This window comes from Olsenella intestinalis, assembly GCF_023276655.1.
In the GTDB taxonomy this organism is placed as follows: domain Bacteria; phylum Actinomycetota; class Coriobacteriia; order Coriobacteriales; family Atopobiaceae; genus Olsenella_J; species Olsenella_J intestinalis.
Genome location: NZ_JALGRK010000002.1, coordinates 749,729 through 807,399, shown reverse-complemented (window position 1 = coordinate 807,399; position 57,671 = coordinate 749,729). Strand labels below are relative to the sequence as shown.

Annotated in this window: 45 protein-coding genes (1 of these 45 cut by a window edge); 30 read left to right on the top strand and 15 right to left on the bottom strand. The window is 62.4% G+C overall.

The window, feature by feature from the left end; genetic code table 11:
* Positions 1–384 precede the first annotated feature (384 nt).
* Both M5D76_RS08185 and M5D76_RS09340 read left to right on the top strand, forming a co-directional pair.
* Complete coding sequence (locus M5D76_RS08185) at positions 385–969, top strand: type IV toxin-antitoxin system AbiEi family antitoxin domain-containing protein (protein WP_248922894.1); 585 nt, start codon at positions 385–387, stop codon at positions 967–969.
* A gap of 76 nt (positions 970–1,045) precedes the next feature.
* Positions 1,046–1,198 carry a nucleotidyl transferase AbiEii/AbiGii toxin family protein gene (locus M5D76_RS09340; RefSeq protein ID WP_428847243.1) on the top strand — a complete coding sequence of 51 codons (153 nt, stop codon included), beginning with the start codon at positions 1,046–1,048 and terminating at the stop codon, positions 1,196–1,198.
* A gap of 46 nt (positions 1,199–1,244) precedes the next feature.
* Here the strand turns inward: M5D76_RS09340 and M5D76_RS08180 are convergent, their stop codons facing one another.
* From M5D76_RS08180 to M5D76_RS08145, 8 genes are all read right to left on the bottom strand, one after another.
* On the bottom strand, positions 1,245–2,312 hold the full coding sequence (locus tag M5D76_RS08180) for a hypothetical protein (RefSeq protein WP_248922893.1): 1,068 nt from the start codon (positions 2,310–2,312) through the stop codon (positions 1,245–1,247).
* 5 nt (positions 2,313–2,317) lie between these two features.
* A complete protein-coding gene (locus M5D76_RS08175; protein ID WP_248922892.1) occupies positions 2,318–4,279 on the bottom strand; it encodes a hypothetical protein in 1,962 nt (653 codons plus the stop codon).
* Between the two features lie 331 nt (positions 4,280–4,610).
* Complete coding sequence (locus tag M5D76_RS08170; protein WP_248922891.1) at positions 4,611–4,820, bottom strand: hypothetical protein; 210 nt, start codon at positions 4,818–4,820, stop codon at positions 4,611–4,613.
* 183 nt (positions 4,821–5,003) lie between these two features.
* Complete coding sequence (locus tag M5D76_RS09335; RefSeq protein WP_428847242.1) at positions 5,004–5,138, bottom strand: alpha-L-rhamnosidase C-terminal domain-containing protein; 135 nt, start codon at positions 5,136–5,138, stop codon at positions 5,004–5,006.
* A 168-nt stretch (positions 5,139–5,306) separates the two neighbouring features.
* Positions 5,307–5,549, bottom strand: coding sequence for an alpha-L-rhamnosidase-related protein (locus M5D76_RS08160; protein ID WP_248922889.1), 243 nt, complete (start codon positions 5,547–5,549; stop codon positions 5,307–5,309).
* A 72-nt stretch (positions 5,550–5,621) separates the two neighbouring features.
* Positions 5,622–6,317: a DUF1269 domain-containing protein gene (locus tag M5D76_RS08155; RefSeq protein ID WP_248922888.1), complete on the bottom strand. Its 696-nt coding sequence runs from the start codon at positions 6,315–6,317 to the stop codon at positions 5,622–5,624.
* 121 nt (positions 6,318–6,438) lie between these two features.
* The gene (locus M5D76_RS08150) at positions 6,439–6,810 is read right to left on the bottom strand and encodes a VOC family protein (protein ID WP_248922887.1); all 372 of its coding nucleotides are present in this window, start codon (positions 6,808–6,810) and stop codon (positions 6,439–6,441) included.
* 340 nt (positions 6,811–7,150) lie between these two features.
* Entirely contained in the window at positions 7,151–8,200 is a 1,050-nt protein-coding gene (locus tag M5D76_RS08145; protein ID WP_248922886.1) for an HNH endonuclease, read from the bottom strand.
* 231 nt (positions 8,201–8,431) lie between these two features.
* Here M5D76_RS08145 and M5D76_RS08140 point away from each other — a divergent pair, with 231 nt between their 5' ends.
* The 18 genes from M5D76_RS08140 (at position 8,432) to M5D76_RS08055 (ending at position 41,503) form a co-directional block, all read left to right on the top strand.
* Positions 8,432–9,583 (top strand): IS110 family RNA-guided transposase, encoded by a 1,152-nt coding sequence (locus M5D76_RS08140; protein ID WP_248922114.1) that lies wholly within the window; start codon positions 8,432–8,434, stop codon positions 9,581–9,583.
* A gap of 862 nt (positions 9,584–10,445) precedes the next feature.
* Positions 10,446–13,034, top strand: a complete 2,589-nt coding sequence (locus M5D76_RS08135; protein WP_248922885.1) for a hypothetical protein — start codon at positions 10,446–10,448, stop codon at positions 13,032–13,034.
* 839 nt (positions 13,035–13,873) lie between these two features.
* Positions 13,874–16,930 (top strand): hypothetical protein, encoded by a 3,057-nt coding sequence (locus tag M5D76_RS08130; protein WP_248922884.1) that lies wholly within the window; start codon positions 13,874–13,876, stop codon positions 16,928–16,930.
* A 4-nt stretch (positions 16,931–16,934) separates the two neighbouring features.
* Positions 16,935–22,238: a DEAD/DEAH box helicase gene (locus M5D76_RS08125; RefSeq protein WP_248922883.1), complete on the top strand. Its 5,304-nt coding sequence runs from the start codon at positions 16,935–16,937 to the stop codon at positions 22,236–22,238.
* Between the two features lie 4 nt (positions 22,239–22,242).
* Positions 22,243–23,961 (top strand): ATP-binding domain-containing protein, encoded by a 1,719-nt coding sequence (locus tag M5D76_RS08120; protein WP_248922882.1) that lies wholly within the window; start codon positions 22,243–22,245, stop codon positions 23,959–23,961.
* Between the two features lie 73 nt (positions 23,962–24,034).
* On the top strand, positions 24,035–24,874 hold the full coding sequence (locus tag M5D76_RS08115) for a hypothetical protein (protein ID WP_248922881.1): 840 nt from the start codon (positions 24,035–24,037) through the stop codon (positions 24,872–24,874).
* 190 nt (positions 24,875–25,064) lie between these two features.
* Positions 25,065–25,646 carry a hypothetical protein gene (locus M5D76_RS08110; RefSeq protein WP_248922880.1) on the top strand — a complete coding sequence of 194 codons (582 nt, stop codon included), beginning with the start codon at positions 25,065–25,067 and terminating at the stop codon, positions 25,644–25,646.
* 79 nt (positions 25,647–25,725) lie between these two features.
* Positions 25,726–26,061 carry a hypothetical protein gene (locus tag M5D76_RS08105; protein WP_248922879.1) on the top strand — a complete coding sequence of 112 codons (336 nt, stop codon included), beginning with the start codon at positions 25,726–25,728 and terminating at the stop codon, positions 26,059–26,061.
* Between the two features lie 250 nt (positions 26,062–26,311).
* Positions 26,312–28,879 carry a leucine-rich repeat protein gene (locus M5D76_RS08100; protein WP_248922878.1) on the top strand — a complete coding sequence of 856 codons (2,568 nt, stop codon included), beginning with the start codon at positions 26,312–26,314 and terminating at the stop codon, positions 28,877–28,879.
* An 18-nt stretch (positions 28,880–28,897) separates the two neighbouring features.
* Complete coding sequence (locus M5D76_RS08095; protein ID WP_248922877.1) at positions 28,898–29,548, top strand: hypothetical protein; 651 nt, start codon at positions 28,898–28,900, stop codon at positions 29,546–29,548.
* 12 nt (positions 29,549–29,560) lie between these two features.
* The gene (locus M5D76_RS08090) at positions 29,561–30,646 is read left to right on the top strand and encodes a hypothetical protein (RefSeq protein WP_248922876.1); all 1,086 of its coding nucleotides are present in this window, start codon (positions 29,561–29,563) and stop codon (positions 30,644–30,646) included.
* 125 nt (positions 30,647–30,771) lie between these two features.
* A complete protein-coding gene (locus M5D76_RS08085) occupies positions 30,772–31,212 on the top strand; it encodes a hypothetical protein (RefSeq protein ID WP_248922875.1) in 441 nt (146 codons plus the stop codon).
* Positions 31,213–31,219: 7 nt separating this feature from the next.
* Positions 31,220–32,848, top strand: a complete 1,629-nt coding sequence (locus M5D76_RS08080) for a VWA-like domain-containing protein (RefSeq protein WP_248922874.1) — start codon at positions 31,220–31,222, stop codon at positions 32,846–32,848.
* A gap of 18 nt (positions 32,849–32,866) precedes the next feature.
* On the top strand, positions 32,867–34,375 hold the full coding sequence (locus M5D76_RS08075) for an ATP-binding protein (RefSeq protein WP_248922873.1): 1,509 nt from the start codon (positions 32,867–32,869) through the stop codon (positions 34,373–34,375).
* A gap of 41 nt (positions 34,376–34,416) precedes the next feature.
* Entirely contained in the window at positions 34,417–36,567 is a 2,151-nt protein-coding gene (locus tag M5D76_RS08070; protein WP_248922872.1) for a leucine-rich repeat domain-containing protein, read from the top strand.
* Between the two features lie 281 nt (positions 36,568–36,848).
* Entirely contained in the window at positions 36,849–38,210 is a 1,362-nt protein-coding gene (locus tag M5D76_RS08065) for a leucine-rich repeat domain-containing protein (protein WP_248922871.1), read from the top strand.
* An 810-nt stretch (positions 38,211–39,020) separates the two neighbouring features.
* Positions 39,021–39,905: a helix-turn-helix domain-containing protein gene (locus M5D76_RS09295; protein WP_346348410.1), complete on the top strand. Its 885-nt coding sequence runs from the start codon at positions 39,021–39,023 to the stop codon at positions 39,903–39,905.
* Between the two features lie 236 nt (positions 39,906–40,141).
* Entirely contained in the window at positions 40,142–41,503 is a 1,362-nt protein-coding gene (locus M5D76_RS08055; protein WP_346348409.1) for a M18 family aminopeptidase, read from the top strand.
* A gap of 192 nt (positions 41,504–41,695) precedes the next feature.
* Here the strand turns inward: M5D76_RS08055 and M5D76_RS08050 are convergent, their stop codons facing one another.
* The 3 genes from M5D76_RS08050 to M5D76_RS08040 form a co-directional block, all read right to left on the bottom strand.
* Positions 41,696–42,202 carry a hypothetical protein gene (locus tag M5D76_RS08050; protein WP_248922869.1) on the bottom strand — a complete coding sequence of 169 codons (507 nt, stop codon included), beginning with the start codon at positions 42,200–42,202 and terminating at the stop codon, positions 41,696–41,698.
* 8 nt (positions 42,203–42,210) lie between these two features.
* Positions 42,211–42,447 (bottom strand): hypothetical protein, encoded by a 237-nt coding sequence (locus M5D76_RS08045; RefSeq protein WP_248922868.1) that lies wholly within the window; start codon positions 42,445–42,447, stop codon positions 42,211–42,213.
* Positions 42,448–42,598: 151 nt separating this feature from the next.
* Positions 42,599–43,423 (bottom strand): class II glutamine amidotransferase, encoded by an 825-nt coding sequence (locus tag M5D76_RS08040; protein WP_248922867.1) that lies wholly within the window; start codon positions 43,421–43,423, stop codon positions 42,599–42,601.
* A gap of 241 nt (positions 43,424–43,664) precedes the next feature.
* Between M5D76_RS08040 and M5D76_RS08035 the strand changes: the two genes are divergently transcribed.
* The 6 genes from M5D76_RS08035 to M5D76_RS08010 all read left to right on the top strand — a co-directional run bounded on the left by M5D76_RS08035 (position 43,665) and on the right by M5D76_RS08010 (position 48,609).
* Entirely contained in the window at positions 43,665–44,633 is a 969-nt protein-coding gene (locus tag M5D76_RS08035) for a CPBP family intramembrane glutamic endopeptidase (RefSeq protein WP_248922866.1), read from the top strand.
* A 180-nt stretch (positions 44,634–44,813) separates the two neighbouring features.
* Positions 44,814–45,437 carry a DUF47 domain-containing protein gene (locus tag M5D76_RS08030; RefSeq protein WP_248922865.1) on the top strand — a complete coding sequence of 208 codons (624 nt, stop codon included), beginning with the start codon at positions 44,814–44,816 and terminating at the stop codon, positions 45,435–45,437.
* A complete protein-coding gene (locus tag M5D76_RS08025; protein WP_248922864.1) occupies positions 45,430–46,425 on the top strand; it encodes an inorganic phosphate transporter in 996 nt (331 codons plus the stop codon). The genes M5D76_RS08030 and M5D76_RS08025 overlap by 8 nt, the downstream gene beginning before the upstream one ends.
* A 125-nt stretch (positions 46,426–46,550) precedes the next feature.
* Positions 46,551–47,858 (top strand): phenylacetate--CoA ligase family protein, encoded by a 1,308-nt coding sequence (locus tag M5D76_RS08020; RefSeq protein ID WP_248922863.1) that lies wholly within the window; start codon positions 46,551–46,553, stop codon positions 47,856–47,858.
* Positions 47,858–48,283, top strand: a complete 426-nt coding sequence (locus M5D76_RS08015) for a hypothetical protein (protein ID WP_248922862.1) — start codon at positions 47,858–47,860, stop codon at positions 48,281–48,283. The genes M5D76_RS08020 and M5D76_RS08015 overlap by 1 nt, the downstream gene beginning before the upstream one ends.
* A 143-nt stretch (positions 48,284–48,426) precedes the next feature.
* Positions 48,427–48,609, top strand: a complete 183-nt coding sequence (locus tag M5D76_RS08010; protein ID WP_248922861.1) for a hypothetical protein — start codon at positions 48,427–48,429, stop codon at positions 48,607–48,609.
* Positions 48,610–48,621: 12 nt separating this feature from the next.
* On the opposite strand, the gene M5D76_RS08005 is transcribed toward M5D76_RS08010, so the two are convergent.
* A complete protein-coding gene (locus M5D76_RS08005; RefSeq protein ID WP_248922860.1) occupies positions 48,622–50,043 on the bottom strand; it encodes a L,D-transpeptidase family protein in 1,422 nt (473 codons plus the stop codon).
* A gap of 184 nt (positions 50,044–50,227) precedes the next feature.
* Between M5D76_RS08005 and feoB the strand changes: the two genes are divergently transcribed.
* The 4 genes from feoB (at position 50,228) to M5D76_RS07985 (ending at position 54,794) form a co-directional block, all read left to right on the top strand.
* Positions 50,228–52,606: a ferrous iron transport protein B gene (gene feoB / locus M5D76_RS08000; RefSeq protein ID WP_248922859.1), complete on the top strand. Its 2,379-nt coding sequence runs from the start codon at positions 50,228–50,230 to the stop codon at positions 52,604–52,606.
* Positions 52,607–52,687: 81 nt separating this feature from the next.
* Entirely contained in the window at positions 52,688–53,263 is a 576-nt protein-coding gene (idi, locus tag M5D76_RS07995) for an isopentenyl-diphosphate Delta-isomerase (protein WP_248922858.1), read from the top strand.
* Between the two features lie 151 nt (positions 53,264–53,414).
* Positions 53,415–53,846, top strand: coding sequence for a MarR family winged helix-turn-helix transcriptional regulator (locus M5D76_RS07990; RefSeq protein WP_248922857.1), 432 nt, complete (start codon positions 53,415–53,417; stop codon positions 53,844–53,846).
* A 93-nt stretch (positions 53,847–53,939) separates the two neighbouring features.
* Positions 53,940–54,794 (top strand): DegV family protein, encoded by an 855-nt coding sequence (locus M5D76_RS07985; protein ID WP_248922856.1) that lies wholly within the window; start codon positions 53,940–53,942, stop codon positions 54,792–54,794.
* Between the two features lie 23 nt (positions 54,795–54,817).
* Here the strand turns inward: M5D76_RS07985 and thpR are convergent, their stop codons facing one another.
* From thpR to M5D76_RS07970, 3 genes are all read right to left on the bottom strand, one after another.
* On the bottom strand, positions 54,818–55,486 hold the full coding sequence (thpR, locus tag M5D76_RS07980; RefSeq protein ID WP_248922855.1) for an RNA 2',3'-cyclic phosphodiesterase: 669 nt from the start codon (positions 55,484–55,486) through the stop codon (positions 54,818–54,820).
* A 9-nt stretch (positions 55,487–55,495) separates the two neighbouring features.
* Entirely contained in the window at positions 55,496–56,977 is a 1,482-nt protein-coding gene (locus M5D76_RS07975; RefSeq protein WP_248922854.1) for a DUF1846 domain-containing protein, read from the bottom strand.
* A gap of 681 nt (positions 56,978–57,658) precedes the next feature.
* Positions 57,659–57,671: the end of a GGDEF domain-containing protein gene (locus M5D76_RS07970; RefSeq protein WP_248922853.1), read on the bottom strand. It continues 1,151 nt past the right edge of the window; the window shows 13 of its 1,164 coding nt (coding positions 1,152–1,164); the start codon falls outside the window, past its right edge — the gene reads right to left on this strand; the stop codon is at positions 57,659–57,661.

Genomic DNA, 57,671 nt, shown 5'->3' with positions numbered 1-57,671 from the left:
AGGAGTTCTGGGAGAGCGTCGCGCGCGCCGATGAGGACTACGCTTCCGGGCGCACCTACTCCGTCCAGGCTATGACAGAATCCCTTAGGTCCAAGCATGGGCTGTGGGGCAATCGTTACTGACGGGTCTTCGTCGCACGTGGACGCCGCTGCGGCGTTTCGCATTCGATGTGGTTCAGACTCGCCCGCACCGCGTCTGTCGTATGGGCAGACTCTGCGTTGCCCTCACGGTTACGGTTCCTTCCATTCGTCGACGCCTCGCGGCGGCCGCCACGACGTCGTCTCCTATTCGACCGGGCAAGAGGACGTTCCGTCTTTCCCACTTGTCCGAAACTACTGAAAAAGTTATGATATGAAGTAGATTCGGACGGTTGGGGGCACACGCATGAACGAAATCGTCGACATCGCCCGTTCTGGTGGCGGTCTGGTCACCACCGCGCAGGTCACCGCTGCCGGGATTCCACGTGCCCGCATCTCCGATCTTGTTAAGCACGGTAAGCTCGAGCGGGTCCAGCGTGGTGTCTACTGCCTTGCGGACGCATGGGAGGATGAGTTCCTCGCTGCCCAGCTGCGGTTTCCCAAAGGCGTTTTCTCTGACAATACGGCTCTATTCCTTCTGGGATATAGCGACCGATTGCCTTTCCGACTCACGATGACGTTTTCGCGCGCATATCGGGCGACAGCGGCGCGCAAGGCCAACATTGAGGTGCGTACCTGCTCGAATGGCGTCCTTGACCTCGGTGTGACGACCGTTCAAACCTCATATGGCAACAAGGTCCGCGCCTATGATGTGGAGCGCTCGCTGTGCGACATGGTCCGGGGACGTGCCGTGATAGATCAGCAGGTATTCAACCCCGCTATGAGGCAGTACGTTCGTGGTAACGATAAGGACCTCCGGAAGCTGTTGGAATACGCGCGAGCTCTTGGCGTGGAGCGCAAGATGCTCGGTTATTTGCAGGTGCTCCTATGAGGACGAGGAACTCCATGCTGCTGAAGGTTGCCATCCGTAACCGTGCCATGGCGGAGGCGTTCCTGTTCGAGTGGTGATGCAGCGCTATCTGCTTGAACGTCTGCTCGAGAGAATCGCTTGCTCGCCCAGGCGTGATTGCGTGATTATCAAGGGAGGAATGTTGATTTCCTCTCTTATCGGCGTAGACAAGCGAAGCACGAAGGATCTTGATGCGACCGTCAGGGGATAGTGCTGAAAGCTACTCTTAGTAAAACTGACTAAACTTAGTATCCAATCTACAGCTCGAGCGTAGTGGATCCTTCAACAGGCAATTCATCCATGATAGACAGCAAGAACGCTTTGCCTTCCGCATCTTCACAGTCAGAAACGGCATTCAATGCCGACATCACATCACGCCTGGAGAGTTCACTCCCCCAATAAGCGACAAGTGAACGAATCGCGTCATAATCACTAACAGCACAAAGGTTTCTGATTGCCATGCTCTTTTGTTTTATGCTCCCATAGTCTAAAAATGGCAACATTCTGGAAAACGCATCCGTTTGTGCGCGCAAGAAAGCTTGAGTGTAGGCCGGTTTGATAAGCTCAGGCGCAAGTCTCCCTACTACAGATATCACTTCGCCGCTGGTTAGCGGCGAAAGGAAATCGGCTAGAAAGCCGAGGCTTACACCATTGTTTGAAAGCAGTCTGAGTAAATCGTATGCCAAGCAACGGAAGGCAGATGCACGCCTGTGACCATTAGCAAAATGTGAAACACCGATCATTCCTGACGAATATTCGTGCAGTTGTAGCAAAGCCTCACAGGCAAGCCCTTTCACGTCATCAAGTGGAAGCAGACCCTCCGAAGCCAATGACCGACATACATCGAGCGATTCGGGAAAATGCTTATGAAAGCACTTTACCGATGACAGGGCATACGAATAGACGCTAATTCGACATCCTTGGCCCGAAACCAGTTTTGCATAGTCTACGGAATCAGTAAACCTATTGAGATATACTCTTGCGCGTCTGTCCCCCTTGGAATCATTTGTGAGCGGATTGACCTCACACTGCAAATTCGCTCCTCGGTCGATTAGATAACGAGCTATGGCACTGTTGCCGTAGCCCATTGCGATTGCTAACGCGCCGCTCGTGAACTCGAATGTGCAAAACAGCTTGTGAAGTTCATCGACACAGCTCAGGCTTATGTCGCAGTCTGAGCTACATGCATCCTCGAGCAGGCTGACCGCAACATCTGGACGAATTTTCGAAACGGCCGGCCTCAACAACTCCACGGCTGTCGCGTCGCCCTCCTTCAGCTTTTTTGAAGCTAAGCGGGCGATTTGTGGCGCAGAGCGTAAGACCATCTCAACTATCCCTCAGGGAAAATCAGATTATCGTAATCGAGGTCAAGCCTGATAGTGAGTTTAGGAGACTTAGCATTCCTTGCACGCTTGGCTACGGGCACCATCTCATTTACCGATGCTTGGATATAAGGTGACAGCTGGCATATTTCATTGAGCTCTCGTGCGGGTTCCTGATCTCCATACTTTGGAGCGATGTACCCAATCCTGTGATGATTCTCGAAACTTACGTATGGAACCATTTGCAGGGGAATGCTGTACAGGCCGCTTGCTAACGATGCGAATTTCCGGCTGTAGTTAGGTAAATCAGGCGAGGGCTCCAATATGACCGGATCTCCAGGTTGCAGCCTCTCTATCGCCATTCGCGTTTCGGCTGACATGCTGTTGCCGCCCCCAACCTCTTTGAACAGGGGGAACATCCCTGCTTTTGCGTCGATCAGCTCGACGTCCTCCTCCCTCACCTCAGTTGGCGAGGGCTTGTTTCGCGCTCGCTTCTCCGCCGCAAGAGCTTCGGCGGCCTCGGTAGCGGCTCTCCTCTGTGCCTCGATTTCCGCATTGATGGTTTTTAGCCTGGGCTTGAAGGTCCCATCCTTGTCTATCGTCAAGCGACTCTTGACCATTTCGCTCGTCGGGTCAGCTGCGATCAAAAGACTAACAACGATATTAGGCTTCCTCACACCTCCCTTAGCTGACAGGAGAAAGAGGTGCACTGTACCATCCGCGAGAGGGGATGCATCACCTTTGACAAACGGCAGCAGGGCAACAGCGTACTTCTCCCCGACGCGACCGATGACGCTCTCTCCCATGCAGACCTCTTCGAGGGACTCGAGGTCCTTAAATGAAAGCTTTGCGTTTGGTTTGAGCCTTCTGTACAGGGGCGAATCCAAATCAGACCCGCGGCAATCAAGTTGGACATCCGCCCTCAGGACGCTGACGCCTTCGCCCACCTCAGTCTGGAGCGATGCCGCGAATTCCTCGATTGTCTGACTGGAAGCTTTCGTCTGTGGCCTCAGCCTCTGACTTCGGCTACCCCGCATATTCCCATTTTCCTTTTTGCGACAGTCCTTCACCGCTGACCTAAAAGCTTCCGCTGACGCAGTTCGGCTCCTATAGAGCGCCTCGTCAACCGCGACCCTGACCTCTATGGCGTAAGTTGAGATTACGCTGTAAGTGGCGTTCAACTCTGTAATCCTTGCCTGCAGCCCATGCTCGGGAACGCCGCAGGCTTCGGGAAACGAAACGAACCTTAGAAGGTCAATCGCCGAATAGCTTTTGCGATCAATCTTTCGGCGATGGGTTCCAATGCGCTTACTATAGTCCGAACCAGATTTGAACTCGAACTCTTCAGCGGGCACATCGATGGCATCATCGTCGCATGAGATCCCGAACTGAAGGTAGTAGTTTCTCTGGATTTTGTCACCCTTGCCTACTAGTCGCGTTGCCACGACATCCTCTCGTTCTTCCTTAACCGGTCGATACAAAAATGCCTTGCAGGAGAGCACGTCGCCAGTCCTAAGAACCTCAAGGTTTTTATCCATTATGCCACGTTCTCTTTCGCCCCATTCGCTGGGCGTATGAATATACTTTGACCTATTTGCATCAAACGAGAACACAAGATGGGTCAGTTCTGGATATCGCTGGAATGGATTGCTTGTTGGATCTGCCCCAATCTCTTCATACCACTCATCTATCACCTTCTGCGTAGGACGAGGGACTCTATCGGGCACTGAAACAGGGGCAAGAATCTCCTTTTCGAGCAGAAGTTCTGTTGGCGTAATCCCTCTACTCTTTGCATATCGTTGAATCTCGGCTCGCACGCTCTTAAATGACTCGCATTCTTTCGCGAGCTGTGTATATTTGGTCGGACGAATTTGACCATCGTAGGCATCTCGTAGCACCTGCAGCAGCTCTTCGATGTGCTCCTCTGATGGGACTTCGTTCGGTTGTCGCAGATTAGATCTTGTCGGCATTTCGTTCCTCCATCTCAAGTCTGGAAGCTTGTGTTTCTCTTCCCTGGCACTGTTTATTGCAAGAGAACTACAGGTGCTCGTGCTAACACCTTGCATTCGTTCGGCTGAGCTAATCGAATGCGTGGTGCTTGAGCAAATCGATTAAATCGAGCTCATCGGGTTCCTCTAGGAACTTCTCACTCCATTCGGTCGAAAAATCTATGAGGTTTCGAACTATATCCTCAGGAGTAGCGGCTCCGTCTATCAGTTTCTTATACAACACCCCGATGCCACCTAGGGCATTGGAGCATTCGTCTTGCGGTTGCTATTCACGTGTAAACGTAGAGACGATCTAGCCCTCTTCGCCGTAGCGCCTGTCGGAGAGGCCCTCGAGCGCAGACGCGATGGCCTCCTGCTGCTCGGGTGCGAGCGGGCCGCGTGCGAGCTTCTCCCAGGGTAGGTCGCGCAGGGGCGTGGCGTGGAGTTCCGTCGGTGTCATGGCCAGGTGGAGGTGGGGCACGATGCCCTCGATCGCGGCGACCGCGGTGCTGTCGGCGAGCACGTCGGAGAGCGGCGAGTCGAGCGAGAGCGTGCGGAGCAGGTCGACCGTGGCCTCGTAGTCGACGACGTAGGCGTCGCCTCCCAGCTCGACGTAGCCCTGAGCGTCGTTCCGAGCGTCGTCTCGGTCGTCACTCGCGTCGCCGGCCAGGGCGCGCCAGGCGCTCTCGGAGGGCGTTCGGCAGCGTTACGCGCGCGGTGCAGCCAAGGGGACCGTGAGCTCCAGACGCACGCTCCTCTCGCCCGAGACGGACCAGGCCACGCGCCAGGTGCCGCGGGACGAGTCGAAGGTCGCCTCGAGCTCGCCCAGGCGCCAGTCCACGTGCGGCGCGACGGTTGCGCGCGCGAAGCCGGGGGCCGCGGCGTCGGGGCGCAGGCCGGCGGCCCAGCCGAAGAGCTAGGCGCAGATCGAGCTGTAGGCGTAGTGGTTGAGGCTGTTCATGTTCGTACCGGTGATGCGGCCGTCCTCGTCGAGTGAGTCCCGGCGCCCTCAGATGGTCGTGGCGTCCTGGATGACGGGGTTGAGCCAGCCGGGCTGGCGCTCGCGCAGCAGCAGCTGGTAGGCGTCTCGCTCGTGGCCGGTCTGGCAGAGCGCCTCGCAGATGATGGGCGTGCCCACGAATCCGCAGGCGAGCTGGCCTCCCGTGGCCTGAACTGAATCGTGGAGCGACTGGCCCGCGCGGCGCATGTCTAGTAAATACGATTTAGCTCGATTGAGCGTCCATCCCCGCAAAGAAAAACCCCTCGCGACCGCAGCCGCGAGGGGCCCACAGGCGAGTGGGGATTGTGATTCGGCTATTCGCGCCTACTCGGTGGCGCCGGTCGCCTTGTCCTTGACGGTCTTCGCCGCGCCCTCGAGCTCGGCGCCCATCTCGTCAAGCGCGTCGCCGGCCGCGGCCTTTGCCTTCTCGAAGCGCTCGTGCACCTCGGCCTTGTGCTCCTCGACCTTCTGCTGCGTCTCGGCCTTCTTGTCGGCGACCAGCTTCTGATGCGCCTCGTTGGCCAGCTCCGCGCCCAGCTCGCGGGCACTGTCGACCTCCTGGATGACGTCGGCCGCAAAGTGGCGGATGATCATCGTGTCGTAGCCCTCGAACGGCTTGTCGAACGCGGGCTCCTCCTCCTGCACGAGCGCGATGATCGCGGTCTCGCCAGGCTGGAGCTTCTTCGCGGTGACCTCGAGCATCGAGAGGCTGTCGCTGGTGTCGGACGCGTCGAGCGCGCTTCCGGCCAGCGCGCCCAGGCCCGCGCCGAGCAGCATGCCCAGCGGCCCGCCCAGGATGCCCACGATCGTGCCCACGAGCATGCCGTTCGCGGTGTCGTTGCCGCTCACGCCCGCCGCGTCGAACGCGTCGACCAGGCTGATGCCCGCATCCTCCTTCTTCACGAGCGCCGCCTCGGCAACGAGGTAGCCCTCGCCGGCCGGGCGCTGGCGGATCTCCGAGAAGGCCTTGTAGGCCTCGCTCTCCACGGTGAAGATGGCTGTAGCGATGTTCTCGGTCATGCTGTCTCCCTCCGAAGCGGCGTGTCGATGCGCAAAGTATATCCGTGCGCCACAGTGCCCCTGCCAGCGTATCCGCAAGGGGAGAGGAGCGTGCCGCCAGCGTCGATGCCGCCCCGGGGACCTACGCCCTCTCGGGCAGGATCTCGATGCGCTGCCCGTCCGGGTCCACGATGAAGTAGAGCCCCATCTTCGGGTTCTCCTTCTGGATGCAGCCCATGCGCTCGTGCAGCTCGTGGTAGCGCTCGAAGTCGTCCACGCGAAACGCGATGTGGCAGTCCATTCCGCCGTTCTCGTAGGGCTCGGTTCGCCCGCGGTTCCACGTGAGCTCCAGCTCGAAGGGACATCCCGGCGCCGCCATGAACGTGTTGGACCACGAGCCGTCCTCGGGCCCGCTCTCGCGAACCACCTCGAACCCCAGCGCCTCGCGGTAGAAGGCGATGGTCCTCTCCTTGTCCAGAACGTGCGTGCAGCGGTGAACGAATCGTGCGGTCATGGCAATCCTCTCTCCGTGTGCGGCGCGCCCCTGCGCGCCCGCACCCATCCTACCCGCCTGAGCCCCGCTCCCTCGCCCCAGCCGCCCCGACGAATCGCCAGGCGTCACATGCCTGTGCCAACACGCTAGGAAGAGCGACCATCATGGTGGCCACCCTTTCAATAATCTGCCTCATCCAGATATTTGCTGCATCAAATCACGGAGCAATGATGCAGAAAGGCGTTCGATGAGGCAGAGGGGACCTGCGAATGACTTCAACTCCAATCAGACTTCGCGTGATGGCTAGTCCGAATTGTTGTCGTGATGGACCTCCACGGGACGTCGCGCCAGTGCGCCCGTGCTACGCCACCCGGTTCTGGATCTTGAAGCTCTGGTAATGAATGTCGAGAAGAGCCTCGTCCGGCCACATGTCACGTTCCCTTGGGAGCCGCAGTCGGTCCTGTCGCTCCAGAAGCTCGTCGTAGCCGTCCTCCAAGGCAGACTCGGCCAGCACGATCTCGTGGCTGTCGGGCTTGATGCCCAGCAGGTCGGCGTCGTATAGCAGGTGCAGGTCGGCCCTCAGCAGGATGCCGTTCTGCACCACCTGCGACTTGCTGCCGCGGTAATCGTCGATGTGTGCGGCCTGCAGCGCGGTCGGAACCGCGATGTCGCTAATGGCGCAGCGTCCGCCATATGCCTTGCGGACCTCCTGGCTGAACTTCTGCTGGCGCTTGCGCTGGACCTTCTCGATGAACTTCCTCTCGCGCTCGTCGCCTCTCTCGGCGGCAAGACGGCGCAGCTCCTCGAGGGTCGTGCGTTCCTCGCCGGAGAGCTCGGTGTCGCTAATCAGGAAGTACTGCTGGCTCTCGTCGGTCTCGTGGTCCACGGGCCCGTGGAGGGTGAAGGTCCCCGTGAGGGCGTTGTACTGCTCGACGAAGGCGAGTCCCATCACGCGGTAGCCGCCGCGAGTCCCAACGAGGACGCCTACCGGTACGCCGTCCTCGAGGCAGTTCATGAGCGGGTCGTTCTGGTCCCACTTGCGCTTGCGACCTTCTTCGGTGACCTGCTCGTCGTAGCGCATGGTCCAGGTGCCGTCGGGCCGTACGATGACGCTGTCGCTGTAGCGGCCCCTCGCGCTCGAGTGGATGGTGAGCGCGTAGGTGCGCCCGTCCCGCCACCCGCGCGCGAGGTCCCTCGCGTCGGGCTTATGTATGCCACGTTGCGAGCAGAGCTTGACGCCGATGTCCTCGGGCGCGTGCGGGCCCATGGGGAGGTGCGTGATCCCGACGCCCTCCATCCTCATGTACCAGTCCCACGCGGCCAGGAACTCCTGGGGGACGAGCGTCGCGGCGTGCTCCAGGGTCAGCTCGTTGCGCGAGCTCTCTAGGCTATTGGAAGCATTCTGCAGCACGTCGTCCCCCTTCTCTATACGAAGGTATCTGTAGGCGACCCGCCGATCAAGATCCGATTCGTGCGTATATCGCTTTCGCGTCGCGCATGTCGACTGCGCAGACGGTATGTTCATCAGCTTCGAACCTGTGAGCCGTTCGCAGCAGGGCGAGCCGAAGGGGCTCCCCTCCTGGACTACGCTCGGTTTGCAGGAAAAAAGGGCCGGCGACGGTCCGAAGGAAAGGAGCCCCTGATGAACGAGTATAGCGCCCGCCACTACCAGAGCTTCGCCGCAATGGACGTACACGCCCGCTCGATCGCGATCGCCACGCTCGACACCTCGACGGGGGAGGTCGCCAGCACGACGCTGCGCGGCTGCCCGGGGGCGGCCGAGGTGATGGGGTGGGTCGGCGCCCACACGACCGGCAGGGTGCTCTACGCCTACGAGTCCGGCCCCACCAAGTCCTCCCTCTGCAGGTCGATCAGGGACCTCGGCGGCGACTGCGGCATCGTCGCGGTCGCCACGCTCCCCCGCTCAACGAAGCAGGCGCAGCGCAAGACCGACCCCGGCGACGCCAGGGCCCTGCTCATGCTCATAAGCGCCCCCGCGCACGACTTCTCGTGGTGCTACGTCCCCTCCAGGGAGGAGGAGCAGGCGCGCGACCTCTGCAGGGCCTACCGCCTCTCCGCCGACGAGCTCGCCCGCGCGAAGCAGAGGGTCTCGTCCTTCCTGCTGGGCAAGGACATCGTCTGGAACGACCGCACCGAGGCGGGCAACCTCAGGTCGACGTGGACGAAGCGCTACGTGACCTGGCTCAACGGGAAGACGGCCGGGCTGGGCGGCGCCGACGCGCTCACGCTCTCGCTCTACCGCCAGGACGTCGAGGACTGGAGGGCGAAGGTCGACGAGCGCAGGCGCCTCGTCCTCGCCCTCTGCCAGGAGGACAGGTGGAAGCCGTACGTCGACTCGATCTCCCAGCTCACGAGCATCGGGCCCGAGACCGCGCTGCTCGCCGCCGCCGAGCTCGGCGACTTCAGGCGCTTCCGCTCCGGGCGCCGCGTGCGGAGCTGGATGGGCCTGACGCCCAAGGAGCACTCGAGCGGCGAGAAGGGCTCCCGCGGCCCGATCACCAAGAGCGGGCCGAGCTGCCTGCGGAAGTGCCTCGTCGAGGGCCTCGGCACGTTCCCGAGGCGCAAGTCCGCCGTCAAGAGGACGAGGGAGGGGCAGGAGCCCGTCCCCGGGACGAGGGCGGAGGCCGCGAAGGCCAACGCGAGGCTCATGAGGAGGTACAGGGCCCTCGAGGACGGCGGCAAGTCGGGCAACAAGATCAAGGTGGCGCTCGCCTCCGAGCTGGCCGTCTGGGTCTGGCACATCGGCGTGATCGTGGCCGAGTCGCTCGAGTAGCGGCTGGCCGGCCCTGATAGCGGATTGACCGCCGCGCCGGCTGGGCCGGCGCCGGGAGGAGACCTGCGACCACTTTATGTGCGCGGCGCCCGCGTCCCCGGGTCGCCGTATGCACGTGCGCAGACTGGCCTTGGGCCAAGAGCAACCCTCCCTACGGATCGTCGTTGTGTGGGCGGACTGTCGCCGCACCCTGGGCGGCATGCCGTATCCACGGATGTGAAACTGTGCACGTTGGCCCGGTCCGCCCGCGGGCCGGGATGCGGTGCCAGACGGCGTGGCGGATGATCTTTCTCGCCGTTCGGCGGCAAGGTGGCCTAGCTAGCCACCGAGCCGCCGAACCGGTGAGCCTTGCGCGCTTGACACGCTGATGAACATATGAAAGTGGCGTGGCGTCGCGTTGGACGCGCGTATTTGTTGTTAGCCGATTTCCTCAGTGTGTGCTCCAGTACATACTTCAAACTATTTATCGTTCCAGATGAGTAGACCTTTAGAGCAAAGCGCGGCAGAGGGGCAATTGTGACTTGCCGGGCATGTAGCTAACGGCGAGATGCGTGCTGCTGCAATCGGACGCGGTAATGGGCAGGCGCGTTTTGTTCGGGCTCTTTAGGGGGCGTCCGTTTGCGAGGACAAGACGCCGCTACAGCCACGGCTTCAGCTGCGGTAAGGGCGCAAGCTCCGACTGCGCCCTCGATGCCTCTTGGTGCCCCCGGACTTGGTCTGTGCGAGGTGCCGCGCGCCCGCCGCGATGTGGGGGGGGAGGCCGACTGACAACGCGCTGTTAATGGGTTGCCTAGGAACGAAATGGGTTTTTGTAGAGCGTGGTGTATTGAAAGAGAGTGGATGAGAAGAATCGGGGAGAACGATGAAGATCAGAACGGACTTTGTCACTAATTCTTCAAGCACGTCCTACATCACAATCAACATCGAGACTTTAAAAGGAGCCCCTCTTTCCTTACGTTGGGTTGAAGGTGAGGATTTTGAATTTATAGATAACGGTAACCGAATTCCTTACGGTGCCGAAAGCCATGCGGAACTCTGGAAGGATTTCGAGTATTTCCAATGGCATGGTACCCCCTGGATAGAGGCTTCAGTTTTGGCTCAGTATGACGGCAGCCAGATTTTCAGCGCCTTCGAGTTTCCCAAATGCATAGAGCACTCTGACTTCGGTCGTGGCTTGAGGGCCCTTAAGAAGGAGGACATCGTCTCTATAGATGTTGAGTGGGAGTCTTCGGGTGACTGGGATGGCAAGGATGCCACAAATTACGATCTTGCGGCACAAAGAATCATGACGGAATTTGGAATGGAGGAACCGCGCACTTGCGGCATCGTGCCCGGATACGGGGTGCTTAATCGGAGCACGTTCATTAGCGATCTTAATTCGAAACTCTTTCAAGAGCGTTCGGTTCCGGCGGGAAAAATCAGAAAGGGCGACAAGCTGTCTCTTGGAGTTGACAAGGGCCTTCTGGCTTTGCGCGATGGGGATGGAAAGACGCTTTGCCCCATACCTCGAACTAAGACTCTGGCGAGTGAGGTGGCTGAACTACCTGATGGTTTGAAGTCGACAATCGAAGTGGGTGTTTGTGGGACGCTCGAGAAACCTACTGTCAGATTAAAACTAAACTACAAAGATTATGTCCTAAAGGATAGTACGCCCAGCAAGCTATTTGCACGTTTCCGCGAGATAGCAGCGAATGGAGGCTGTGCCAGCGACATCGAGTCTCTTGCCGCCGACAGGAGGAGTATGGGCAGGGCAGAGGCTGCCTCACTTCTCTGGTTCATGCTCGATGCTGAGGATCCCACGGAGGCCATTAATGAGGTATATCGCTCGTTTGGCAACGTAGGTACGTACGGTGGTATGTCGACCGTAAAGGCGTTGGCGGCAGGCAAGGCAGCGTGTGCGAAGATCATTCTCGAACACGATCCGATGGTCGACCACCCTGAAGACTTTGATGAGACAACGTTCAAAACGGCTGTACGTATAGCACAGGATAATGTGCCCATGAAGTGTTGGACTGGCAACGCATACAACACTATTGCAAGTGCGTGCGCGCGCCAGGGCTACAACGACCTTCTTGCAGAGTTGCTTGCGACCGGAATGGTTGACGAAGCGCCTCTCGACAACTGCTGGAAGTTCAAGGATGTGCCTCGGAGCATCAAAATCATCTTTGCCTCTTTCCCCAACGAGCAAATACCCTACTCAACAGTATCAAAGTGCAAAGACCCTGCTGATAAAGCCGCTGTGCTTGAGCACGTGCCATACGCAAAGCTAACCAAAGTTCAGCGCCCGAAAGCGCTGCTGGCAATTGCTGAGTGCTCTACAACTTCGGAGCTTGAGAGGTTCTTCGCTGAAGCGAAGGATGTCTCAGATTTGAAGCTCGACAACGCTGTTGCCGCCGCTCAAGCCGCTGGAATGGTCGAGAATGCCGCCTGGTTACTTGAGAGGCGGGTGGCAGCAACTCCTCCAACCGAGAGCGATTCTCTTTCGCTCGATGACTTTGGCGCTGAGGATGATGGACCGCGCGCTATTAGCAAGGAGGAGCGCGGCGAGCTCGAAAGGGGGGCCATCATTAGTTTGGCGAACGTTGCCCTGCTTGATGCCGACGAGAGCTTGAAAATCCTTGATGCCTTTGGCGCGCGCCTTGAAGCTCTGGCAAATACGAGTGGCTTCGACGGATGCGAACAATTTGGCGGGAGAGCGCGTGTCGCGTTTTCAAGCATCGATGGCTTCAAGGCTCTCTTGAAGGACATTGGTTTGTTCTCTGCTGAGTATCCCCAGGTTGAGATTTCTGGCTGGGCAGAGTATCACAATGCGGGAGTTGTGCCTGGTACGTCGGGGGAAGGAATCAAGTGCGATTTCTGGAGCATCGCGGGAATCCCAGGCGTAGGGCGCAAAACTACTACGGTCGAAACTGGTAGCCTCCATCCCATCTCAACGAACGAGTTCGACGTATCGACGCGAACGGTCGAGGGAGTGAAGGAGCTCTATCAGCGCATGGTGGATGCTGGTCCGATTATCGCCAAGGTTGAGGGGAGGAGGATCCCTAAAACCGTCACGCTCAAAGAGGGAGACGCCCTGCTGCTCGCTGTAAATATTGACGGGAGAGACACCGAGGCTGAAAAAGGTTCGAAGGTGTTCGATGTCAAGGTGAAGACGACTGCCAACAAAGCTCTTGGGACGTTGGTGCTCGATCCTATTGATGCGAAGGCTATCGCGTTGAATATCACAAGGGTCGAGGCGTTTGTCGTAGATATCTCACCGCTCGTGATTGCCGTTGACGTTGAACCTGCAGGGAAGGCGGTGTGGCTGTCTGATTTGGCTTTCGCCTTCAAGGTCAGGAACCCGTTTACGAGCTCGAAGAGATTCTCGGCTCAGAAGGGTTACTTCACTAAGTACAAGGAGCGTAGGCAGTTGTTTGATGACGCGGTTAAGCGGTACAGGGCGACTGAGTGACTTACGTACCTTTACCACGGGTAGTCGAGAACGGCAGGAATGATCATGGGCTCGTAGGCAGCCAGCAGAAGTTCGAGTGCTGCCGCATGGAGTTGCGTGGAGGATAGTAAGCATGCTGCTCAGCGGCTTCCACATCGAAGCGGTCTCCGTCGAGTATGCCGTCATCGTGGACGCCTAGAGTCAACCCCGCGCGCTCGGGGGCATTCAACCCCAATGGGCACAGGACCATAGCATTCAAGCACACGAAGTTCGGAATCGTGGCTCCTGAGCGCGACGTGAGGGTGGCCGCATCTGGGGCACGCGTCCGGGTGTCGATGCCCGACTCCCTGAGGTAATACTCGTTGCACAGGGCCCTCACGGGCCTGTGCGCGGTGCCGCCTGTGCCCCAGATGCTTTCGTAGTTCTGCGGGAAGACCCTTCTTCCTCCTTGATTTCATAGGGAAGAAGGTCACGTCTCTCTTCGCATCAAGATGAGGCGCTATGGCAGCATGTAGTATCACAAGAGCCGAACCTGTCATTTCAAAGGAAGTGGCAAAAAGCAAGCTCGCAGTTGGTTTCTTCGCTCGAAGAAAGTGGCTGAGTTCACGAGGAATTACGGTTCCAAAACGCTAAGGGCGGCGGCGCCGCAGTTTTTATTGGGTTCTGTTGCCCATTGTTGACGCGGCGTTTACCGATATCTTTCTATTGTCGGATTTAGCCTGAGTAAAAATATAAATAATGCATGGAGGCTGCGCGCGGATCACTGGGCTAACCTCAGCTCTTCTTATGGGTGACGGCAGGTTGGGAGATGCTGCTCCAGAGCAGTCTGTAGATGAACAAGATATCGAGGTGCTTACGGCATGAGACCTCTTGATCAGCTATCGGACGTATCGATCGAGAAACTCAGTGTGGGGGACGCGGCGTTCCGCCGCAAGCTCAAGCGGGCAGGCTACGCAACCCTGCCTGAGGCGTTCGATGCGCCCGACCGGGATGTCGATCGGCGCCTGGGGCGCGACTTCCGAACGATTGACGCCCTCGACGCGCTCAAGCGCTCGTACCAGGCGGACCCTTCCGCATTCGTGGCGAAGGCGATGGATAGACAGAGTGGCGCCAGAAGCGATGCGGATGAAGTAATCGCCCGCCATGCGGCTACGAGGCCCCCTGTGAGAACAGAGGGCCGTCGAATGACGCGCAGTGACTCTTACTCGCGCAACAGCCCTCCCGACCGGCCCGCCTCAGGACAGTCGAGAGTCTATGTGCCTCCCATGCCGACTGACCAGACAGGCAAATGTCTGCTCGAGTTCGAGGCGCGGGCAAAGAGGTCCCTTGATGCGCTTGCTGACCGTGGGACTGACTATCTCGCCTTCGAGGCCTTTGAGGATTTCGCCGCAGAGCTTGATGAGCTGTCAAGCTGCTTTAGGACACTACTTAGGCGCTACCAACGGCAGATGCGCATCGTCTATGGGATTATCCTGGCGCACGTGCCGAACGCGTTCATCCTGTTCTGTGCCGACCAGGTTCGCGTCTCATTCGACGGCGAGAACCTCTGGGGCAACCTCTTCGCCTCGCTGGGCATTACTAAGCAAAAGCCACAACAGGAGTTCAAGCGTCTCATGATTGCGTGCCTTGAGAAGCGAGGCATGCCAACGTACGGCTCTGACGAGCGTGACTTCTACTACTTCTACACTGCCATGCTGCACGGCGGGCTCTCCCAGGACCTGTGGCGTGACCTGTGGGACAAGGCGCTGCTTCCCATCGCACGGAAAGCCGTGCGAGAACCCTTCGCCTTCGGCTATCAGGTTGACGGTCGTAAGGTGCTCGCGGAGATTCGCGAGGGCAGCTACGTTCCCAATGCCACCACCCTTAACATCCTCGGCAAGGCATCCGAGACAATCCTTGTGCCGATGCTCGATGCCGCACTTGCCGTCGCACTTGCCGTCGCCCAGCGCCATACCGTACCCTCCTCACATGTGGGCGTAACCATGCTTACCAGCTCGGGCTTGCCAGACACGGCGCTGGATGCCCTTTCGGAGCTGCAGGGGAGGAAAGGCCGTGGCGGCCATGGCGGTCAGTCCACTCGTGGGGGAGTTCAGACCTCCTCGTCCCGTCGCGCAGGCGACCTGCTCTACCTGCCCGAGAGCCAGCTGCTCTTGGACCTCAACATCGGCCAGGCCCGCATCAGGTGGAAGAAGTGCGTCCTCCCGGAAGAGTACCAGGGGGACAGGGTCGACTTTTTCGTGAACGGAAACCTGTTACGGAGCGCCGAGGTCGCACGTGACGTGCGAGGCTGCATCGTGGAGGAGGGCTCGGCCACTTTGCCGCCCATGCCGGGCTATGAGGTGGAGATCAAGCTCATGCACAAGGGACCCGGTGACGCATGGGCCGAGGAGGCATCACTTGAGCAGGCCTTCGTGCGGACAAAGCCCGGGTGCCTCGAGTTCCTCCAGATTCCGGACGGGACGTTCAGGCTGCGTAGGCGTGGCGACCGCATTGCGCGCAAGAGGACGGTCGCATACGTCGTCAAGGGTGGCCGCAGGGTCGTCCCCGGCCCCGGCATGGAGCCCATAGAGACGCGGTCCCCCTCCGCCGAGTGGAGCGACCGCACGATCTGCCTCTTCGAGGTGGCTCCGGGGGCGTCGGGCTCCATCATCGAGGAGGCGACCGGCAGGGAGCTGGCAACGTGGCAGGAAGACGTCACGGTCACCATCGAGAAGTCCGGATGCATCGGCTTTGCAAGTGACGGAGTTGACGTGTACGGCGTGACGGAAGGGTTGAGAGGAGAGAACGACTCGCTTCCCGTCGTCACGGTTGAGGCCGCCGACGGCGTCTCTGCGCTGGACGACCTCGACGTGGAGCTCGTGTGCGACGGGCGGCGCTACTCGGTGATGAGGCGTGTGGTGCAGGGAACGGGGGAGAAGCCGACTGCCATCGCCCTGCCGCTGCGTGAGGTGGCCTTCTTCCCCCGCCTCGCCCAGCGCTGCACACTGGTGGTGCGCAGGAAGTCCCTCGATGTGTCAGTGTTCACCTATGCGTTTGCCGTCGTGCCACTGAAAAACATGGCGGTCGTGCAGGCAGTGGCGGGGACCGCACTTGCGACGTACATGATGACTGCTGCCGAGAATCTTTTGGTCAAGGAGGACGGCGAGCAGCCCTACCTGATTCAGAAGGACAACTGCTACCCTCTTCACGCACCGCTCGCCCAGGAGTGGGCGCAGCTCTCGGTGGCCTCGGAGGACCAGTCGGCGCAGGTCGACATGAGCCTGCGGCTCGCAGGCGTGAGCGTCAATGTGGGCGACGAGGTGAGAGAGATCTCCTCGGAGCGCCCCCTCAGCTATGCGGATGCCTACGAGCTCGGCACGGCGAAGGGCGAGATCGTCATCACGGCCCATGGTGCGTGCGAGCGGAGGCGTGCCCTGCTGATGCTCGGCGACCAACCGGTCTTCTACCGCGACATGAGCCGCCCCGGCATCCACTACGCGAACATCTTCTCTCCGCCAGAGCTGCTGCTCAGAATGCCAGGTGACCAATACGAGCTGGAGCTCACGCTCACGGTGTTCTTCGGCGCCACCGTGGCCAAGGGGCATGGGTGGGTCGACCTGCCGCTCCTGCGCTGCAGGGAGGGGCTTGGCTTCCTGCGGCCGCAGGTGCTGAACACCCCCAGCGGCCACATACTGTATCTCGGGGCGCCAGCAACGTGCAATCTTGGGGCGGAAGTCTTCTGGCCCGCGAGGTCGGACCGTGACGAGAAGGTCGTGTTCCGCTGCGACTTCCCTAAGGGGTCCGACAAGACCGAGCTCCCCAAGGACCTCGTACGACACCTGGACGCCCATCGCAGGCTGTGGATCAGGTACTACCCACTCACCTTGTTCGGGGGGCCAGAATACGACTACTCACTGACGATGCCGTTTGAGAGGTGAGTTCATGAGCACCACGAAACCATTCAACCCCATAGAGACCGCAAAGCGAATCGAGGATTCGTATCGCGACTATCTCGCGACCACTATCCACTTTGCGGACGAGGGTCTCCAGCGCCAGCTCGAGCAGGTGCTCGCAACAAGGGGGTACCTCGCCAAGGGCCCCTTCGTCGAGGCGGCACCTCCCTACGTGAAGGCTGAGACGCCTCGGCAGCTCGTCGAGAGTGGCGAGCTCTGCCAGTCAATCCTCTCGCTTGGTAGCGGGGACCCCAAGCGCTTCGACCCTGATAGGCCTCTGTACTCGCACCAGGTCCGTGCCATCCGCAAGGCGAACTCGGGCCACAACCTCGCCGTCGTGACGGGCACGGGAAGCGGCAAGACGGAATGCTTCCTCCTCCCCATTCTCAACGACATCCTGACGGAGTTCGAGCGCGAGGGGGCGAGCGACGGGGTGCGTGCGCTCATCATGTACCCGATGAACGCGCTCGCGAACGACCAGCTCAAGCGCCTCCGGGAGCTGCTGGAGGGGACCGATATCACCTTCGGCCGCTATACGGGCGACACTGCCGAGAAACGCGTCGACGCCATCAACAGGTGGCGGGATGAGAACCCCAACGCGCAAAAGCTTGACAACGAGATCATCTCGCGCGAGGAGATCCGCAAGAGCCCGCCCAACATCCTGCTCACCAACTACTCGATGCTCGAGTACCTGCTGCTGCGTCCCGAGGACGCGCCGCTGTTCGGCAGCGTCTTCGGTGCGAAATGGCGCCACATCGCCATCGACGAGGCCCACGTCTACACGGGTGCTCTCGGGACCGAGATTGCCTTCCTGCTGCGCAGGTTGAAGGCGCGCATAGCAGCGGAGACGGGCGAGGCGCCTGCATTGCGCTGCTATGCGACCTCCGCGACCATCGGAACCGAGGAGGACACCCCCAAGGTGGCGCAGTTCGCGCAGGACCTGTTTGGCGAGTTGTTCTCGAAGGAAGGGGATGTGGACGTCATTACGAGCGACAAGGACTGGCCGGAGGATTATCTGCGAAATCCGTGGGGACGGCTTCCCATGGAGGCATGGGTGAGGCTGCGTGAGGTGCTTAATGACGAAGATGCGGATGCTGCAGCCATAGCTGGGGTGCTTACCGGTATAGTCCCCGAGGAAGAGCTCGCGATGCTCGGCGCGCAGGCGGCGCCTCTCCTGGGACTGGGGACGTTGCTTCTTGGGGAGGAATCGACGTCCACGTTGGTCCACGAGACCTCGCGGAGCGTCATCGACCTCACCTCGCTGGACGAAATCGACCGTCTGGGAATACCAGGGCTTAGGGGCGACGACGAGGGTGTCGAGGCCCTCTCGGCAATGGTGGACGTCCTCTCGCTTGCGCAGAGGTCTGCGGGAGTGCCGATCCTTTCGAGCCGATATCACTCCTTCCTCCGGGCGCCCGAGGGCCTCTACATCAACCTGTGGACCCGAAAGCTCATCTCGCAGAAGACGGTCGAGGAGGACTGCGGGCTCGAGGGACCCGTTCCCGTATACGAGGTCTCGGTGTGCAGGCATTGCGGTCAGGCGTACGTGCTGGGGACGCCAGAGGCCGGGAAGGCGGGCCTGCCGCCGTGGCTTAGCTCCCGCCATGAGGGGACCGACGCGGACGAGGGCTTCCTGCCCCACTCCTATTACCGACTACTCGACGACGAGGCCGACCTGGACGAGGGTGAGGAGCTCGAGTGGCTCTGCCCCGTCTGCGGGTCTCGGCACGACGGCAGAGATGGCGGCGGGCATCGGTTCGCACACCCGACGGTCAAACGCATCCCCCTTGCTGCGGGGAAGGCAACCGAGGATGACGCCAAGTGCGGCCACTGCGGCTACCAGAGCAGGGTCGCCATCCAGCCCATGCGCGTCTCACCAGAGGCTGCTGGCAGCGTCATATGCTACGACCTCGTTCGCGACGTCCCGCCATTCGAGAAGAAGGAAGAGGACGCCGATGACCTGTTCGTGGGGCTCGCGGAGGAGGAGCGCGGGGCAGGCAGCGTCATCTGCTTCTCGGACAGGCGCCAGGACGCGGCCTTCTTCGCTCCCGCGATGGAGCGCACGTACGGGAGCATTACGAGGCGCCAGGCCATACGCGAGGCTGTGGAGGCTCTCGGTGACGCGGAGCATGGATGCAGCCCCACCAGCGTAGCCGACTGGCTTGCTGGCACTGGAGCACTCAAGTATCCAGGCCTCATGGAGCGCGTGGATCGTAAGGCGCAGGCCACGGCTTGGGTGACCGACGAGCTCCAGGCGGAGGACTCGCGCAACAGTCTCGACGGGCTGGGCGTCATCAGGGTAGAGCCGACGGCGTTTGCCGACGGCATGAAAGACCCGAGGGTTCAGGGCGTAATAGCAAAACAACTGGCGCGACCGGAGATGTCGAGGTACACCTGGCTCAATGCTGATGACTACGCCCTGCTAGCCACCGTGTGCCTCGAGACGCTGCGAGAGCGCGGAGCTATCGATGCATCTGGCGAGGTCGCGCAGCTGCGCCAGGGGGCTGACGCGTACACCAGGGAGTACCTGCCCAAGCGTTACCTCGGCACGCCCGTGACCGAGGGCGGGAGGGACGGTGACTCGGGGACCATCCAGTTCGTCGGATCCCCCAAGACGACGGAGAACAAGCGCAGCAGGTTCATCCGCAAGTACGCACAGACGGTACATGGGGTCGAACTAACGCGCGAGCAAGCCGTCGAAATACTCAGGAGCCTGTACAAGTTTATCTGCGACTACCTTGGCGCCATGAAGAGCCTTCGCCTGACCGTGGACAACGTCATGACAGGTGGGAAGGACCATTTCAAGCTCGATCGAGACCTCTGGACCATGTTTCCGAGGACATCGCAGGACAGGCTGTACGTTTGCGACACTTGCGGGTGCGCGACGCACCTAGACACCAGGGGCGTGTGCACCACGAGCAAGTGCGACGGGCACATGGTGAAGACCACCTATGCCGAGGCGCTTGGGAAGGACCGATTCTACAAGGAGGTCTATTCCGAGGAGGCCCTGCCGCTCAGAATCGAGGAGCACACGGCGCAGCTGTCCACCAAGAAGGCGCGCGAGATTCAGGTCGACTTCATCAACGGTGATGTTAACGTGCTCTCCTGCACGACCACCTTCGAGCTCGGCGTGGACGTGGGCGACCTGCGGACCATCTTCATGCGCAACGTGCCGCCGACGACCGCAAACTATACGCAGCGCGCGGGACGCGTGGGCAGGCGTGCGGGCATGCCGGGGTACGCTATCACCTTCGCGCGGCTGCGTCCCCACGACGTGGCGTTCTTCGAGGACCCGGCGAAGATGATCACGGGCGCGACGAGGGTGCCGTATTGCTACCTCGGCAACGACCAGATCGCTTGCAGGCATGCGTACGCAGTCGCGCTTTCGGAGTTCTTCCGTGCGCGTGGCAACGAGGGGATGTCGAAGAAGTACCACGGGTTCATGGCCCTCGGAAAGGCGGAGCCTCAAGGGTTGGAGGACCTGAGATCATACCTCGTAGGGCATCCCGAGAGGGTAATCTCGCAACTGGAGACAGTCTTTGGCAAGGAGGAGGGGCTGTCCGAGAGGCTCGGAATCGAAGACTGGAGCTGGATTGAGGGCCTGCTGGCGCCGGGCGACCCCACGACGGGCGAGGGCATGGGGCGTCTCCTCTGGGTGCATGGCATCAAGCACCAGGACTACATGCGCGTTCAGGACGGCATAGACCAGGCGATGGAAGAGGGCGCGACCAACCGTGCAAAGGCACTCATGGATACCCGGGGCCATCTCGAGGATGAGGCAACCATAGACGTACTAGCCGATGGCGGCGTGCTGCCCAAGTACGGGTTCCCGACCGACCTGGTCGAGCTTCACCTCCCCGAGGCGTCTGCCGACACGGGTGACGGGAGGCTGCAGCTACAGCGAGGCATGCGCCAGGCCGTGCGTGAGTACGCTCCGGGTGCCGAGGTCGTGGCGGGAAAGGTATTGTGGAAATCCGTGGGCATCAGGCGTCCGCGCGCTCAGGAGCCCATCGTGCGCAGCTACGGCATGTGCCCCGAGTGCAAGACCTTCGCCTGGCCCATAGACAACAGAAGCGACGAGTACGAGTGCCCGGTATGCAGGCAGAGCTTCACGCTCAAGAACCGCCTGCTCGTGCCGAGCTACGGCTTCGAGGGAAAGCGGCAGAGGCGGGGAATCGGGCTGCGCCGGCCTCGCTCGCGCGGGTATGCACAGGTGTTCTTCAGCCAGCACTGGCCTGCCGAGGCGCCAAGTGTCAACGTCGGATTTGCGGGTGGGGTCGTGTCAGCCAAGTATGCGACCAACGGCGAGCTCTGCCTCGTCAACACGGCTGGGGGTAAGGGGTTCAGCGTCTGCACGTACTGCGGCGCGGCGTCGACAGGCAGCGACGCGATCGAGCACCTGTACTACTGCGAGAAGAACGTTGCCGACCCCTTCATTGCGCACTACAACGCGCTTGGGACTTCGTTCACGAGCGACGTGCTCGAGCTCTCGTTCCTCGTGAACGGGCTCGGCACGGAGGATGACGAGGCGTGGGAGTCGGTCATGTGGGCGATTGTCGCGGCTGCCTCGCGCATCCTCGAGGTTCCGGAGACTGAGCTGGGCGGCACCATGTATCAGGGGGACGCCAACCGTCGCTCTGTCATGCTGTACGACAGCGTGCCGGGCGGCGCGGGCCACGCCAAGCAGCTGAGCGGCGAGATTGAGCGGCTTGTCGAGACCGCTTACGATGTCGTGGCGAACTGCAGCTGCGGAGAGGAGACCTGCTGTTACGGTTGCATCGCAAACTACTACAACCAGGGCAGGCAGGCGAAGCTCTCCAGGGGTGCCGCCAAGCGGATCCTCGGGTTCCTGCTGGGCAGGGACGGGTCGTTCTACGTGGATACCGTCGGCGATGAAGCCAGCGGAGATGGGGCCGAAAACGACGTGGCGCTGAATGCCGGGTTCACGCTCGACCTGTCGGGCGAGAGATTCTCGACGGCGTGCCGTTATGCCCTCAGGCTCTGCGAGGGCGACGACGAGAGGAAATTCGTCGAGCAGCTTGCGAGGCTTGGCGACGACCTCGACCTCGAACGGCCCGAGTGCGAGGTGACGCTCTCAAGCCCGGCGGGAGGCGAGGCTGACGTGATCCTAGCTTGGAGGGAGGCTCGGATTCTCCTGCACGGTGCGGGTTCGCTCGAAGAGTTCAGGGAGGCCGGGCTGTCAAGCAGACCATCGGGATGGACGTCCTTCGTGATGGGCGAGGACCTCCCACAGGATGTCATAGACGCCCTCGTGGCGCACGGGGAGGAGTAAGCCGATGGCCAAGATGATTCCCTCGACTGGTCCACGGGCTCATACGGCGTCGAGTAGGGAAGGGTACATCTACCACGCGCTCAGCCTGTTGCCTGACGACTTCTACGTCGTCCACTCGTTCGACTCGGTATCCACGCATGGGGGCAGCTACGTGGAGCGCGAGGCGGACTTCGTGGTCTTCCACCCCGAGCTGGGCATCCTGTGCGTCGAGGCGAAGGCGGGGGCGGCGCGGTGCCAGGACGGCGTCTGGTACTACGGCTCGGGAGAGATGATGTCTCGCGAGGGCCCCTACCGCCAGGTGAGCGGCGCCAAGTACCGCATCATGAAGTGCTTCGACGAGCGCGGTCTTGGCGCCCTGGTGGATCGCTGCAAGTTCATGCATGCCGTCTGGTTCGTGAGCCTGACGCGCGAGGAGTTCTCCGGCTTCTCCCTGCCGCCCGATGCGAGCAGGGACATCACGCTCTTCCTCGACGACCTCAGAAACCCTGAGCCCGCCATCCGCCGCATCTTCTCGATTGACATGTACGGGCGCGAGACGCGGCTCAGTCACATCGAGGCGAAGGACGTCGTGCAGCGGGTGTTGTGTCCAGAGTTCTCCATCGTCCCCACCACGCGCATGCACTACGACCTGGCCGACGTGGTCTTCGCCAGGCTCCTCGACTCCCAGACAAGGGTGCTCGACTTCATCCGCGACCAGCGGTTCGCCGTGATCAATGGTGCCGCGGGCACCGGCAAGACGCTCGTCGCCATGGAGCGCGCCCGCCGCGTCGCGCGGGAGGGGAAGGTCCTCTTCCTCTGCTACAACGCCCTGCTCAAGGACGACATCGCTAAGAGGCTATCCGACCAGCAAAACATCGACGTCCGTACCATTGCGGGCTTTGCTTGCAGCATGTGCCGCACGGCGGAGCCGGACTATTACGCCCTGGCGGAGAGGCTCATGGCGCATCTGGAGGACGGCGGGTTCCCCTACGACCACGTGATCGTTGACGAGGGGCAGGACTTTGGCGTCGCATCTATCGAGGACGCCTCGATTCTCGACATCCTCCTCGAGCTTGTCAGCGCCAAGAACGGGACGTTCTACCTCTTCTATGACCGAAGGCAGTTCGTGCAGGGGTCCGAGATGCCGCGGTTCATCAACGATGCCGACTGCAAGCTCACGCTCTACGTCAACTGCAGGAACACGGAGGGCATCGCGCGGTGCTCTATGCGCTCGATCGGGGAGACGAAGGATGCGGAGGTGCTCGAGGGGGCGCGGACGAGCGGCCCTCCCCAGCTCTTCGCCTCGGAGGATCGGATGGCACAGGCGTCCTATGTCGATGAGCAACTGAGAGAGTTTCGGAAGCGCGGTCTGGACAACGTCGTAATCCTTACCTGCAAAACCGAGGCGTCAAGCGCCCTGAGGGCATACGTAAAAGATGGGCGTTGGCGGTCTTCGGGAATCAGATTCAGCACTTGCCGCAAGTTCAAGGGGCTCGAGGCCGACGCGGTCATCCTCGTCGACGTGGACGAGAGCGTGTGGGAGCCGCCGACGCGCACCTACGACCCCGAACCTGGGATGGTCTTCTACACGGGTGCCTCACGCGCGAAGCACGAGCTCAGGATCGTGTGCGACATGGAGGAGAGGGGCTGCCTTGCGACGCTTGCACTCCTTGGTGTTGATGGCAAGAGGAAGCCGGTGTCAAGGCTCGCCAAGCAGCTCGGGGCCGTGAACGTGAGCAAGTGAGTATGAGGCAGTTGCGTTATTGGTGAGTGGCGGGCGAGGCAGCCAAGGGAACAAAGGAAGGGTAGGCGATCATATGTCATCCATGCAGTATGTGTCGGCGAAGGCTCACGTAGTTACAAAGGCGGAGGCGGGGAAGGGGCTGGCAAAGAAGGCCGCCGAAGTTTTCTCCTTTGAGGGGGACGGTATCGACTGGTGCGAAACGACCACCGAGGCCGGGGATGGCTACGTGGGCATCGCCGTTAAGTACTCCGGCGTGAATGCTGGGCCGATAAGCGCAATCGAAGAGGCGCTCGAGGAGGTCGCGACACTGGGTGATGGCTCCTACGGCCTGATGGTTGTGGAGAGTGACTGGGGCGTCGAGAGGTTCGATTGCTACGGGGGCGTCGATCTTGTCGAGGCTGAGTCGGTTGGGGAGGAAACGGTCTGGTCTTCCGAGAGTCCTCTCGACCTCTCGGTCACCATGGGGTCGGACGAGTGGGGGGAACTGCTGGGGTGTGACGCCGATTCCTTGCAGGACGAGATTGAGTCGCAGGGAGACGAGCTGCTCCCACGTCTGGTGCCAACCTCGTTCGTCCAGGCGTGCGAGGACGACGGAGGGGCGTACTTCACCTACTTCGACACCGAGTCGTCTGGCGATGGCGAGAACGCTGGCGATTCAGACGAAGTTACTGTCATATTCGAGCTCGATGGGTCCGAGGTGAGGCATGCGACGTTCATGAGACTGGCTGACGCGCTGATGAGTGATTCGACAGAGCTACCTGTGCCAGGAGTGAAGGTCGAGCTGGGGCTCGAGGGCGCCTCGGGCGAGGAAAGCAGGATGGTGGACGCTGATGCCTTCGCCATGCTCGTCTTCAGGCTGTTGAGCGACGGAGACAAGTACATAAAGGTACTCGTACCGAAGAGCCTGAGCTGACCTGCACTAGCGCATTGGGGGCATGCGATTAAGCGAGAAACACCCTATAGGTGAGGCATGCGCGCCCTCGAATGTGGAGGGGCGTCCGCGCGCAAGGGCAGAACTCGATTCATGTCCTAGGGTGAAAGAAATCTGTTGCGTAGCGGAGGTGAGGTTGGTCAGGTACGTATAACGTGAAAGGGAGGCATCAGTGAAAAAGAAGAACCAGGACAGCTATAAGCCCGAGTACGGAGCGCAAGAGCTCAGGCGAATTGTTGAAGAGGGCCAGAGGACTCTCGAGCGGGGCGGAAGGCCTGAGGACCCATGGCTCTACATAGCAGCGGCACACGCCCTTGACCTCTTCGACATGCAGCGGGTCGCCAAGGTGAGGCTGGATTTTACCGTCATGACCCAGGACGGGGTCCTAGGCGCCGTTGCCGTGTCCGCGATGACGCTGCACAAAGAGAAGGGGCATGATGCCGAGGTCCGTCAGGTGCTCGCGAAGAGGCTTGCGGCCTACACGATGTTCCAGGTCTACAACGACCTCAGCGAGATGGGGCTCGAGGTCGGGTTCGAATGCGGACCCTCGTCGTACGCCCTCGTCGCGACGTTGCCAGACGGCAAGTCCATCTCGTTCAACTTCCTCGATCATGCCACCTCCGCCCTAAAGAAGTTCCGGGTCGGCGGGCCTGGAGGGGGAGGCCTGTTCGCTGGAGGTACGCTGCAGCCGTTCTACCAAAGGCTCTATGAAAGTTTCCTGAGACCCGCTTTCGAGGCGCTCGGCTTGGCGTGAACGATTTGTAGGTCCCGGAGGAGCGAGGACGCCATTGGCGAAACCGGCATGTCGCTGCGAGCTACGGAGGGTGGTTGGCGTGGACGATCTGAAAAAGCCTGCTGTGGCCAACACTGGTGGCCCCGTGATCCGCTGTTGGGAGGTAGATCTGCTGGACGAGGCGCTTGCGGGACTGGATCCCGACAAGCGCTATGCGGAGGACCCGCGCTGGGTGGGCGAGATCGAGCTGACGCTTAGCGAGTACATGGCGGGTGGGTTTGGCGACCTTGTATCGGACGACGAGCTGCGGGGCCTGCTCGACGAGTTCGAGGGCTTCTACACGGATGCAGAAGAGGACGAGGCGCCGCCCGAGGGACTCGTGCGCAGGTACGTGGAGCTTGCGTTCGCGCGACGGCTACGCAGCCTGTCGACGTAGGTAGTCCATCGGATGGCGACAGGGGTGCGACTCGGGGGGTGCATGTCGGTGTGGAAATCGACGTTGATGCGACGAGGCTGTGCCTGCTTGACATGTTCGGGACGGCTGCGATTTCCGACATGTGTGGCGCGCTTGTGGATGTTGCTGATGTCGAGCGATGACGGTAAGGCGGTGAGGAGCTGCTTGTAATCACAAAGAGGATGGGGGCGAACCTTGCCATTGTCGCAAGGGACGACACTAGGGGGAAACCATGGAGCATCCGAAGTTGACTGAAGATCGGCGGGAGAGGATAGCTGCCCGCTGCGGCGAGCAGTTGGAGTCCATGCTGGCAGAGGTGAAGGGGTGGTATCCGCAGGGGAAATTAACGTCAGAAGAGCTGAAGAGGGGGCACGATAACTTCTCTAAGCGACTTGGCTCGCTGGCGTCAGACATGGGATACGCATCCTTCGTGGAGTTACTCCACAACGAGGGATTCGATATCGAGCTGGACAGGAGGGCGGCGAAGAATCCCGTCGGGCATCGCATCGCGCCGGAGGACGCCGTGGATTCCATTGTCGCGAGCGTGACTGACAAGCTCGGCGGCTACTTTGAGAAGATTGACGAATGGTACCCCGACCGAGTGGTGACGGGCTTTGCCAGGCTGCATGCGAAGACCAAAGATAACTTGATCAGGCAGGCCAAGATGCTGGGCTACGAGTCTTGGGCGGATTTGCTGCGCGACTACGGCTACGAAGTGCCTGACTACAACCTCAGGAGTGGGCGGCCAAAGTCCATCGATCCTGTTGCTATCGTTGACGAGCTCGCGCGGCGTTACGAGGGTCGCGAACCCGCGCCCGATATCGGCACAGTTCGCGATGAGAACCCTGACCTTGCAAGCAAGTTTAAGACTATTTCGAACGAGTCGCGAGCCGTCTTCGGCATGACGTTCCTCAAGGTGCTTGTCGAGCGCGGAATTGTGGGCGAGAGGTCTGTGTCGCACGCAGATACCGATGCCTTTCTCGCAGAGTTAGAGAGTGCGTACGCGCAGCGGGACGACAAGCCTTTGTCGATCGAAGATCTCCGAGCTGTCGAGAAGCCATTGCACCCAGATTGGGGCAAGCTTTTCTCCTCCATTAATTACTGGAGCTGGAAGTATTACGGCAAGACTCCGAGAACGCTTCTCAAGGAGCGTGGCATCATTGCGGGCGGCACACCCGGACGTAAGCGCAAGCCTGACCTTCCTGAAAGCGAGTTTGAGGCCATGATGGCCCGGCTGCGGGAGAAGTACTCTCACGCGGTCCGGCCTAGGACTGCAGTCGATTTCGGTGAGGCGAATCCTGAGTGGAAGTCCAATATAAAAGACATCAAGAAGTACCTCTCAGCACATGGTCTTGGTACTCCCAGCAAGTTCCTCGAAAACGAGCAGCTGGTGTCGAGGCTCTCGTGCGAGGAGTCCCTTCCGAGGCCGAGCGATGAGGTGCTCAAGGAGTTCACGGAGAGGGCCTCGGCCGACCCGCATGAGCTTCTCGCATCATCTCCTAATGCGAAGCTCGTCGAGCTGGATGGCAGTATCGAGACTAGCAAGAGATACGATTATAGGTATAAGTACTTCGAAATGCTGAGGCTGGGTGATCCGATCGAGCTGGTGTCTGACGGGGTCTATGTGCACGCCCGGTTCTGTGAGTACGATCTTGGTGGAGTCCGTTTCGAAAACGGGAAAGGTCGAGAGCTCGTCTCGAAGGCATACCGTCCCACTGAATGGGGCCTCACAGGCGGGGGCGTGTATGCATATGTAATCGGAATCTCTGGTGGAAGAGACGCCACCTTTCAGCTCCGTGTGTTCTATGCCGAAGATGCGTCAGCAAGTACGGTTTCCCAAGGGATGCTGATGTCGGTGGACGGAAAGACCGTTCTCGATTGCGACGCCGCGAACCTGCCGGACAGGGTCGTCGTCCCTGAGGGAGTTGAGGCCATAGGACGTGCGGCTTTCATTAAGACGAATGTCTGCGCAGTATCGCTTCCATCCACGCTGCGGACTATCGGAGAAAAAGCCTTTCGCAAGACGAGGCTGGAGAAAGTGCTCATTCCTGCTGGCGTCACCGACATAGGAGGTGATGCGTTCTCGCATGCACGGGCATCCTCTGATTTCTCGCGCTGGGATTATGACGGCCCCGTCAACATTGATGTGGAGAAGGACAATCCGCGCTATATGTCACTGAGGGGTAGCCTAGTCGAGCTGGACGGCGATATCAGGAGGCTCCTCTCGTGCTACTACAAGCGGCCGAGGGGGCAGTCGTGCACGATCGCCGTGCCCAAGGAAGTCAACGTGCTCGGCCAAGGCTGTTTCACGCCCTACGACGATGTTTATGATGTGCGAATTAAGGTTCCCGAAGGCGTGGAGCGCATCGAGTCCGGTTGTTTTACTGCACTCGGCGCCTACGGAATGGACCGGGTGGAGCTACCCGCAACGCTCGTCGACATTGATGACTATTCTTGGCTGGAGCTTTGCGGCTTGGAAGCCGGGCCATTTATCGACGGCTTCGCGGAAATGGATGATGGGCCTATTGAGGTCTATCCGCCTTCGAGGCTTCGAATCGCAAAGGGCAACCCACGGTATTTGGTCAAAGACGGGTATGCGTATGCCTTGCCCGCAAAAAAAGAGGCAAGTGGCTCAGAGGTATGTGCGCATGAGGATGACGCTGCGTCGGCCGATGAGGCTTTCGATGAGGTCACATTCCGATATGACGGGAAGGGAAAGGGGTTTGCGTATTCCTTCAAGTTCCCAATCAACGCGGAAGACGAGCTCGGCATGGCCTCAGAGTACCTAGATTGGCTGTAGGCCCGAAGGAGGGGCAAGATGAAGGTTAGGGGAGACTTCGTAACCAACTCGAGCAGTAGCAGTTTTTGTCATTTGAGTATCAAGTGCAAGCCGCTTGCGGAGATGCTTGAGAACTACGACAGAGTGGTGAAAGGGCGCGGGCAGGGGGAGTTTCTGCAATCGATTGGGCTGCATGCCGATTCCTCTCGAGAGGAGGTGTGGGGAGACTGGGAGGAGCGCGACATCTTTGATGAGCAGGTACCCGACTCGCTCGGAGAGGTACTGTCCGTCTTGTGCAGGGGCGTTGTGAATGAATCGCATGAGAGAATGGGCGTTCTCGGCGCCGGCATGAAGGAACCCACACGCATTCCCATCGCCCCGCTGGTGCGTGCCATTGCGGAGCACCGCGATGAGATAGAGGAAGCGACGGAGGAGGTCTCCTGGAGCGTCTCTGACACGGAATGGGGAGGCGACAGCGAGACTAGGTTCGACCAAGGCATGTACGACGCGGAGTCCCTGCTGGAGGTCAAGCAAATCATAGCTGCGCAAAAGGGCTGCTCCATAGAAGAGGTCAACAACGATGACTTCTTCGAGTACGTTGCCGACTGCACGAGCATGAACACCCGCACGTTTACCTTCAATCGGGCAAAAAACGTCGAGGAGTTCGAAAACGACTTCAGCCTTTTGTAGGGGGGGTGACGTATGCGCTATAGAGTTGTTGACAAGAAGTATCGCTTCGTCAGCGCCTTCGATACCGAGACGGGCGCCTACGTGCGCACGGGCGTGCTCGACGACGAGGGCTGCGATACGGGCGTGGACCCGTTCATGGCGTCGTTCCCGCACCTCATCGACGTGGGCGTGATGGGCCACTGCCTCCACGGCAAGAGCGGTCTCTGCCAGCTGGCGGGCATCGGCTGCTACCAGAGTGGGCCAGTGGTGGAGCAGTCCAACATGTCGCTCGAAAGCTTCCGCTGGATCTGCGAGCAGTGCCGCGGCCGCACGAACCAGCTCGCGTTGGGTGGTCGCGGCGACCCGGACTGCCATGAGCACTTTGGGGAACTGCTTCGCATTTCCCGCGAGAACATGTTGGTGCCCAACTTCACTACGAGCGGGTTCGCGTTCACCTCCGAGAAGGCCGAGCTCTGCAGGCGCTACTGCGGCGCCGTGGCTGTGAGCTGGTACCGAAACGACTACACCTACGATGCCATCCGTATTCTGCTCGATGCGGGGGTCAAGACCAACGTGCACTACGTGCTGGGCAACAACTCAATAAACGAGGCCATCGACCGCATGGAGCGCGAAGACTTCCCCGAGGGGCTCAATGCCGTCATCTTCCTGCTCCATAAGCCGGCGGGGCTGGGGAGTGAGGCTAACGTGCTCAAGGCGGAGGACCCGCGCGTGACGCGCTTCTTCCAGTTGGTTGACGAGCCGCACCCCTTCAAAGTAGGTATGGATAGCTGTACGGTGCCGGGCGCCATCCATAATTGCAGGACCGTTCTGCCCGAGAGCCTGGACACCTGCGAGGGCGGGCGCTTCAGCTGCTACATCGGGCCGGGTCTGGGGATGACGCCTTGCAGCTTCGACCAGGGGCGGCTCTACGAGGTGCAGCTGCGCGACGAGGCGGGGACCACCATCGAGGACGCGTGGAACAGCGCGCCCTTCGAGGCGTTCCGCGACCGCATGCGTGGCGCGTGCCCGGGCTGCGGGATGAGGGAGCTCTGCATGGGCGGCTGCCCGCTCATGCCGGAGGTGGTGTTGTGTGACAGTCGGGACAGGGAGGGCGTCTAGGACGATCTAAAAATGACGGCTGGCATGGATTCGACAGCCCCATTGCCCGCAGGATTTCGGAGCTGCTGGACGAAGCGCGCGCGGGGCTGGACCCCGACAAGCGCTGCGCGGAGGATCCGCGTTGGATGGGCGAGATTGAGCTGGCGCTCGGCGAGTACCTGGCGGGTGGGCTCGGCGACCTTGCGGAGGACGACGAGCTGCATGGCTTGCTCGACGAGCTCGAGGGCTTCTACACGGATGCTGAGGAGGGTGAGGTGCCACCTGAGGAGCTCGTGCGCAGGAACGTGGGGCTCGCGTTCGCGCGACGGCTGCGCAGCTTGCCGATGCAGGCAGTCTATCGGATGATGGCGGGGATACGGATGCAGGGGGCGCATGCCAGAATGGAAATCGACTTCGAGACACTGAGGTCGTACCTGCACGACCTGTGCGGTACGGCAGCATTTGCCGGCTATGGTGCCGCGCTGGTGGACGTTGCAGAAGTCGAGGGTGCCAGCGGCGAGGAACTGCTGGCCACCGCCCTACAATTCGGGGTCGACCCAACTGAGTTCGAGGCGCATAAGGGATAGAGAAACCATGCCCACGCAGCTGCTGACAGACCGCGAACGTGCCGCCCTGAAAGTGGTGGAGCTTGCCAAGGCACTCGCCCTGGCGGACAATCACTTCCTCTCGGCAGCGGTCGGCAGACTGCGCATCGTGTGCATGCCGCTTCTCATGCCCATGGCTACCAACGGCACCGAGCTCGCGATCGACCCACAGCGGATCTGTGACGGGTTCGTGCGCGATCGGGAAGCGCCCAAGCACGATTTCATGCACAGCGTAATGCACTGCGTCTTTCTGCACCCCTACGTCGGTGCGAGCATTGACCGGCGCCTGTGGAACCTCGCCTGCGACATCGCAGCAGAGCGCGTGGTGGCGGAGGTCTGTGGACCCCGTTCGGGCTCTCGCGGGGCTGACATCCAGCGCGTCTTGAGCAAGGTCGACACTAAGCTTGGTAAACGGGCCGGTGCCGAGAAAGTCTACAAGGTCTTGAAGGGCGGCGAGTGGACTGAGCAGGTCTCCTCGTGGGAGGTGCTCTTCGCTGCTGACAGCCACCTGCCATGGTATCCGAGCGGGGGAGGAGCGGTCGGGCCCGTGAGCTCCGACGGAGACGGGGTAGACGAAGGCTCCGAGGGATCCTCGGTGGTTGGCTCAGGAGCTCAAACGGAATCGAGCAGACGGCAGTCTAGAGGCGGGGACAGCGATGGTGTCGGTAAGGATGCCGCCTCGGAAAACGACGAAGCCGGTACCCGGTCTTCCGCAAATGGAGTCGGCTCGGGAGACGGTCAGCGCTGCGGCGGTTCCGACAAGCCCGGCTCCGGCCAGGGCAAGGGCGCGGGCTCGGGCCGCGACCTCGCGGCGTCCCGCACCCACGGCCTCGGCTTGCGCGAGGTATCACGCGCCCGCCGTGACGTTGAGATGGCCGGCTGGCGGCGCGTGGCCAAGTCTCTCGCCGTCAACCTTCAGACCTACGCGCGCAGCCGAGGGCAGGGCCTCAAGGGACTCGTGGACGACCTCGAGGAGTCGAGCCACGCGCGCGTTGACTACGCGGACTTCCTGCGGCAGTTCGCCATTCCCGGCGAGGTGCTCAAGGTCTCTGATGACGAGTTCGACTACGTCTACTACACCTACGGGCTCAAGCTGTACGGCAACCTGCCGCTCATCGAGCCGCTGGAGTACCGCGAGGAGAAGCGCGTCCGCGAGTTCGTCATCGTCATCGACACGAGTGGCTCGGTGTGGGGCGGCATTGTGCGGCGCTTCATCGACGCGACCTTCGACATCCTCAAGTCCACCGAGGCGTTCTTCGAGCGTGTGCACGTGCACATCGTGCAGTGCGACGCCGCCGTGCAGACCGACGACGTCATCACCAACCTCCAGGAGCTGAAGGAGTGGGGGAGGACGATGCGCCTGCACGGCATGGGCGGCACGGACTTCCGCCCCGCCTTCGCCTACGTGGACCGGCTGGTTGAGGAGGGCGTCTTCGAGAACCTCGGCGGGCTTGTCTACTTCACGGACGGGTGGGGCACCTATCCCGAGTGGATGCCCGACTACAAGGTGGCCTTCGTCTTCTACGACGAGAACTACCGCAAGGAAATCGTGCCGCCCTGGGCGGCTCAGATAGTGCTGGACGACGCCGCCATCGACGGCAGCGGCGGGATCAGGTGAGGAGGGGGCAGATCGCCCATGAACATCAAAGACGCGACCGAGCAGATCGAGGGCGCCATCCGCGCGTACCTCTCGCGTGACGAGCACGGTCTCTTGCGCATACCGTTCCGCATGCAGCGGCCCATCATCATGCTGGGACCTCCCGGTGTAGGCAAGACCGCTGTGGTGGCGCAGATTGCCGAGGAGCTCGACATCAACTTCGTGAGCTACTCCATCACGCACCACACACGTCAGAGCGCGCTCGGCCTGCCGTTCATCGCGCAGGAGGAGTTCGAAGGAGAGTCCTACAGCGTGTCCGAGTACACGATGAGCGAGATCATCGCGGCGGTTTACCGCGCGCGAGAGGCGAGCGGGGTGGCCGAGGGCATCCTCTTCCTCGACGAGGTCAACTGCGTCTCGGAGACTCTCGCGCCCGCCATGCTGCAGTTCCTGCAGTACAAGACGTTCGGCATGCACCGCATGCCCGAGGGGTGGGCCATCGTGTGCGCGGGCAATCCGCCCGAGTACAACCGCGCGGCGCGCGAGTTCGACCCGGCGATGCTCGACCGCCTGATGAGGATCGACGTGGATCCCAACCTGCAGGTTTGGCAAGAGTACGCTGCGGCACACGGCGTGCACCCCGCAGTGACAACCTACCTCGACGCCAAGCCCGGCAGCTTCTACAAGGTGCGCGCGGCTGCCCGTGGTTCCAAGATTGTGACCTCACGTGGCTGGGAGGATCTTTCTCGTATGCTGCAGGCATACGAGGCTGAGGGCATGGTTCCGCCCGCATCGCTGCCTGGTCGCTATCTACAGGACCCTGAGGTCTCAGAGGACTTTGGTGTGTACTACGAGCTCTTCCGCAAGTACGAGGACGACTACAAGGTGACCGACATCCTGGCAGGCCGCGCCGGAGCGGAGATTGCGAAGCGCGCGGCTGCGGCGCCCTTCGACGAGCGCGTCGCGCTGGTGGGGCTCTTGCTTGACGCGATGCTGGAGCGTGCGCACGGAGCCATCGAGCTCGAGGAGGCGCTCAGGCTCGCGCGCAAGGACCTGCTGGATATGAAGGGTGCGCTCGGCAGGAGCGAAAGCCCTGTCGAGGTGGTCGACCGCCGTGTGGCCGCCGTCTCCTCCGAGGGCACCGTCGGCAAGAAGGTGCGCGGACAAGTGGGCGACCGCTCGGTCATCAAGGCCGAGCGCCTGCGCGTGCTGCGTGGAGTGCGCGCGGCAGTGGCGCGCGGGGCCGCTGAGGGCAAGGGCAGCTTCGACGCCGCCAAGGCTTCCTTCAACGCGGAGTGCAAGGCGCAAGCTCAGCTCGTTAAGGAGGCGACCGCCGCACTCGACGCGGGGTTCCTCTTCCTCGACGGGGCCTTCGGTAAGGACTCCCAGGAATCGCTCATCTACGTGACCAAGCTTTCGGCCGACCCGGTGCTCATCCGCCTGGTGAGCGAGCACGGGAGCAAGGAGTTCATGAAGCACAACAAGAGCCTGCTGTTCACCGAGCGTGGGCTGGGGTTGTTGGAGGAGATCAAGGCGCTGGAGGAGTAGAGACTCCGCTAGGTGTGAACAAAAGAGGATTGGGGACTCACATGGCAACGTCGCATATCAACGAACTCACGTGGGGCTTGGGATGGTTTGCTCTGAGGGGCTCAGATGGTGACATCGAGCAAGCAAGGGGGATGCTGGGGAAGGCCATCGATCGAATCGTCGCCGACGCCATTGAGACGATTCAAGTTGCGCAGGGTGTCTCCGAGATCAGGTACAAGAAGTGGTACTTCAGGCTCAAGGAGGATGACCTGAGGACGCTCCTGAAAGGGCTGCCCGACCTCAAGCTCAAGGGCATAGCTCAGGAGCGGCACGTGTATGAGGAGGTGTACTCCCGCGCCGGTTCCCCCGACTGGGTCAGCGTGGAGTTCCACAAGGATTATCCGTCGGATGACCTTCCCACGTACAAGTGGTGGGACAAGGACGACCTCTTCGAGTTGGTGCGTAACCCGGATGGCACGTACTGTATTGCCGCGTTCTACCGGTGGGACGAGGAGCTCGAAATCCCCTCGGAGGTCGACGGTGTGGCGGTTACAGCCATTGGGGACAAGGCGTTCTACCGCAACACCCACATCAAGAAGCTCGTCATCCCCAACTCGGTGAGGTCGATAGGGAAGAGCGCATTCAGTGGTTGCTCAAATCTGGTCGTCCAGACAGCAAACCCTGAGATTCGCGCGGTGCTCGAGAAGGCCAAGGTCAACGTCACCTCTGGCAACGAATCAGAAGAGGACCTCGAGTTCAAGGCCAGATATAGCTATCACAAGAACAAGGATGGCATTGTTATCACCAAGTATCGTGGCGATGCTGCCGAGGTGTCTATCCCCGGGACTGTCGAGGGGCTGCCTGTTGTGCAGATTGGCAAGGAGGCCTTCGACCGAGGAGCGGTGGATCCACTGGGGATCACTAAGGTCTCCATACCCGCATCGGTTGTTTCGATAGGGTCTGGCGCGTTCTTCTGCCCGAAGCTTACCGATATCGAATTCGAGTCCGGCTCGAGGCTGGAGTCGATAGGGGCGGACGCCTTCAGCTACTGCCGCATACAAGAGATCAAGTTGCCTGATGGTCTCAAGGAGATTGGAGATTGCGCTTTCTGGGCTTGTCCCCTCAAGTCGATTCGCATTCCCGCAAGCGTCGAGAACATAGGCGCCGATGCGTTTGGCAACGAGGGGGACGCGGCCTGGCCCTCTCCGGTCTACAGCTGGACTGACCCGGACGAAGAGTACCCATCTTTGGTGCTCGAATGCATTGAGGTTGACGAAGGCAACGAGAGCTATGCCAGCGTCGATGGTGCCCTATACAGCAAGGACCTCTCGAGGCTCATCCGCGTTCCGGTTACGGTGACAGGCGCCTACGCTGTCCCGGAGGGCGTTGTCGACATCGAGGCCCATGCCTTCGAGGGATGCCATGTCGAGCGCATGGTCATTCCTGCCACGGTCCGAAGAATCGGCGATTACGCCTTCATGTGCTGTCTGGAGCTCAAGGAGGTTGAGTTTGGTGATGGGTCGGTTCTCGAGGATATCGGTGAGATGGCGTTCTATGAGTGTTCGAAGCTGGAAAAGTGCGGTATTCCGGCCGGTGTGAAGAGACTCGCTGCGAACGTGTTCGCGCGCTGTGAGGCCCTACGCGAAGCCAGCGTCAAACCTGGCTCTGAACTCGAATCGATAGGCGAAGAGGCGTTTGCAAACAGCGGCGCCCTCGAGACGGTTGATCTTGGGTGCGCCAGCATGCTCACCTCTATCAGTGAGTCTGCGTTCTCGAACACCTCGCCCTACGTCGTGCTTCCGCCTTCTCTGACTGTGTTCGAGAAGTGGTTTGGCGATGGCGCGATCGCACAGGCAGACGTCTTCGCGCCGGGCATTGCCTGCTCCGCTATAAGGCAGCTTGACTACAAGAAGAACTGCGTCGCGGGATTCGTGCGCGGCTCTATGGAGGGCAGGGAGGTCTCTGCGCAGATCGCCAGGGGTTACAGAACCTATATCAAGGGGCATGTAGAGGAGGTCTTGGTGCGGTTCCGCTTCGACATTGACGTACTGAAGTGGCTTATCGCGCAAAAGATACTCACCGCGAAGGATGCGGGCCATCTGGTCCAAGTCGCCACGGAAAGGGGGCTGACCGAGCAGACTGCCGTGCTGCTCGAGTACTCTGATTCGGCTACGACCAAAAGGCCTCGCTCGGCTGGTCTGGAGCTTGATTAGGGGCTGGACGCAGTGGAGAAGCTTCCGACCGTAGCTGAGCTGAAGAAGACTTGGAAGGTGAAGAAGGCTGGCAGTACCTACACTCTGACGTCCTGGCTAGGCGACTCGCTCGCTCGGGTTACATGCGTAAGGCAGCGGGTGTCGCTTAAGGAGCGCATGTGTGCTACTGCCGAATTTCTCCGTGTAGTTTGCGGCACATAATGCAAACTCTTATGCGTCTCATTTTGCAAGATGCGTACGAACGGACTGAGTCTTATTGAAGGTCGATCGAGGGGGGCAAGATGTCAGACATCGACGAGCTGGAGACGATTTGGGATGTGAAGAAGAAGGGTAAGGCATACGTCCTTACCTCATGGCTAGGACAATCCTCGGTAGCTGAGGTACCGGAATGCATCGGGAAGTCTAAGGTTGAGATAATCGGAGAAAGAGCCTTCAGCCCTACGGGAGATTCGCCAAATTCCGAGGTGAGAAAAAGCCAACTGGAGGAGGTCCGTCTGCCCGAAGGCGTTCGTACGATTGGCAGGGCATGTTTCATGCGGTGCGAGTCGTTGAGGAGGGTGACGCTCCCTAATGGCTTGCACATCATTGGAAAAAATGCCTTTACAGGCTGTAGTTCGCTGAAATCAATTGAGCTGCCTGAAAGCGCATGGGCGATTGATAATGAAGCCTTCGATGGCTTGAGACTGTCGACCCTGACTATCCGAGCAAAAGATTATGCATATATAGGGTCTCAATGGGACTTTAGCGTTGATGAGTGTCGTTTCTGCGACACCGAGGTCTGCGATGCATTCTTTGATTCCAACATTAAGGCAGCGGCAAAGCGGGTCTGCCTTCCCTCGTCCATGCCGGAGGCGGAACGTGAAGAGTATTTTGCCAAGAAGAATGACCTTTTCGACAAGATGAAGCGAAATAAAGAAAAATACGGCTACGACATAACGGTCCCATCGGTAGAATTCGGCGTCTGGGACGATAGCGTCACGGGCATTCCCGCTTCGAGGAATGCGGAAGAATCACGTTCGGGCTCATCGGACGACAAGAACAGTGCCGGTCTTGAGCCGCTTGTGGCTGAATGGCTTAAGAGGGTGAGGATTAAGCCGGACATCAGAAAGGCCATCACTACAGGAGTGGCTCTTGCTGATGGGCAAGGCACATGCGCTCCCGAGGCACTACAGCTCGTCGTCAGTCTATGTGAGGTTCCCAGACGGGTTGCTCCCCTCCAATGCTATAGCGGAGGTTATGAGACCCTCGACTACCTTGAGCCACGTAACTGTGGGAACCTGAGGCTCCCATCTGGTAAAGAGGTGGAAGATAGGTCGGTTGACGCTATGTACCATGGAGGAGAGTGGAGGAGATTGGTCAAGCCGGCAACGGCGGGTTTCGCATTGGCTGAGATCACCTCGTATTTGGACCCAGAAGAACTCTCCGCTTTCCTCGAGGAGCTCTACTTTGACAAGCGGCTTGATGCGGCCCTGGTGGCGCTTTGTCGTTATGGAAACGGCTCTGCAATTACGAGGCTCCTTGAGACCATCTCGGATTGGGAGAATTCGTCTGTCGACTCCGAGCTAAGGGACTATCAGATAGCGGAATCCGCGCTTCAGCATAGCCGCACAAAGGAAGCCAAACGGCGCTACGGTTATTTATAGCGCTGACGGCTTGTTGTTTGGCACGCTTGCGTGCTGCTGCCACCTTCGTGTCCCGTGCATATTTGGCCATCCCTGCGTGATGTTCAAAGCTCGTTTGGAGACGGTTCGTCTGTCTCTGCTGACGGGTGCGCTTTGCTATGGTTGACCATGTAAGGTCTAGGTTGTTGATGTTGGGTGCGGGCATATGACCAATGACACAAAATGCCATGTAACCCAGCGAGAAGAACCGTCGAAGCCACTTCGCGGCCATGTTGGGAACGGCGCGTCCTGGCGCTTGAGGGTAATTGCCTGTATCGCGTGAACCCTGCCGCCTTTAACGAGTACTGCAACAACATCGCTGAGTCCGCCAAGCGGGCGACGCTGGAGCTGGGTGCGGCGAATATGGATTCCCACTAGGTAGTTGATAAGGGGATGATTACGCTCGATCGGGACTATCGAATTGTCATGTCGGATGGTCTCCTCAGAATGGCTCGAAAGGCCGATAGTGAGGGCATGCGTTGGCTCATGGCCACCCGTGGCCGCCAGATCGCGCTTCCTAGAACGCATAGGCCGAGCCAAGAGTTCCTTGAGTATCACCGTGATGTTGTTTTCGGAAGCCGTGATTCAGAGCCGATGGAGCTCGTCCTTCCCCAGTGATGCAGGGTCTTGCGAATTGGTCGCAGTGGACAGCGATTCGCTGCCGCAACTGTTCCTTAGATCTCCGATACGTCTGCCGCTGCATGTGCGCCGTAAGCAGGTGCTTGAGTGGTGAGTGATGAGGTTTCACCTACAATCGATTTACCTATCAGGTAAATCGAAGGTGGTTTCAAAGTGGAGAGCAAAACGTATGTCGCAGTCCCTCCTGGTGCAACTATCAAGGAGCAGCTTCTGGATCGCGGAATGACTCAGAAAGAGTTTTCTGCGCGCCTGGATATGTCGCAGAAGCACGTTAGCAAGCTTATAAACGGTGAGGTTCAGCTCACGCCTGATACCGCCTACAAGTTGGAGCTTGTTCTCGGCGTGCCTGCAAGCTTCTGGAGCAATCTCGAGGCACACTATCGCGACCAGCTCGCAAAGGTCTCCGCCGAGAATCAAATGGAAGAGGACGTCGAGCTTTCGAAGTCTTTTCCCTATCGGGAGATGATGAAGCTTGGTTGGTTGCCTGAGACACGAAGGGCCGTGGAGCGAGTCACTTACCTTCGTCAGTTCTTCGAGGTCATTCGTCTGAGCCTTGTTGGTGACGAGCTGCTGCCATGCACGGCGTGCCGCAGGAAGGCGAATGGCTCGAACACGGCCCTATGGGCTTGGACCCAGAAGGCTAGGGTTGAGGCGCGCGGTATAGAGGTTGGACCCATCAACATCGCGCGACTCAAGAAGGCCATGTCCGAGATTAGATCCATGACCACGCGCGGCCCGTCGGAGTTTTGCCCTGAGCTCGTACGGCTGCTCGCTGAGTGTGGCGTTGCGCTCGTGCTGTTGCCGGCCCTGCCGGGTACGGGAGTCCGTGGGACGTCCTTCTACGACGGGCGCAAGATCGTCTGTGCCATGACGGTACGAGGAAAGGACGCCGACAGGTTCTGGTTCAGCCTCTTCCATGAGCTCGGCCATATCGTATGCGGCCATCTTTCCACTTCGCAGGGGACGACCGACGAGCAGCAGCGTGAGGCGGACGAGTTCGCGCGCGGCTGGTTGATGTCGCCCGACGACAGCGAGTGACACTGCGCTTGACGAGCGCGTTCTGTCAAGCACCTTTGGCCCTGATGTCCCGGTGGTCCTTGCCTGCCGAGGCATTGCTCTTCTCGGCGTGAGTGCAAATACTGTGATGGGTTCGCGGGATGGCGCGGGGCCCTTCCAAGTGGCGCACACTGGGGTGGCAAATCATCGAGGAGATCCGTGGTCGCGCGGCGCGCCGTTGCGTGCCGTTGCGCGGGCCGCGGGGCTAAGGAGACAGCGTGAGCGAGAAGCGTGAGTTGAGCGAGGACGTGCGTGAGGGCATGGCCAAGACTGCCGAGGGGCTGCTCGAGTTCGTGGGGGCGTGCCCGACGGCGTATCACACCGTGGCGGAGGCGCGCCGCAGGCTCGAGGCCGCGGGTGCCACCTACCTCGCCGAGGGCGAGGCATGGGAGCTCGTGCCCGGCGGCTCGTACTACACGGTGCGCAACGGCACGAGCATCGTGTGCTGGCGCGTGGGCAAGGACGTGGACGCCGACGGGATTCGGTTCCAGATGGCCGCGGCGCACGGCGACTCGCCGACGTATCGCGTGAAGGCTGAGCCCGAGCTCGAGGGGCCGGGCGAGTATCTGCGCCTGAACGTCGAGGGCTACGGCGGGATGCTGGACTACACGTGGCTCGACCGGCCTCTTGGCGTGGCCGGCCGCGCGATGGTGCGCGTCGACGGGGGCGTCGAGAGCCGCCTCGTGAACGTCGAGCGCGACGTGCTGCTGATCCCGAGCGTGTGCATCCACATGAACCGCGACGCGAACTCCGGCCTTGCGCTGAACCGTCAGGTGGACCTGTGCCCGCTCTTCTCGGCGGGCGAGCTCGGGCGCGGCGACTTCGCGCGCATGGTCGCCGACGAGCTGGGCGTTGCCGTGGACGACGTGGTGTCGAGCGACCTGTACCTGGTGAACCATCAGGAGGGGAGGGTCTGGGGCCAGGCCGGCGAGTTCGTCTCGGCGGGACACCTGGACGACCTGCAGTGCGCCTACGCCGCACTTGAGGCGTTCCTGTCGAGCGGCAACGAGGAGGACGTCTCGGTCTGCGCGATCTTCGACAACGAGGAGGTGGGCTCGGGCACGCGCCAGGGCGCGCTGTCGACCTTCCTGCGCGACGTGCTTGTGCGCGTGGCCGGGTGCCTGGGCGCCGACGAGGAGGGCTACATCCGCGCGATCGCCCGCTCGTTCATGGTGAGCTGCGACAACGCGCATGCCGTGCATCCCAACCACCCCGAGAAGACCGACGACGAGAACTGCTGCTGGCTGAACGGCGGCATCGTGGTGAAGGAATGCGCGAGCCAGACGTACACGACCGACGCCTTCGGGCGCGCGGTGTTCGGCGAGATCTGCGAGCGCGCGGGCGTGCCGGTGCAGCCGTTCGCGAACAGGAGCGACGCACGTGGCGGCTCGACCCTGGGCAACCTGCAGGCGAGGTCTGTGAGCGTGCACGCGCTGGACATCGGCCTGCCGCAGCTGGCGATGCACTCGAGCTTTGAGACGGCGGGCGCGCTCGACACGGCCTATGCCGTGCGGGCGCTGACGGCGTTCTTCGACGCGAACGTCGAGATCGACGGCGAGGAGGGCGCGCGCCTGGGCTAGGCGCGGGGCGCCTGTGTGACTAAGGGGCGAGGACGGGTCGCGTTTTTTGCGGCCCGGCCTCGCTTGCGTTTGGGGGTTGGGGTTTGGTGCGCTTGGTTGCGCTTGCGGGGGAGGGGGGTCGGCTGACGCTCCTCGGGTAGGCGCATCATCAGGAAGACACTGCTGTCTCCCGCGGCGTCACGGGGCAGGAGTTCACAGGATGCTGGAAAGTGACCTCGTGTCGAAGGGGCCTCCACGGCCGTCGTCCTCGAACTTCATGGCGGCGACAGGCGCCGGGTCGGGCAGCTCCACGCCCTCGGCCTGCATGACGTCGATCACGTCTTGCAGGCTCTCGAGGGCAGCCGCCCCGTACCCCTCGACGACGGTGTAGGCGTCCGCCTCCTCGATGTCCACGATGCTCGAAAGGATCCTGTTGAAGGCCTCGGGCATTCCCTGGTATAGCGCTCGGCACTGGCCGAGCACCTCAGGGTCCGTATCCTCGTAATCGCGCGGGTCGTCGGAGAGGACCATCTCCGGGAGCCTGTCGATGACTTCCGAAGCCCACTCGTCCCAGTAGACGTCGTCCCGCGAGATTTCCCAGAGCACCTGAAAAAGCGGCCGCCATTCGCGATTCGGAAACTTCGTGAGGGCGTAGCTCTCCGCGCACATGATGCCGTAGGCGATGCGGCCACGGATCGAAATCGTCTTGAAGTCAACCATCGCTTCTCCTACCACTTCCAGCCGGAGTAGTTGCCGGCCACGTATCCCATGAATGCGGCGGTGCAGTTCTCGCAAGCGCTCTTGAGCTTCCCCCAGCCCTTCTTGGTCGTGTGAATGGTCATAACCTGCAGGTTGGAAACTCTCGCCCCGGCGTTGAGGGCCTTGTTGATCGCGACCGAATCCTGTCTGAAGTCTCCTTCGGACATACCTAGGCGTCTGATCATCTCTGATACGCTTTCTGCCATTGGGCCCTCCTTGAAGTTGTGGACGATGGCAGAAGATGGGCACGACTACCCGCGTCCATCGCTTCCGGTCATGGTCACTGACAAGCTACTGACAAGCTACTGACAAGTTGAAGCGTGGCTAGAGAGAGTAGTACAGGGCCCTTCTCGGCCGCTAGGCGACGAAGTCCTCGGGCGGGACGCCCATGGCGCGCTGGAGGTCGAGGATCGTCTCGCAGAAGCGGTAGCCGTGGGGCGCGGAGGTGCGCACGAGCTTGCCGCGGCGCAGCGCGATGAGGCGGTTGGGGGGCACGGGCTTCCACTCGTCGGCCTCGGCCTCGCCGCCAAGGGGCTGGGTGCTCACGACCGTGACCTGGCCGCTCTTCTCGTCCTGGAAGGTGCGCCAGTGAAGGGTGCAGCGCGAGGTGTTGGTGTGCACGTAGGTGTACTCGCCGTCGTTGAGGATCACGTTGACGCGGTTGCGGTTGGCGAGCTGGACGATCGCGCCGGCGAGCACGGCGAAGCGCGAGTCGAAGTCGGGCTTGGCGCCGCGGATGAAGGCCTCGTCGGTGACGTCGAGCAGGAACGCGGCCATGCGCTCGCTGTCGGTGTCGCCCTCGGTCGCGGCGTCGTAGGTGGAGGTCAGGCGCTCGTTGAAGAGGATGCCGTTGTGCTCCATGGTCCACTGGCGGCCGGTGATGTCGACCTCGAGGAAGGGGTGGCAGTTGCTCTCGACCATCTTGGTGCCGGTGGAGTAGCGGATGTGCGCCATGAGCTCGTGGTGCTCGATGGGGGAGGCGAGCAGGTCGCGCAGGCGCTCGGAGTCGAGTGCGCGCTTGGGCTCGCGGATGATGGTGACGGCCTGCTCGTCGAAGGGGCTGCCGTGGCGCCAGGAGATGCCCCAGCCGTGCGGGTGCTTCTCGCTGTGGGAGTAGAACTCCTCGAGGTATCGGTTCGCCCGGTAGGGATGCTCGGAGCTGATGGCAAAGAGTTCGCACATGGCTGGTCCTTCGGTGCTGGCGCGTGGGGCGGCCGCCTGGGCGCCCGGTTGAGTGCCATGCTACCGAGTCACGCGCGTGGCGTGGGGCGAAACGCGTGCGTGAGCGGGAGATTTAACACGAACAACACGCGAGCGGCCGCGGTTGCCGCGCGGCGACGCACCCGCGGGCGTGCGGGTGGCTGCGGTAGAATCGACGCATCGATTTGGGCGGCGTCGTGGCGCGGCGTGGATGGGAGATGCGATGGCCGGCAAGAGACCTGCATCGGGTGGCTACGGAAAGCTCGCCGCGGCGTTGGCGGTGCTGGCCGTCGTGATCCTGGGGCCCGTGGTCACGCTCCTCTCGCTTGACGCCGTGTGGCCGGGCATCTATGAGAACCTGCTCGTGTACGAGGGCGTGTCCGCCGCGTTTGCGGTGCTGGGCGTGCTCGTGCTGGGAGGGTGGCGCGCGTTCGTGCCCACGGCCGACGACCTGCGCGGCGTGTGGCAGCTGGGCCGTGCGGTCATCCTCATCTCGTTCGTGCTCATGGTGATGCAGGTCGTGGGCTACTGCGCGCAGGGCACGCCCGTCTCGGACAGGTGGCTTCCCAACGTGGCGTACTGCCTCGTGGTCTGCCTGGCCATCGGCGTGTTCGAGGAGGCGATGCTTCGCGGCATCGCGCTGGGCGGGCTTCTGGCCGCGTTCGGCCGCAGGAGGTCGGGCATGGTCGTGGCCGTGGCTCTGACCGCCCTCGCCTTTGGCTGCATGCACGTCGACTGGACGACGACGGATGTCGCGGACCCGCTGCAGCTCGCGCAGGCGCTGCTCAAGATCGCGCAGACCGGCATCTACAGCGTGGTGCTCTCGGCCTGCGTGATGCGCTCGGGGAGCCTCGTGGGCGCCTCGCTCTACCACGCGCTTGACGACTTCCTGCTCATGGTGGTCTCGAACGGCATCTTCGGCGAGGCGATGAGCACCGAGTACGTCTCGAAGGGCGACGACGCCCCCGTGACCGTCATCTTCTACGTCGTGCTTGTCGCGCTGTACGTGCCGTCGCTCGTGCGTGCGGTGCGCGAGCTTTCGGGCATGTCGCTGCCGCAACTCGGGCCGCTCGTGCGCGAGGGCCGCGAAGTCGATGGGGCCGATGAGGGTAGCGCGACGAATGCCGATGTAGCGCCCGCCGATGGGGGAGGGGCGCGACCGCCCGTGGGGCCTCCCGACCCGCGCGTCTGAGTGGCGTGAGATAGCACAAGGACATGTGCCGGTCGAAGGAAATTTCATCTGCGGAAATATGAATCGGTAAATGGCGTAACTGCACGTTTGCGAACTGTTAACATAGCCACGTCGGCCTAATGCCACCCGAGGATATTCATGTGCATTCCTGCGGGTGCTTTGAGAAAGGCATACCTACATATGAGTCGAGTCAAGCGCAAAGAGGACGTGTTCTTCCAGCTGTTCCAGGAGTTCAGCGCCCTTACCGTCTCCACCGCCGAGCTGTTCCTCGAGATCGTCGAGGACTACCCCAACTCGATCGACCGCATCCCGGAGGTGAAGGAGTTCGAGACCAAGGGCGACGACCAGGTCACCAAGATCATCTCGACGCTCAACTCCTCCTTCATCACCCCGTTCGACCGCGAGGACATCTCCGCGCTCGCCCTCGACATGGACAACATCGTCGACGGCCTGGAGAACGTCTCCGCCCGCTTCAAGCTCTACGACATCGACGCCATGCGCCCGGAGGCCGTCGAGATGGCCAAGCTCATCCTCGAGGCGACGCGTCACCTCGACTCGGCCCTCGCGAAGTTCTCCGACTTCAAGAAGGACGCCTCGATCCTCAAGCACACCAAGGCCACCAACGACGTCGAGGACCAGGGCGACCTCGTCTACCGCGACGCGCTGGCCACCATCTTCCGCGAGCACGGCCAGACCGTCGACGTCATCAAGTGGAAGAGCCTCATGGACAAGGTCGAGGACACCCTCGACGCCTGCAAGGATGTCGCCAACGCCATCCAGAATGTCATCGTGAAGAATGGTTAGCGCTCTTCTCATCGCCGTACTCGTCGCCGCGTTGGTCTTCGAGTTCATCAACGGCTTCCACGACACCGCCAACGCGATCGCCACCACGGTCTACACGAGGGCGCTGCCGCTGCGCGCCGCCATCATCATGAGCGCGGCCATGAACTTCATCGGCGCCCTCACGAGCGAGAGGGTCGCGATGACCATCGCCGCGGGCCTCGTCGACGTCAAGCTCGAGCTCTACGTCGTCCTTGCGGCGCTCGCCGGCGCCATCATCTGGGACCTGTTCACCTGGTGGCGCTCGATTCCCAGCTCGTCGTCGCACGCCCTCATTGGCAGCCTCATCGGCGCGACCATCGTCTTCACCGGCACCACCCAGCACGTGCGCTGGGACGGCGTGGTCGAGAAGGTCATCGTGCCGCTGTTCACCTCGCCGCTCATCGGCCTCGCCCTGGGCTACCTGGTCATGAAGCTCGTGTTCGAGCTGTTCGCCAACTGGACGCCGCACCGCGCCAACGGGCTCTTCCACAAGCTGCAGATCGTCTCGGGCGCGTTCATGGCGTACAGCCACGGCAACAACGACGCCCAGAAGACCATGGGCATCATCACGCTGGCCCTCGTGACTGCCGGGCTCGCCGACGCGTCGGCCGGCATCCCCCTGTGGGTCAAGCTCACCTGCGCGGCAACGATGGCGCTCGGCACCTCCATCGGCGGCGGCAGGATCATGCGCACCGTCGGCGACGGCGTGACCAAGCTCAACCCCGTCATCGGCTTCGTCGCGCAGACGTCTTCCGCGGTCGCCATCGAGACCATGACCGCCTTCGGCGCGCCGGTCTCGACCACGCAGGTCATCACGACCTCGATCATGGGCGCCGGCTCGGCCCGCCGCCGCAGCTCCGTTCGCTGGGGCATCGCGCGTAAGATCATCGCGGCCTGGTTCATCACGCTGCCCATCACTATCGCCCTCGGCGGGCTCTGCGCCCACGTGATCGGACTGATCCTGGGGTAGGGCGGCAGGCTCTTCTCACCGACAGCTTCACCCGATTGCGGCGCTGGAAACGGCGCCGTAATCTTATGTCGCTACCATGCCCTCATGTACCAAGGGCGGCCTGCCCGCAACGCGAAGGGAACTGCATGGAAGAGAGAGACGACGTGCTGCACATGCCTCACGACCAGATCGAGGCGATGCAGCTCGAGGGCATCAAGAAGACGGTGGTCGCGTGCTACGAGAACGTGCCCTTCTACAAGAAGAGCTTCGACGAGGCCGGCTTTGACCCCTATTCCGTCTCGTCGCTCGAGGACCTTTCGCGCGCGCCGTTCGTGTGCAAGCAGGACCTGCGCGACGAGTACCCGTTTGGCATGCTTGCGGTGCCGCGGGAGGACGTGCGCGAGATTCACATGTCGTCGGGCACGACCGGCGTCGCGACCGTGGGCGCCTACACCGAGCACGACCTCAAGTTCTGGGCGGAGTGCTTTGGGCGCGGCATTGCCTACGCCGGCGGCGGCCGCTCCGACGTGGTGCAGATCTGCTATGGCTACGGCCTCTTCACCGGAGGTCTCGGGGCCCACTACGGCAGTCTCTTCTCGGGCGCGACCACGATCCCCATCAGCGCCGGCAACACCGAGCGCCAGATCCGCGTCCTGCGCGAGATGGGCTCGACGATCCTGTGCTGCACGCCGAGCTACGCGATGCACATCGCCGACACCGCGATCGCCATGGGGCTCGACCCCGCGCGCGACTTCCACCTGCGCGCAGGCATCCACGGCGCCGAGGCGTTCAGCGACAACTTCCGCGCGGAGCTCGAGCGCAAGTTCGACTACAAGGTGCTTGACGTCTACGGCCTGACCGAGACGATGGGGCCGGGCGTGGCCGTCGAGTGCATGGAGCAGGACGGCCTGCACATCGCCGAGGACCACTTCTACTGCGAGATCATCGACCCCGCCACGGGCGAGGTGCTGCCCGACGGCGAGTGGGGCGAGCTGGTCATCACCACGCTCGACCGCGAGGCGTCGCCGGTCGTGCGCTACCGCACCCGAGACATCACGCGCATCATCCCCGGCGAGTGCGCCTGCGGGCGCACGCACCGTCGCATCGACCGCCTGCACGGCCGCACCGACGACATGCTCATCATCCGCGGCGTGAACGTGTTCCCGAGCCAGATCGAGCAGGTCATGGAGACCTTCGACGAGGTGTCGAGCTGGTACCAAATCGAGCTCACGACCAAGGGGCACCTCGACGTCGTCACGCTCAAGGCCGAGGTCAACCCCGACTTCGACTTCGACTCCACGGGTGCCATCGAGCAGCTGCAGGGCCGCATCTCCGCCGAGCTCAAGGCGGCGCTCTCCGTCGGCGTGCGCGTGAGGCTCGTCGAGCCCATGAGCATCCCGCGCTCGGAGGGCAAGGCAAAGCGCGTCATCGACCTGAGAGGGGAGAATCAGTAATGGTAGATCAGCTCACCGTCTTCCTTGAGAACGCCGAGGGTCGCCTCGCCAAGCTCTGCCGCTCGCTCGCAGACGCCGACGTCGACATGCTCGCCCTCACGATCGCCGACACCACCGACTACGGCGTGGTGCGCATCATCTGCGACGACGCGACGCGTGCGCGCGATGCGCTCGCCGAGAAGGGCTATCGCGCCATGGTGACCAAGGTCGCCGCGTTCGAGGTGCCCAACCGCCCCGGCGGGCTAGCCGACCTGCTTGGCGTTCTCGACGACCTGGACATCCCCGTCGAGTACGGCTACTGCTTCTCGACCTCCGGCGACCGTGCCGTCGACATCCTGAAGGTCAAGCTCCCCGACGAGACCACGCGAGCCGTCGAGGCCATCGAGGCCGCGGGCTTCAAGGTGCTCTCGCAGGAGGAGCTGTAGGGTCAGGCTCGCGAGTCTGCCGCTTGACCAGCGTCCGAACCGTGATGCCCCACCCGTCCAGAGATTGGGCGGGTGGGGCGTTCGTCGTTTGCGGCCCCTGGGTCCTATCATGGGGGCAGCAGTCTCTTCGGGGGAGGTGTCGCATGGCGACGATCGATGTGGACGCGCTTCGGGAGTATCTCGAGGACTACGTCGGGACGGCGGCCTTCAACGGCTTTCCGGCCGCCGTCTTGGACCTGTCGGACATCGAGCACATGGACGGCTACGAGCTCTGCCAGAAGGCCGAGGAGCTCGGCGTGGACCTGCGCCGGTTCGAGGTCGAGTAGGGGCGCTTCGCCTTACCAGTGCACGTAGACGGTGTCGCCGACGTTGATGAGCGAGAAGAGCTGTGCCGCCTCGGCAGGGGGCAGGTTCACGCATCCGTGGCTGCCATAGTAGTAGTAGATGCTGCCGCCGAAGGAGCCGCGCCAGTCGGCGTCGTGCAGGCCGATGCCGCCGTTGAAGGGCATCCAGTAGGTGACGTTGGTGCGGTAGTCGGGCTCGCCGTCGCCGTCCTCGTCGAGGCCGACGAGGACCTCGTGCATCTTCTTGGCAGCAAGCGAGTAGGTGCCGGTGGGAGTCCCGTGACCGTCTGAGGTCTTGCCGGAGACGATGGGCGCGCGCCAGATGACCGAGCCGTCCGCGTCGTAGAAGCGGGCGTACTGCGTGCCGAGGTTCACGTCGACGTGGCGGCCGCGGGTGCGCGCTCCGTCGCTCTCGGGCGGGCGGGAGGCCACCACGGTGAGCGGCAGCTCGATTGCGCCCGCGTCGAGGCTGGCCACGTGCGCAGAGAGCGCGTCTGCCAGGGCCTCGCTGTCGATCTCGTAGTCGTTCTCCTCGTCCGACTTGGCCACGAGCCCTGCGAGGGTGCCCTCGGACCACTGTATGACGGCGTCACGGTTGAGCGTGAGGGCGAGGTCGGCGCCGACGGTCGCCCAGGACGCGATCTGGTCCTTTCCCACGCGCGCGACCTCGGCGCCCTCCTTCGTGAGGGGGATCTGCAGCTGGAGGGCGTTGTTGGCCTTGTCGACGGCTGCCTTGAGCTCGGCGCTTGCGGAGGTGACCTGGGGCCTTGCGAGCTCCTGCTCGCCGAGCTGGATGCTCGTCTCGAAGGTCTGGGCGGCCTTGCGGATGCGCTCGGTCGCGGCGGCCACGTCGATGGCGCTGCCGGGTACCTCGGCGACCGCCTTGAACGAGCCGGAGGCGCCGTCGTAGGCGTAGGTCGCGTTGACGGGGGCCTTGGCGTTCTGGTTGATCGAGGCGACCTGGCCCTCGACCATGGCGGAGAGGGTCGGGGCGTCGATGGTGACGGCCTGGTCGACCGTGATGTCGGAGCCTGCGACGAGCGTGACGGGCCATGCCTTGGCGTCGGTGCGTGCGAGCGCCTCGCGGGCGAGCGCCGCCGAGTCGACGGAGAGGCCGGCGCCGGCGGCGTCGACCCTGAACGAGGCGCCGTCACCGCTGACGTCCGCGCCCCACGCGGCCACGCGGGCGTCGACGAGGGCCGCGACCTCCTCGGCGGTCTTGCCCGACGCGTCGATGCCGTTGACCTTGGTGTTCGGCGTGAAGCGACCGCCGAAGGCGACGGTTCCCGCACCCCATGCGACGAGGGCTGCCGCGGCGATGCCGGCGACCACGAGGGGAGCTCTTCTCGGCTTCTTGGGCTCTGCGCCCGTCGGGTTGGCGTGCCTGGGGGCGCCGCCGGTCTGCGTATCGGACATGGGACCTCTCTCTCGCGGACGTCGCGCCGCGCGTCACGTTCACAATCTTTCGTATTTTACTGCAGGTAGGGCATTGTGCAGACGGCGTTCGAGGGGCAATCACAACTTGCCGATGAAGTAAGATGGGCACAGTCGAGAGGTCGGCGCCCCGCCTGTGGCGCCCTTCGCAAACGAAAGCAGACAGATGATTCAACGCACGTTGGCCCAGGCCGAGCTGGGCGAGACCCTCCGCATCGACACCGTGGGCGGCACCGGCGAGCTGCGCCAGCACTTCCTCGACATGGGCGTGATCCCCGGCGCGGCCATCACCTTCGTCAAGTACGCGCCTATGGGCGACCCCATGGAGTTCACTCTGCGCGGCTACCAGCTCACGCTTCGCGTGGCCGACGCCGAGAAGATCGGCGTCTCGCCCCTGCCCGAGGGGGAGGTCCCCGCGTCCGAGTCTGCGCCCGCGGCCGCGACGGTGCGCCACCCCGGCCTCGGCGAGATGGGCGGCACCGTCGGGATCGACGAGCGCACGCGCGACCACTCCGACCCCATCCCGGAGGGCCAGACGCTCACCTTCGCGCTGGCGGGCAACCAGAACTGCGGCAAGACCACGCTCTTCAACCAGCTCACGGGCGCCAACCAGCACGTGGGCAACTTCCCCGGTGTCACGGTGGACCGCAAGAGCGGCCAGATCAAGGGCCACCCCGACACCGACGTGACCGACCTCCCGGGCATCTACTCGCTCTCGCCCTACAGCCCCGAGGAGCTCGTGAGCCGCCGCCACATCCTCGACGAGCGCCCGAGCGGCATCATCAACATCGTCGACGCGACCAACATCGAGCGCAACCTCTACCTCACCATGCAGCTCATGGAGCTCGACTGCCCCATGGTTCTCGCGCTCAACATGATGGACGAGGTCCAGGGCAACGGCGGCACCATCGACGTCAACGTCCTCGAGGACGCCCTCGGCATCCCCGTCGTGCCCATCTCCGCGCTCAAGAACTCCGGCGTCTCCGAGCTCGTCGAGCACGCCCTGCACGTCGCGCGCTACCGCGAGCGCCCCGGCCGCCAGGACTTCTGCGACCCCACCGACCACGACGGCGCCCTCCACCGCTGCCTCCACGCGATCATGCACCTCGTCGAGGACCACGCCGAGCGCGCCAACGTCCCCGTGCGCTTCGCCGCGACAAAGTTGGTCGAGGGAGACGAGCTTACGGCCTCTGCCCTCGGCCTTGACCAGGCCGAGCTCGACACCGTGGAGCGCATCGTCTCCCAGATGGAGCAGGAGCGCGGGCTCGACCGCGCGGCCGCCATCGCCGACATGCGCTTCTCGTTCATCGAGCGCGTCGTCTCCGCGGCCGTCGTCAAGCCCCGCGAGAGCCGCGAGCGCGAGACGAGCCGCCGCATCGACCGCCTGCTCACCGGCAAGTGGACGGCGCTGCCGCTCTTCGTCCTCATCATGGGCGCCGTGTTCGTCCTCACCTTCAACGTCATCGGCGCCTTCCTGCAGCAGCTCGTCGCCGACGGGGTCGACTCCCTCGTGACGCTCGCCGACGAGGGCCTTACGGCTGCGGGCGCCAACCCCGTCCTGCACTCGCTCATCGTCGACGGCGCCCTCAACGCCGTGTCGACGATCGTGCCCATCACGCCGATCGTGGTCACCATGTTCTTCTTCCTGTCGCTTCTCGAGGACACCGGCTACATGGCCCGCGTCGCCTTCGTGATGGACAAGCCCCTGCGCCGCCTCGGCCTCTCGGGCCGCTCCATCGTGCCCATGCTCATGGGATTCGGCTGCACGGTGCCTGCCGTCATGAGCGCGCGCACGCTGCCCTCCGAGCGTGACCGCCGCCTCACGATCGCGCTCACGCCGTTCATGAGCTGCACGACCAAGCTCACCATCTACGGCTTCTTCGCGGCCATCTTCTTCCCCGGCCACGCCGCGCTCGCGGTCATCTCCATGTACGTCATCGGCATCCTCGTGGGCCTTCTCGCCGCGCTCATCGTCCACAAGACCATCGACACGGGCGAGGCCGTGCCCTTCGTGATGGAGCTCCCCAACTACCGCATGCCGAGCGCCAAGTCCGTCCTCCTTCTCGTGTGGGAGAAGAGCAAGGACTTCCTGACCCGAGCCTTCACCGTGGTCTTCGTGGCGGCCGTCGTCGTCTGGTTCCTGCAGAGCTTCAGCCCCACGCTGGCGCTCGTCGAGGACCAGCAGGACTCGATCCTGGCGGCGATCTCGACCTTCGTCGCGCCGCTCTTCTCGCCGCTCGGGTTTGGCGACTGGCGCTTCGCCACCGCGCTCGTGGCCGGCTTCATGGCCAAGGAGATCGTCGCCTCGACGCTCTCGGTTCTGTTCGGCTCGGCGGCCGAGGTCATGGCCGTGCTGTCGCCGCTGGCCGCCTTCTGCCTCATGGTCTTCTGCCTGCTCTACACGCCCTGCGTGGCCGCGATTGCCGCCGTGAGGCGCGAGCTGGGCGGGCGTTGGGCCGCGGGCATCGTCGTGTTCCAGTGCGCCGTCGCCTACGCGGTGGCGCTGCTCGTGCGGCTCGTGGGCCTCGCGCTGGGGCTGGGCTAGCACCGGCGCCGTGCATCGTGCGGCGCGCGTCGTGCGTCTTGCGGCGTGCTTCGTGCGTCCGCGACTCGATAGGGGGTTGCTATGGCATCGCTTGCGGAGATCCTCTCCGACCAGCAGGAGGACCAGCTGGTCCTCGTCGACCTGCTCGACCGCGAGGTCGGCACCATGGGCAAGCTCGCGGCCCACGAGCAGGCACGCCTGCACAGGGCGTTCTCGGTGTTCCTGTATCGCGGCGGGCACGACGGGCGCCCCGTCGAGACGCTCGTGCAGCGCCGCGCCGCCGGCAAGTACCACTCCGGCGGCCTTCTGACCAACTCGTGCTGCTCGCACCCGCGCGCCGGCGAGCCGCTCGACTTCGCCGCCCAGCGCCGCGTCGAGCAGGAGCTCGGCGTCACGGGCGTGCGCATGGGCGAGGTCGGCTCCTTCGTCTATCGCGCGCGCCTGGGGGAAGGCCTCGTGGAGTTCGAGTACGACCACGTGCTCATCGGCCGCTACGACGGACCCGTCACGCCCGACCCGCAGGAGGCCTCCGAGGTCGCCTGGGTCGAGGTGGGCGCTCTTCTCGCCGACCTCGAGGCGCATCCCTCGCGCTACACGGCGTGGTTCATGACCGCGGCGCCCATGGCGGTCAGGGGAATGCTTGGTCCGGGGGCGTAGGCTCGGGCGTGAGGCGCGAGGCGCTCGTCGCGGGATGTGTTGACTAGTCAACATTTTGTGCGCCTTGTGAATTTGTTGACTAGTCAACAAATTGAAACGAGCGTGGCGTAGACTCGTCCTGTCATGACATCGCATTGGTTTGGAGAAGATCGTGAGCAAGCGCTTCGAGAGCTTCGTCGGGATGATCTCGTCGCTCAGCAAGGAGATCACGCGCCTCAAGAACGAGGAGATGCGGCGCTTCGGGCTGAACGGGACTGACGGCATGTGCCTCTACTATCTCGCGAAGCGGCCGGAGGGCGTCACGTCGGCCGAGCTTGCGCGCATGATGGGCGTCGACCGCGCCGTGGTCTCTCGGGCGCTGACGCGCCTGGACGCCGGCGAGTACGTGGCGATCAACGGCTCCGACGACGGGCGCGCGGGCAGGTTCGTGTCGCTGACCGACAAGGGCCTGACGGTTACCCGCGAGGTCGACCAGGTGCTCGCGGACATCGTGGAGCGCGCGGGCAGGGGCGTCGAGGGTCCCGACCGCGACGCCATGTACGACATGATGCAGGCGATCCTCTCCAACCTTCGCGAGATCTAGGCGGGCCACCTCCGGCGATGCCGGACGGGTCCGACCGCCGCGTGGCGACGGCCGCGGGGCGCACGTCACATCAACGCGAAACGAGGAGCAACCATGGCAACGCGCATCATCACCGATTCCGCCTCTGACATCCTGCCCGAGGAGTGCCCCGAGGGGCTTTCGATCGTGCCGCTGAGCGTCACCTTCGGCGGGACGACCTTCCGCGACGGGGTCGACCTCAAGCACCGGCGCTTCTACGAGATGCTCGTCGAGAGCGACGAGCTGCCCGTGACCGGCCAGGTCACCCCCTACGAGTTCAGCCAGGCCATCGCCGAGGCGCGCGCGGCGGGCGACGAGGTCGTGGTGCTCACGATGTCGTCGAAGCTCTCGGGCACCTACGAGAGCGCGCGTCTCGCGGCGCGCGAGGCGGGCGAGGGGGTCTACGTGGTGGACTCCGAGAGCGTCACGGTGGGCGAGCGCATCCTGGTCGAGCTCGCGCTGCGCCTCGTGGAGGAGGGCAGGCCCGCCCGCGAGATCGCGGCCGAGCTGGAGGGGCGAAAGCACGACGTGCGCGTGGTGGCTCTTCTCGACACCCTCGAGTACCTGCGCAAGGGCGGTCGCATCTCGGCGGCCGCGAGCATGGCGGGCGCGATGCTGGCCATCAAGCCGGTCATCGCGATCGTCGACGGCGAGGTCGCGATCCTGGGCAAGGCCCGCGGCTCGAAGAACGGCAAGAACATGCTCAACCAGAACATCGAGTCGAGCGGCGGCATCGACTTCCGCCAGCCGCTGGCGCTGGGCTACACGGGCCTCTCGCGCGACCTTCTGGACAAGTACATCGAGGACAGCCGCGGCCTGTGGGAGGAGAGCGTGAAGTCGCTGCTCGTCTATCCCGTGGGCGCCGCCATCGGCACGCACGTGGGCCCCGGCGCGATCGCGCTCGCGTACTTCTGCAAGGGCCGCGACTAGCGGCGCGGGCGAGCGGCGCGCGGCTAGGGGCGCGACTGGCGCAGGGCCACGCGTTCGAGCTCGGTGTAGGTGAGCCTGCCGCCCTCGGGGTGGTGGCTCCACATGAGAGACAGCGCGTCGGCGCGAAGGCGGGGCGTCCCCTCGAGGGGCGTCCCGCCCTCGTGTGCGGGGGCCGGGCCTGCGAGCCTGGCGCCCTCGGAGGCGAGGAGGCCCTCGAGGGAGGAGGGCGCGCTCTTCTCGCCCAGGCGCACGCCGCGCGCGAGGGTGATGTGGGGTCGATAGGGGCGCTCCTCGAGCGAGAGGCCACGGCCGCGTAGCGCACGCTCGAGGCGTGCCTGGAGGTCGAAGAGGGCGTCGAGGCTGGGTCCGGGCGCGAGGCCCTGCCAGAGGATGGCACGACCGTCCCGCCCGAAGCTTCCGAGCCCGGCGAGGGGGAGCTCGAGCGTCGGGACGCAGGACGCCTCGGCCGCCTCGCGCATCGCCTCGAGTGTAGATACGACCTGGCCTTCCTCGAGTATGCCGAGGAAGGCCAGGGTGAGGTGCAGGTTGTCGGGTGCCGTGGGGCGCGCCTTCGCGAGGTGGGGGAGCAGCAGCCCCTGCCTGCGGACGAGCTCCGCGCGCGTGGCGTCGTCAGGCAGGACGGCAACGAAGATCCGCCTCGCCGAGCCCTCGCTGTCCGCCCGCGCGACCATGCGTCGGCCCTACTTGTGGTAGAAGCTGCCGCGCTCGAACTTGGGCTCGCAGCACACGTTGATGCCCAGGCGCTTGTAGACGGCCTCGTCGGTGCGGGAGATGATGACCGAGAAGTACGCGTCGCAGCCCGCGAGCTCGCTCGTGGCGGCGATGACCTTCTCGGCGAGGGGGTTGGTTGCCGAGCTGATCGAGAGGGCGATCAGGGTCTCGTCGGAGTGCAGGCGCGGGTTGGTGCTCCTGAGGTGCGCCGTCTTGAGGTGGCCGATGGGGGCGAGGGCCTCGTCGGAGACCACGTAGACGTCCTTCTCGACGCCTGCGACGCACTTGAGGGCGTTGAGGAGGAGCGACGACGCGGCGCCGAGAAGATCGCTCGTCTTGCCGGTGACCAGACGGCCGTCGGGCAGTCGCATGGCGCCGGCGGGCTTGCCGGTGACCTCCTCCTTGAGCAGCGCCGCCGCGTGCGCGGGGTTGTAGTTCTCGTCGACGCCGACCTCGTTCATGAGCAGGCCGATCTTGGCGAGCTCGCTGTCGCCCTGGCCCGTGCGCTCGATCTTCTCGGCGGTCTGGAAGTAGCGGCGGATGATCTCGTTCTTGCCGGCCTCCTGGCAGACCTCGTCGTCGGAGATGCAGTTGCCCACCATGTTCACGCCCATGTCGGTGGGTGACTGGTAGGGGCTCTCGCCCATGATCTTCTCCATCATGGCCTTGAGGACGGGGAAGGTCTCGACGTCGCGGTTGTAGTTGACCGTGACCTCGCCGTGGGCCTCGAGGTGGTAGGGGTCGATGATGTTGTTGTCGTCGAGGTCGGCGGTGGCGGCCTCGTAGGCGACGTTCACGGGGTGCTTGAGCGGCAGGTTCCAGACGGGGAAGGTCTCGAACTTGGCGTAGCCGGCCTTCACGCCGTGCTTGTTCTCGTTGTAGAGCTGGGAGAGGCAGACTGCGAGCTTGCCCGAGCCGGGGCCGGGGGCGGTCACGACGACGAGCGGCTTCTCGGTCTTGACGTAGTCGTTCTTGCCGAAGCCCTCGTCGGAGACGATGAGGTCGAGGTTGGCGGGGTAGCCGGCGATCGAGTAGTGGTGGTAGACGTTGATGCCCATCTGCTCGAGGCGGTTCTCGTAGGCGACCGCCTTGGGCTGGCCGGCGTAGCGCGTGATCACGACGCCGCCGATGGCGAGGCCCATGCCGCGGAAGACGTCCATGAGGCGAAGGACGTCCTCGCCGTAGGTGATGCCGATGTCCGAGCGCCTCTTGCCCTGCTCGATGTCGTTGGCGTTGAGGGCGAACAGGACCTCGGCGTCGTCGGCGAGCTGGTGGAGCATGCGGGCCTTGGAGTCGGGCGCGAAGCCGGGGAGCACGCGGCTGGCATGGTAGTCATCGAAGAGCTTTCCACCGAACTCGAGGTAGAGCTTGCCCCCGAACTGGTCGATGCGCTCGCGAATGTGCGAGGCCTGCATCTCGATGTACTTGTCGTTGTCAAAGCCGATCTTCATGCGCCAATCCTCTCCGTACCCGAAAAACAACTTGTCGATAGTACGACGCCGACCAGGCACGTCAGCGCGTGATTTCGCGTATGCACAGCTATTGCATGTATTTGATGAGTTCGTGTGCGCGCTATCCTAGCATCCTCCGACATAGAGGAGCTGCATAAACTCGTCACGATATTTCTGTATTTGGGGATGATTGCGCGAATCTACGACCGTTCGTGCGTAAATACCGACCACTCACTTAAATGTCTAGTTATTGGTGGTCATTTGGGCGGTTTTGGGTATCATGAGGTTGTGAGAAGGATCGGAACTTCGACGCACGACCGCGGAGGTGGTGCCTTTGGAGAACCAGAAGACGTAATACAGGGGTCCATGGTGTCAGGCGTTGCGTGTCCCGTCTTAGCTTGCAGGCCATAGGAGCAAAGGCCAATCACGCGGTGATCCCGCTAAAGCCTCTGAGAAGGCAGATGGAAGAACCGGCACCTGACACAAAATGGACTGAGCGCCAACCGATGAGGCGCTGTGCGGTACGTAGTTGTAGGCCTGGACCTTACCTCACGAGAGGATAGTCCGAGTTAAGGGGGAGAGTCCAAAGGGCAGATAACGAGTTACCTCCAGGCGGGCGGCCGACGGGCCGCCCGCTTTCTTGTGCCGAACCCTGCGGTTTTGCGCACGCTGCGTCGCCGCCTAGCGTGTCGGG

Excerpts from the sequence above, each read along its gene's own strand:
- thpR (WP_248922855.1), bottom strand. The coding sequence starts at position 55,486 with ATGGTCGCGCGGGCGGACAGCGAGGGCTCGGCGAGGCGGATCTTCGTT.
- M5D76_RS08155 (WP_248922888.1), bottom strand. The coding sequence starts at position 6,317 with ATGACCGAGAACATCGCTACAGCCATCTTCACCGTGGAGAGCGAGGCC.
- M5D76_RS08095 (WP_248922877.1), top strand. The coding sequence starts at position 28,898 with ATGAAGGTTAGGGGAGACTTCGTAACCAACTCGAGCAGTAGCAGTTTT.
- M5D76_RS08135 (WP_248922885.1), top strand. The coding sequence starts at position 10,446 with ATGAAGATCAGAACGGACTTTGTCACTAATTCTTCAAGCACGTCCTAC.
- M5D76_RS08140 (WP_248922114.1), top strand. The coding sequence starts at position 8,432 with ATGAACGAGTATAGCGCCCGCCACTACCAGAGCTTCGCCGCAATGGAC.
- M5D76_RS08045 (WP_248922868.1), bottom strand. The coding sequence starts at position 42,447 with ATGGCAGAAAGCGTATCAGAGATGATCAGACGCCTAGGTATGTCCGAA.
- M5D76_RS08150 (WP_248922887.1), bottom strand. The coding sequence starts at position 6,810 with ATGACCGCACGATTCGTTCACCGCTGCACGCACGTTCTGGACAAGGAG.
- M5D76_RS08185 (WP_248922894.1), top strand. The coding sequence starts at position 385 with ATGAACGAAATCGTCGACATCGCCCGTTCTGGTGGCGGTCTGGTCACC.
- M5D76_RS08100 (WP_248922878.1), top strand. The coding sequence starts at position 26,312 with ATGGAGCATCCGAAGTTGACTGAAGATCGGCGGGAGAGGATAGCTGCC.
- M5D76_RS08020 (WP_248922863.1), top strand. The coding sequence starts at position 46,551 with ATGGAAGAGAGAGACGACGTGCTGCACATGCCTCACGACCAGATCGAG.
- M5D76_RS09340 (WP_428847243.1), top strand. The coding sequence starts at position 1,046 with ATGCAGCGCTATCTGCTTGAACGTCTGCTCGAGAGAATCGCTTGCTCG.
- M5D76_RS08175 (WP_248922892.1), bottom strand. The coding sequence starts at position 4,279 with ATGCCGACAAGATCTAATCTGCGACAACCGAACGAAGTCCCATCAGAG.
- M5D76_RS08040 (WP_248922867.1), bottom strand. The coding sequence starts at position 43,423 with ATGTGCGAACTCTTTGCCATCAGCTCCGAGCATCCCTACCGGGCGAAC.
- M5D76_RS08015 (WP_248922862.1), top strand. The coding sequence starts at position 47,858 with ATGGTAGATCAGCTCACCGTCTTCCTTGAGAACGCCGAGGGTCGCCTC.
- M5D76_RS07985 (WP_248922856.1), top strand. The coding sequence starts at position 53,940 with ATGGCAACGCGCATCATCACCGATTCCGCCTCTGACATCCTGCCCGAG.
- M5D76_RS08005 (WP_248922860.1), bottom strand. The coding sequence starts at position 50,043 with ATGTCCGATACGCAGACCGGCGGCGCCCCCAGGCACGCCAACCCGACG.
- M5D76_RS07975 (WP_248922854.1), bottom strand. The coding sequence starts at position 56,977 with ATGAAGATCGGCTTTGACAACGACAAGTACATCGAGATGCAGGCCTCG.
- M5D76_RS08035 (WP_248922866.1), top strand. The coding sequence starts at position 43,665 with ATGGCCGGCAAGAGACCTGCATCGGGTGGCTACGGAAAGCTCGCCGCG.
- M5D76_RS08115 (WP_248922881.1), top strand. The coding sequence starts at position 24,035 with ATGTCATCCATGCAGTATGTGTCGGCGAAGGCTCACGTAGTTACAAAG.
- M5D76_RS08030 (WP_248922865.1), top strand. The coding sequence starts at position 44,814 with ATGAGTCGAGTCAAGCGCAAAGAGGACGTGTTCTTCCAGCTGTTCCAG.
- M5D76_RS08070 (WP_248922872.1), top strand. The coding sequence starts at position 34,417 with ATGGCAACGTCGCATATCAACGAACTCACGTGGGGCTTGGGATGGTTT.
- M5D76_RS08050 (WP_248922869.1), bottom strand. The coding sequence starts at position 42,202 with ATGGTTGACTTCAAGACGATTTCGATCCGTGGCCGCATCGCCTACGGC.
- M5D76_RS08125 (WP_248922883.1), top strand. The coding sequence starts at position 16,935 with ATGAGCACCACGAAACCATTCAACCCCATAGAGACCGCAAAGCGAATC.
- M5D76_RS08180 (WP_248922893.1), bottom strand. The coding sequence starts at position 2,312 with ATGGTCTTACGCTCTGCGCCACAAATCGCCCGCTTAGCTTCAAAAAAG.
- feoB (WP_248922859.1), top strand. The coding sequence starts at position 50,228 with ATGATTCAACGCACGTTGGCCCAGGCCGAGCTGGGCGAGACCCTCCGC.
- M5D76_RS08010 (WP_248922861.1), top strand. The coding sequence starts at position 48,427 with ATGGCGACGATCGATGTGGACGCGCTTCGGGAGTATCTCGAGGACTAC.
- M5D76_RS08025 (WP_248922864.1), top strand. The coding sequence starts at position 45,430 with ATGGTTAGCGCTCTTCTCATCGCCGTACTCGTCGCCGCGTTGGTCTTC.
- M5D76_RS08065 (WP_248922871.1), top strand. The coding sequence starts at position 36,849 with ATGTCAGACATCGACGAGCTGGAGACGATTTGGGATGTGAAGAAGAAG.
- M5D76_RS08080 (WP_248922874.1), top strand. The coding sequence starts at position 31,220 with ATGCCCACGCAGCTGCTGACAGACCGCGAACGTGCCGCCCTGAAAGTG.
- M5D76_RS08075 (WP_248922873.1), top strand. The coding sequence starts at position 32,867 with ATGAACATCAAAGACGCGACCGAGCAGATCGAGGGCGCCATCCGCGCG.
- M5D76_RS08085 (WP_248922875.1), top strand. The coding sequence starts at position 30,772 with ATGGGCGAGATTGAGCTGGCGCTCGGCGAGTACCTGGCGGGTGGGCTC.
- M5D76_RS08090 (WP_248922876.1), top strand. The coding sequence starts at position 29,561 with ATGCGCTATAGAGTTGTTGACAAGAAGTATCGCTTCGTCAGCGCCTTC.
- M5D76_RS08120 (WP_248922882.1), top strand. The coding sequence starts at position 22,243 with ATGGCCAAGATGATTCCCTCGACTGGTCCACGGGCTCATACGGCGTCG.
- M5D76_RS08130 (WP_248922884.1), top strand. The coding sequence starts at position 13,874 with ATGAGACCTCTTGATCAGCTATCGGACGTATCGATCGAGAAACTCAGT.
- idi (WP_248922858.1), top strand. The coding sequence starts at position 52,688 with ATGGCATCGCTTGCGGAGATCCTCTCCGACCAGCAGGAGGACCAGCTG.